General features: G+C 64.0%; 57 protein-coding genes and 1 tRNA gene (2 of these 58 only partly in view). 27 read left to right on the forward strand and 31 right to left on the reverse strand.

Annotated features, from left to right (window positions below; translation table 11 throughout):
* The 5 genes from KFF05_05905 to KFF05_05925 all read right to left on the reverse strand — a co-directional run.
* Positions 1-286, reverse strand: the 5' portion of a protein-coding gene (locus KFF05_05905; protein UTW52893.1) for a tellurite resistance TerB family protein. It extends 191 nt beyond the left edge of the window; 286 of the gene's 477 nt are visible here — the first part of the coding sequence; the start codon lies at positions 284-286; its stop codon lies off the left edge, out of view.
* 78 nt (positions 287-364) lie between these two features.
* Positions 365-1,228, reverse strand: a complete 864-nt coding sequence (locus tag KFF05_05910; protein UTW52894.1) for an alpha/beta hydrolase — start codon at positions 1,226-1,228, stop codon at positions 365-367.
* Positions 1,229-1,258: 30 nt separating this feature from the next.
* Positions 1,259-1,597, reverse strand: coding sequence for a hypothetical protein (locus KFF05_05915; protein UTW52895.1), 339 nt, complete (start codon positions 1,595-1,597; stop codon positions 1,259-1,261).
* Between the two features lie 448 nt (positions 1,598-2,045).
* On the reverse strand, positions 2,046-3,071 hold the full coding sequence (locus KFF05_05920) for a TauD/TfdA family dioxygenase (GenBank protein ID UTW52896.1): 1,026 nt from the start codon (positions 3,069-3,071) through the stop codon (positions 2,046-2,048).
* Between the two features lie 37 nt (positions 3,072-3,108).
* A complete protein-coding gene (locus KFF05_05925) occupies positions 3,109-4,452 on the reverse strand; it encodes an RsmB/NOP family class I SAM-dependent RNA methyltransferase (protein ID UTW52897.1) in 1,344 nt (447 codons plus the stop codon).
* A gap of 488 nt (positions 4,453-4,940) precedes the next feature.
* Between KFF05_05925 and KFF05_05930 the strand changes: the two genes are divergently transcribed.
* From KFF05_05930 to KFF05_05945, 4 genes are all read left to right on the forward strand, one after another.
* Positions 4,941-5,330: a MotA/TolQ/ExbB proton channel family protein gene (locus KFF05_05930; protein UTW53601.1), complete on the forward strand. Its 390-nt coding sequence runs from the start codon at positions 4,941-4,943 to the stop codon at positions 5,328-5,330.
* 37 nt (positions 5,331-5,367) lie between these two features.
* Entirely contained in the window at positions 5,368-5,970 is a 603-nt protein-coding gene (locus tag KFF05_05935) for a hypothetical protein (protein ID UTW52898.1), read from the forward strand.
* Between the two features lie 22 nt (positions 5,971-5,992).
* Positions 5,993-6,511, forward strand: coding sequence for a hypothetical protein (locus KFF05_05940; protein ID UTW52899.1), 519 nt, complete (start codon positions 5,993-5,995; stop codon positions 6,509-6,511).
* A 109-nt stretch (positions 6,512-6,620) separates the two neighbouring features.
* A complete protein-coding gene (locus KFF05_05945) occupies positions 6,621-7,103 on the forward strand; it encodes a hypothetical protein (protein UTW52900.1) in 483 nt (160 codons plus the stop codon).
* Between the two features lie 7 nt (positions 7,104-7,110).
* Here KFF05_05945 and KFF05_05950 read toward each other — a convergent pair whose 3' ends face one another.
* From KFF05_05950 to KFF05_05965, 4 genes are all read right to left on the reverse strand, one after another.
* Complete coding sequence (locus tag KFF05_05950) at positions 7,111-7,722, reverse strand: pyridoxamine 5'-phosphate oxidase family protein (protein ID UTW52901.1); 612 nt, start codon at positions 7,720-7,722, stop codon at positions 7,111-7,113.
* Positions 7,723-7,735: 13 nt separating this feature from the next.
* Positions 7,736-9,214, reverse strand: coding sequence for an IMP dehydrogenase (gene guaB, locus KFF05_05955; protein ID UTW52902.1), 1,479 nt, complete (start codon positions 9,212-9,214; stop codon positions 7,736-7,738).
* A 104-nt stretch (positions 9,215-9,318) separates the two neighbouring features.
* Positions 9,319-10,083, reverse strand: coding sequence for an RlmE family RNA methyltransferase (locus tag KFF05_05960; protein ID UTW52903.1), 765 nt, complete (start codon positions 10,081-10,083; stop codon positions 9,319-9,321).
* Positions 10,080-11,096, reverse strand: coding sequence for a Ppx/GppA family phosphatase (locus KFF05_05965; GenBank protein ID UTW52904.1), 1,017 nt, complete (start codon positions 11,094-11,096; stop codon positions 10,080-10,082). The genes KFF05_05960 and KFF05_05965 overlap by 4 nt, the downstream gene beginning before the upstream one ends.
* Before the next feature lie 215 nt (positions 11,097-11,311).
* Between KFF05_05965 and KFF05_05970 the strand changes: the two genes are divergently transcribed.
* Positions 11,312-11,386 (forward strand) — tRNA-Gln (locus tag KFF05_05970).
* Positions 11,387-11,453: 67 nt separating this feature from the next.
* On the opposite strand, the gene KFF05_05975 is transcribed toward KFF05_05970, so the two are convergent.
* Positions 11,454-11,981, reverse strand: a complete 528-nt coding sequence (locus tag KFF05_05975) for a response regulator (GenBank protein UTW52905.1) — start codon at positions 11,979-11,981, stop codon at positions 11,454-11,456.
* A 156-nt stretch (positions 11,982-12,137) separates the two neighbouring features.
* On the opposite strand from KFF05_05975, the gene mnmC reads away from it, so the two are divergent.
* Positions 12,138-14,099: an FAD-dependent 5-carboxymethylaminomethyl-2-thiouridine(34) oxidoreductase MnmC gene (mnmC, locus tag KFF05_05980; protein UTW52906.1), complete on the forward strand. Its 1,962-nt coding sequence runs from the start codon at positions 12,138-12,140 to the stop codon at positions 14,097-14,099.
* Here the strand turns inward: mnmC and argE are convergent.
* The 9 genes from argE to KFF05_06025 all read right to left on the reverse strand — a co-directional run bounded on the left by argE (position 14,096) and on the right by KFF05_06025 (position 21,536).
* Entirely contained in the window at positions 14,096-15,256 is a 1,161-nt protein-coding gene (argE, locus tag KFF05_05985) for an acetylornithine deacetylase (GenBank protein UTW52907.1), read from the reverse strand. The genes mnmC and argE overlap by 4 nt on opposite strands.
* Before the next feature lie 65 nt (positions 15,257-15,321).
* Positions 15,322-16,680 carry an MATE family efflux transporter gene (locus KFF05_05990; protein UTW52908.1) on the reverse strand — a complete coding sequence of 453 codons (1,359 nt, stop codon included), beginning with the start codon at positions 16,678-16,680 and terminating at the stop codon, positions 15,322-15,324.
* Between the two features lie 21 nt (positions 16,681-16,701).
* Entirely contained in the window at positions 16,702-17,145 is a 444-nt protein-coding gene (locus KFF05_05995) for a cyclic nucleotide-binding domain-containing protein (protein UTW52909.1), read from the reverse strand.
* 99 nt (positions 17,146-17,244) lie between these two features.
* Positions 17,245-18,051: a hypothetical protein gene (locus KFF05_06000; GenBank protein ID UTW52910.1), complete on the reverse strand. Its 807-nt coding sequence runs from the start codon at positions 18,049-18,051 to the stop codon at positions 17,245-17,247.
* Between the two features lie 16 nt (positions 18,052-18,067).
* Entirely contained in the window at positions 18,068-18,481 is a 414-nt protein-coding gene (locus KFF05_06005) for a YeeE/YedE family protein (GenBank protein UTW52911.1), read from the reverse strand.
* Between the two features lie 5 nt (positions 18,482-18,486).
* Positions 18,487-18,906, reverse strand: coding sequence for a YeeE/YedE family protein (locus KFF05_06010; protein UTW52912.1), 420 nt, complete (start codon positions 18,904-18,906; stop codon positions 18,487-18,489).
* A gap of 53 nt (positions 18,907-18,959) precedes the next feature.
* Entirely contained in the window at positions 18,960-19,835 is an 876-nt protein-coding gene (locus tag KFF05_06015) for a DMT family transporter (protein ID UTW52913.1), read from the reverse strand.
* 16 nt (positions 19,836-19,851) lie between these two features.
* Complete coding sequence (locus tag KFF05_06020; GenBank protein ID UTW52914.1) at positions 19,852-20,784, reverse strand: FAD-binding protein; 933 nt, start codon at positions 20,782-20,784, stop codon at positions 19,852-19,854.
* Positions 20,785-20,786: 2 nt separating this feature from the next.
* Positions 20,787-21,536: an electron transfer flavoprotein subunit beta/FixA family protein gene (locus KFF05_06025; GenBank protein UTW52915.1), complete on the reverse strand. Its 750-nt coding sequence runs from the start codon at positions 21,534-21,536 to the stop codon at positions 20,787-20,789.
* A gap of 342 nt (positions 21,537-21,878) precedes the next feature.
* On the opposite strand from KFF05_06025, the gene KFF05_06030 reads away from it, so the two are divergent.
* The 7 genes from KFF05_06030 to KFF05_06060 all read left to right on the forward strand — a co-directional run bounded on the left by KFF05_06030 (position 21,879) and on the right by KFF05_06060 (position 29,097).
* Entirely contained in the window at positions 21,879-22,856 is a 978-nt protein-coding gene (locus KFF05_06030) for a HAMP domain-containing histidine kinase (GenBank protein UTW52916.1), read from the forward strand.
* 87 nt (positions 22,857-22,943) lie between these two features.
* On the forward strand, positions 22,944-23,618 hold the full coding sequence (locus KFF05_06035) for a DUF3299 domain-containing protein (GenBank protein ID UTW52917.1): 675 nt from the start codon (positions 22,944-22,946) through the stop codon (positions 23,616-23,618).
* Between the two features lie 135 nt (positions 23,619-23,753).
* Positions 23,754-24,407 carry a DUF2796 domain-containing protein gene (locus tag KFF05_06040; GenBank protein ID UTW52918.1) on the forward strand — a complete coding sequence of 218 codons (654 nt, stop codon included), beginning with the start codon at positions 23,754-23,756 and terminating at the stop codon, positions 24,405-24,407.
* Positions 24,408-24,444: 37 nt separating this feature from the next.
* A complete protein-coding gene (locus KFF05_06045; GenBank protein ID UTW52919.1) occupies positions 24,445-25,164 on the forward strand; it encodes an ABC transporter ATP-binding protein in 720 nt (239 codons plus the stop codon).
* Positions 25,161-26,429, forward strand: a complete 1,269-nt coding sequence (locus tag KFF05_06050; GenBank protein ID UTW52920.1) for an ABC transporter permease — start codon at positions 25,161-25,163, stop codon at positions 26,427-26,429. Before KFF05_06045 ends, KFF05_06050 begins: the two co-directional genes overlap by 4 nt.
* Positions 26,430-26,444: 15 nt before the next feature.
* Positions 26,445-27,302 carry an aldo/keto reductase gene (locus KFF05_06055; protein UTW52921.1) on the forward strand — a complete coding sequence of 286 codons (858 nt, stop codon included), beginning with the start codon at positions 26,445-26,447 and terminating at the stop codon, positions 27,300-27,302.
* Positions 27,303-27,387: 85 nt separating this feature from the next.
* Entirely contained in the window at positions 27,388-29,097 is a 1,710-nt protein-coding gene (locus KFF05_06060) for a tetratricopeptide repeat protein (protein UTW52922.1), read from the forward strand.
* 234 nt (positions 29,098-29,331) lie between these two features.
* Here the strand turns inward: KFF05_06060 and KFF05_06065 are convergent, their stop codons facing one another.
* Entirely contained in the window at positions 29,332-29,478 is a 147-nt protein-coding gene (locus KFF05_06065) for a hypothetical protein (GenBank protein ID UTW52923.1), read from the reverse strand.
* A gap of 218 nt (positions 29,479-29,696) precedes the next feature.
* Between KFF05_06065 and gcvA the strand changes: the two genes are divergently transcribed.
* The 3 genes from gcvA to KFF05_06080 are packed head-to-tail and all read left to right on the forward strand — an operon-like array spanning position 29,697 to position 33,062.
* The gene (gene gcvA, locus KFF05_06070) at positions 29,697-30,683 is read left to right on the forward strand and encodes a transcriptional regulator GcvA (protein UTW52924.1); all 987 of its coding nucleotides are present in this window, start codon (positions 29,697-29,699) and stop codon (positions 30,681-30,683) included.
* A 54-nt stretch (positions 30,684-30,737) separates the two neighbouring features.
* The gene (locus KFF05_06075; GenBank protein UTW52925.1) at positions 30,738-31,712 is read left to right on the forward strand and encodes a D-2-hydroxyacid dehydrogenase family protein; all 975 of its coding nucleotides are present in this window, start codon (positions 30,738-30,740) and stop codon (positions 31,710-31,712) included.
* A 27-nt stretch (positions 31,713-31,739) separates the two neighbouring features.
* Positions 31,740-33,062, forward strand: a complete 1,323-nt coding sequence (locus KFF05_06080) for a DegT/DnrJ/EryC1/StrS family aminotransferase (protein ID UTW52926.1) — start codon at positions 31,740-31,742, stop codon at positions 33,060-33,062.
* A gap of 10 nt (positions 33,063-33,072) precedes the next feature.
* Here KFF05_06080 and KFF05_06085 read toward each other — a convergent pair whose 3' ends face one another.
* Complete coding sequence (locus tag KFF05_06085) at positions 33,073-34,863, reverse strand: SLC13 family permease (protein ID UTW52927.1); 1,791 nt, start codon at positions 34,861-34,863, stop codon at positions 33,073-33,075.
* A gap of 262 nt (positions 34,864-35,125) precedes the next feature.
* Complete coding sequence (locus KFF05_06090) at positions 35,126-35,311, reverse strand: hypothetical protein (protein ID UTW52928.1); 186 nt, start codon at positions 35,309-35,311, stop codon at positions 35,126-35,128.
* A 164-nt stretch (positions 35,312-35,475) separates the two neighbouring features.
* Here KFF05_06090 and KFF05_06095 point away from each other — a divergent pair, with 164 nt between their 5' ends.
* Positions 35,476-36,387 (forward strand): LysR family transcriptional regulator, encoded by a 912-nt coding sequence (locus KFF05_06095; GenBank protein ID UTW52929.1) that lies wholly within the window; start codon positions 35,476-35,478, stop codon positions 36,385-36,387.
* Here KFF05_06095 and KFF05_06100 read toward each other — a convergent pair.
* Positions 36,384-36,872, reverse strand: coding sequence for a hypothetical protein (locus KFF05_06100; GenBank protein ID UTW52930.1), 489 nt, complete (start codon positions 36,870-36,872; stop codon positions 36,384-36,386). The genes KFF05_06095 and KFF05_06100 overlap by 4 nt on opposite strands.
* A gap of 297 nt (positions 36,873-37,169) precedes the next feature.
* Here KFF05_06100 and KFF05_06105 point away from each other — a divergent pair, with 297 nt between their 5' ends.
* Genes KFF05_06105 through KFF05_06115 form a run of 3 tightly spaced genes read left to right on the forward strand, consistent with a single transcriptional unit; the run spans position 37,170 to position 42,050 of the window.
* The gene (locus tag KFF05_06105) at positions 37,170-37,709 is read left to right on the forward strand and encodes a PadR family transcriptional regulator (protein UTW52931.1); all 540 of its coding nucleotides are present in this window, start codon (positions 37,170-37,172) and stop codon (positions 37,707-37,709) included.
* Positions 37,710-37,719: 10 nt separating this feature from the next.
* Positions 37,720-38,868: an efflux RND transporter periplasmic adaptor subunit gene (locus KFF05_06110; GenBank protein UTW52932.1), complete on the forward strand. Its 1,149-nt coding sequence runs from the start codon at positions 37,720-37,722 to the stop codon at positions 38,866-38,868.
* A complete protein-coding gene (locus KFF05_06115) occupies positions 38,865-42,050 on the forward strand; it encodes an efflux RND transporter permease subunit (protein UTW52933.1) in 3,186 nt (1,061 codons plus the stop codon). The genes KFF05_06110 and KFF05_06115 overlap by 4 nt, the downstream gene beginning before the upstream one ends.
* 4 nt (positions 42,051-42,054) lie before the next feature.
* On the opposite strand, the gene pssA is transcribed toward KFF05_06115, so the two are convergent.
* Both pssA and KFF05_06125 read right to left on the reverse strand, forming a co-directional pair.
* The gene (gene pssA / locus KFF05_06120) at positions 42,055-42,894 is read right to left on the reverse strand and encodes a CDP-diacylglycerol--serine O-phosphatidyltransferase (GenBank protein ID UTW52934.1); all 840 of its coding nucleotides are present in this window, start codon (positions 42,892-42,894) and stop codon (positions 42,055-42,057) included.
* A gap of 21 nt (positions 42,895-42,915) precedes the next feature.
* Entirely contained in the window at positions 42,916-43,635 is a 720-nt protein-coding gene (locus KFF05_06125) for a phosphatidylserine decarboxylase (protein ID UTW52935.1), read from the reverse strand.
* 175 nt (positions 43,636-43,810) lie between these two features.
* On the opposite strand from KFF05_06125, the gene KFF05_06130 reads away from it, so the two are divergent.
* Positions 43,811-44,335 carry a hypothetical protein gene (locus tag KFF05_06130; GenBank protein ID UTW52936.1) on the forward strand — a complete coding sequence of 175 codons (525 nt, stop codon included), beginning with the start codon at positions 43,811-43,813 and terminating at the stop codon, positions 44,333-44,335.
* 13 nt (positions 44,336-44,348) lie between these two features.
* On the opposite strand, the gene KFF05_06135 is transcribed toward KFF05_06130, so the two are convergent.
* Complete coding sequence (locus KFF05_06135) at positions 44,349-45,323, reverse strand: LysM peptidoglycan-binding domain-containing protein (protein UTW52937.1); 975 nt, start codon at positions 45,321-45,323, stop codon at positions 44,349-44,351.
* Positions 45,324-45,555: 232 nt separating this feature from the next.
* Here KFF05_06135 and KFF05_06140 point away from each other — a divergent pair, with 232 nt between their 5' ends.
* Positions 45,556-46,257 carry a cytochrome b/b6 domain-containing protein gene (locus KFF05_06140; GenBank protein ID UTW52938.1) on the forward strand — a complete coding sequence of 234 codons (702 nt, stop codon included), beginning with the start codon at positions 45,556-45,558 and terminating at the stop codon, positions 46,255-46,257.
* A gap of 52 nt (positions 46,258-46,309) precedes the next feature.
* Here the strand turns inward: KFF05_06140 and KFF05_06145 are convergent, their stop codons facing one another.
* Positions 46,310-46,780 (reverse strand): cytochrome c, encoded by a 471-nt coding sequence (locus KFF05_06145; GenBank protein UTW52939.1) that lies wholly within the window; start codon positions 46,778-46,780, stop codon positions 46,310-46,312.
* A 167-nt stretch (positions 46,781-46,947) separates the two neighbouring features.
* Here KFF05_06145 and KFF05_06150 point away from each other — a divergent pair, with 167 nt between their 5' ends.
* Both KFF05_06150 and KFF05_06155 read left to right on the forward strand, forming a co-directional pair.
* Positions 46,948-47,532, forward strand: a complete 585-nt coding sequence (locus KFF05_06150; protein UTW52940.1) for a TIGR00730 family Rossman fold protein — start codon at positions 46,948-46,950, stop codon at positions 47,530-47,532.
* A 109-nt stretch (positions 47,533-47,641) separates the two neighbouring features.
* Complete coding sequence (locus KFF05_06155) at positions 47,642-48,862, forward strand: NADP-dependent isocitrate dehydrogenase (GenBank protein UTW52941.1); 1,221 nt, start codon at positions 47,642-47,644, stop codon at positions 48,860-48,862.
* A 143-nt stretch (positions 48,863-49,005) separates the two neighbouring features.
* Here KFF05_06155 and bioD read toward each other — a convergent pair whose 3' ends face one another.
* The 4 genes from bioD to bioB are packed head-to-tail and all read right to left on the reverse strand — an operon-like array spanning position 49,006 to position 53,120.
* The gene (gene bioD / locus KFF05_06160; protein UTW53602.1) at positions 49,006-49,647 is read right to left on the reverse strand and encodes a dethiobiotin synthase; all 642 of its coding nucleotides are present in this window, start codon (positions 49,645-49,647) and stop codon (positions 49,006-49,008) included.
* Entirely contained in the window at positions 49,629-50,813 is a 1,185-nt protein-coding gene (gene bioF / locus KFF05_06165) for an 8-amino-7-oxononanoate synthase (GenBank protein UTW52942.1), read from the reverse strand. Before bioF ends, bioD begins: the two co-directional genes overlap by 19 nt.
* Before the next feature lie 4 nt (positions 50,814-50,817).
* On the reverse strand, positions 50,818-52,119 hold the full coding sequence (locus tag KFF05_06170) for an adenosylmethionine--8-amino-7-oxononanoate transaminase (GenBank protein UTW52943.1): 1,302 nt from the start codon (positions 52,117-52,119) through the stop codon (positions 50,818-50,820).
* A complete protein-coding gene (gene bioB, locus KFF05_06175; protein UTW52944.1) occupies positions 52,116-53,120 on the reverse strand; it encodes a biotin synthase BioB in 1,005 nt (334 codons plus the stop codon). Before bioB ends, KFF05_06170 begins: the two co-directional genes overlap by 4 nt.
* A 221-nt stretch (positions 53,121-53,341) precedes the next feature.
* On the opposite strand from bioB, the gene rpmB reads away from it, so the two are divergent.
* The 3 genes from rpmB to KFF05_06190 all read left to right on the forward strand — a co-directional run.
* Complete coding sequence (rpmB, locus tag KFF05_06180) at positions 53,342-53,632, forward strand: 50S ribosomal protein L28 (GenBank protein UTW52945.1); 291 nt, start codon at positions 53,342-53,344, stop codon at positions 53,630-53,632.
* Between the two features lie 124 nt (positions 53,633-53,756).
* Positions 53,757-54,341 (forward strand): GNAT family N-acetyltransferase, encoded by a 585-nt coding sequence (locus KFF05_06185; protein UTW53603.1) that lies wholly within the window; start codon positions 53,757-53,759, stop codon positions 54,339-54,341.
* A 101-nt stretch (positions 54,342-54,442) separates the two neighbouring features.
* Positions 54,443-56,091, forward strand: partial view of a tetratricopeptide repeat protein gene (locus tag KFF05_06190; GenBank protein ID UTW52946.1) — the 5' portion only. The gene runs 43 nt beyond the window's last position; 1,649 of the gene's 1,692 nt are visible here — the first part of the coding sequence; it begins with the start codon at positions 54,443-54,445; its stop codon lies off the right edge, out of view.

Genomic DNA, 56,091 nt, shown 5'->3' on the forward strand with positions numbered 1-56,091 from the left:
GTTCGATGCGCCGGAAGGCTGCCTCGCGCCCTGTTTTCGGATCGTCCTGGATTTCCGCCGTGTAATCGTTGAACAGGTCGACGGCTTCGTGGGGGTCGAACACCTGCAACTGCTTGATGGCCTCGACAATCTGGTCCAGGCGCATGCGTTCGGGAAAAGTCACCTGCCCATCGGCGGCGCAGACCAGGGCGGCCGCCGACATCACGGCCTCCAGGAACGGGCGGTTTTGGTGCCGCGCCATCTGCTCCCGATACAAATCCGTCAGGGTGTCGAGCACGCCCGCCATGACTTAAATGCCTCCGTTGCTTCCCTCGTCTCGATTATTGGCCGAGGGGTGGGGATGAGGCAACGGCTTATGGACGGGTCAGTAGGGGGCGAGGGTCTTCAAGGTGCCTATCAAGGTATCGGCGAATTCCTCCGCCGTTTCGTACATCACCCAATGGCCGGCCCCCTTGATGATGTGGAAGGGGGCGTCGGGCTGGAAACTGCGGATGATGTCCTTGCGCTTATCCAGGCCTTCTTGACCCTTTACCGTGATGTCGTATTCACCCCAGATGCCGGCCATGGAAGCCTTGATGTCGGGCAGGGCGCGCAGCAGCCGGTCGGTCAGCGAGATCGGCCGCGAGCGGATGCGTCCGCGCTCCAGATTGCGGCGATGGATATGCACGGCCAGATCGTCGATGTTGGCCGAGTCGCGGATCATGAGGATCTGCAGGTTGCGGCGCTGTAATTCGTCGATTTCGTCGTCGGTCATGCCGTCCTCGGCCAGGGCCGTACCCTGGGGCGGTGCGTGCAGCACGCCGAAGCCGCTGGCCCCGACCATGACGAAGCTGCGGCAGCGACCGGGTGTTTTCGAGGCGACGACGCTGCCGATCAGGCCGCCGAAGGAAAACCCGGCCAGGTGGAAGGTTTCGCCCGCCGGTACAAGCTGGTCCAGACCGGCGACGAGAATATCGGCGATGTCGTCGGGCGACGTCGGCTTGGGTGGGGCGCCGCTGTCGCCGAATCCCGGCGTGTCGGCGGCCAGCACGGTGAAATGCGGCGTCAGCAGGGGAATGGATCGATACCAGTGGGTCCACGATCCCCAGCCGCCGTGCAGCAGGACAAGGGTCGGGCCGCCGCCTTCCCAGCGGTGCCAGATACAGGGGCCGTTGGGGCCCGGCGTTTCGATGCGTTGAGCTTTGGCGGCGAGGGCCGCCACGTCTTGGGCGAGGGCTGCGTGGTCCATGATGAAAGTGGTCGGCCTTTTATTAAGGGGTTAGTCTTTTTCGGAGATGTGAATGTAGCCGCGCTCGATGGCGTGGGTTAGTTCCTCATAAGCTTTCCGCGCTTCTTCGTAAATGTCGCGGTATTTGCGGAGATTGGTGATCTCGGCGTCGGAGGGCGCTTCACCCTCGGCGACATTGGAAATGTTGAATGAGGCCTGCAGGTAGCGGCCACGAAGGTGGGCGACGGCGCGGGCGAAATTGATGACCCGGGCTTCATTGATTTCGGGAATCATTGGGCCGATGATTTCGCGGTTGGCCTGGGAAATCAGCAACTCAGCCTTGCGCAGAAACTGCTGTTGGCGGCGCAGGTCGTCTTCGTAGGAACTCATGGCGTGCTCCCTGGGTGTTGGGCCTTGTTGAGAATTTTTAGCGGAAAGGTGGGGGAATGTCTGCATCGGCGAGCGATGCAGCGATGGTCCTGCAACGGGCCTACTGGTCCGGTTGGCGTCCGCGATGAAACGGCGCGACGGAATTGGCTAAAGCGCAGCCCGGACGCGGGGGCGTCCGGAAAGGGCGGACCCGGCCTCAGTCGGTCGGGTGCGGGCCTTCCAAGGGATGATCGCTTTCGCGGGGGGCTTGCGTGTGCTGGGCCTGTTTCATCTGTCTTCTCCCGATGAACGATAAACCCGGGCCAGGGCTCCAATCCCCGGCGCCGATGCCTCGTCCGACGTTTCCGCCACACAAGGCGTTTCCACCTTCTGGTAGCGTAGCAACAATACCATAACGAACCGTTAAGTTCGATAATAAAGTTCCGACATTGTGTCAACGGAAGAAATTTTATATCGCGATGCGATGTGTCGTTTCGAACAGGGGGCCGAATTCCCGGGTTTCCGCAAAGGCCGGCGGCAAGGCGAGACCGTCTTCGATGCCGAGCCACAGGCGCAGCATGTGCCGCTTTTCGCCGGACGCCGGTTCCGGGTCGGTGAAGGCGGTGCGGGCGTGCAGGGTGGTGAAGTTGTTGCCGACCACCATGTCGCCGGGCGACATCTCGAACGACAAATGGAACGTGGGGTCGTCGCAAAGCGCGTCCAAAAGGTCCATGGCCTCGATCTGGGCCGCGGTCAGGCGGGGAATTTCGTCGGACCGCTGTGCCAGCTCGATGTAATGGCGCTTGTACATGACGAACCAATGCCCACCGTGGAACTGGAAGATCGGCAGGGCCTGGTACCAAGGCCGGCCGGGCAGGGCCTGGCCGCGGGCGTCGAAATAGAACGGTTCGGTCAACACCTTGGCAAGGTCGGGCCGACACTTGAGGATTTCGTTGAACACGGTATGGGCGCTGACGATCAGGGACTTGCCGCCGCCCGTTGACTGCCGCCGGCACAAGAGGGCGAAGATGTCGCCGCCGTCGTTGTGGAAGGGCTGTGCCTCGTTGGTCTGATAGGTGCGCACGTCGGCCTGTTTCTGCAGGTTGGCGCCGGTATCGCGCACATCGTGCAGCAGGGTGCGGCGGGCATCCTGAATCTGCGGAATACCCAGATACTGGCCCATGCCCCAAATCATCCGCCGGGCCTGCTCCTCGTCCAGGCTGCCCAGTCCCGTGCGCAGCAGGAAGAACCCGGTGCCGAAGGCGGCCTCGCGGCGCAGGGCGGCCAGGTTCTCCGCAAAGGCGCCGACGGGAAAATCGTCGGCGGTCATGCTCAGGGGATCGCAGCCGGCGCTGGCATCAAGCGCGCCCATGATGGCGGTGCGGTCCGCATCGGATATTTCAACGATCCAGGAACGGGATCCGGCCAGCTGCGGGCCGGTCCAGCATGAGGCACCTTGGGCGGGTTGCAGGTTGTCATTGGTCGTGGTGGGCATGGCTTCCTCTCCGGCAGACTATATTTTGTATACAATGTTAATCTGATTTTTCCAGAATGGCGCAGAAAAATCCATCTGTTCCCGTCGAGGCCGGTGACAGGCGTAAAAAATCGCCTTCGTTGGGGGGCGGCCCACCGACGGTTTCGGTCCAGACTTCGGCCAGCGGCAGTATCCGGAAACCGGGGACCTCGGCCATGAACCAGTTGATCTGTTCCTCGTTTTCCTCGCACAGCAGAGAGCAGGTGGCGTAGACCAGCCGGCCCTTGGGTGCGACCAGGGACGCCGCTTGAACCATGATCAGGCGCTGCATTTCGATCAGATGTTCCAGGTCATCAGGGCGAAACCGCCATTTGGCATCCAGGTTGCGCCGCCAGGCCCCAGTGCCCGTGCAGGGCACGTCGGCCAGCACCCGGTCGGCCATTTCATGGTTGGCCTTGACCCAGCTGTCATCGCGCGCCGAGACGACCTGTCGGCGCACCATGTCGGCACCAGCGCGTTTCAGGCGCGGCGCCATGCGATCCATACGGTAGCGCGACACGTCGCAGGCGATCAGGCGGCCGCGCGGCGCGCCGTCCTCCCCGCCCTTACCGCCGCCGGGCCCGAGCGCCGCCGCCATGGCCAGGGTCTTGCCGCCGGCCCCTGCGCAATAGTCGATAACGGTCATGCCCGGACGCACGCCGCACAGCAGCGCGATAAGCTGTGAGCCCTCGTCCTGAACCTCGAACAGCCCGCGTTTGAAGGCATGGGTGCCCCCCAGCCGGGCGCGCGATTGAAGCCGCAGGCCAAGCGGCGACAGCGGCGTCGGCTCGACCTCGATGCCGTCGCCGGTCAATGCGGTCTGCACCTGTTCCCGCGTTGCTTTCAGGGTATTGACGCGGAGGTCGACAGGCGCGGTCTGGCTTAGCGCCTGGAGTTCCGTTTCCAGCTGCCGCCCGAAGATGGCGCGCAAGGACGGGCCCATCCAGGATGGGTATTCCAGGCGCACCCAGTCGGGCATGTCGATGTGCATGGGGGGGCGGCCGTAAAGGGATTCCGCCAATTCCTGTTCCCGATTGTTGAGGGTCGGCGGACAGTGCCGGGTACCCGAGAACAGGCGCGCCAACTCATCCGGCGATACCCGCTCATAGACCGCCATCTGGGCCAGCACGCGGGTGCGCGACGTTGAATCAAGCGCCACGCCCGTGCGCTGGATCCACCAATCCAGGCGCGCGCGGTGGCGCAGGTTTTCATAGACCCGATGCGTCACGGTGCGGCGGTCGCCGGCCCCGGCATAGCGGCGGGTGCGGAAATAGGCGTCGATGACGGCGCTGGCATCCTGTGCCTCGGCGGCAATCTGCGCCAACAGTTCAATGCAGGCTTGTACGCGGGCGCCCGGCGTCATGGATCGCGCTCCCTGGTGTCGTTGGATTGTTGAAGTGTTCTTCTTTGCGCCAGAGATTACCCGCCGGCCCGCTCAGGGGCCAAGGATTTCCGTCAGCGGCGGAAAGGGCGGCGGGGGATCGCAATTGCGTGAACCGCGTCTGAAATCGCGATCAAGACGGGAAGATCATGATATAAGGGCAGCGTTCCCGGGTGCGGACGCCCGCACCCCCGATGCAGGGGAGTGGCCTGACGGTGCTTTACCGGTATCTGCTTGTCGCGCATTTCCTATTGGTCAATGTGGTCGCTCTCGGGTTCGTCGGGGCCGCCTATCTTCAGGGGTGGCTCGACCCCATCATTAATGCTCCGCTTCTCGAATTGACCGGCGTGATCTGCGCCGTGTTCGCCTACGGCACGGCGCTGGCGGCGTGGAAGGTATGGCAGGCCAGCCGCCAGACGGTCGAGGTCGAGGACGGCCGCCCGTCGGTCGGATCACCGGCCGCAGCCTATATGGCGGCCCTTGCCGCCGGTGATGACCGGGAGGCCGACCGGGCGGCGCAGATCCTGCGCCTGACCCTGTCCAACCGCATCGTCGTGGTCCGCCATATCGCCAATTCGCTGGTCCTGCTGGGCCTGATCGGTACGGTCATCGGCTTCATCATCTCCCTGTCGGGGGTCGACCCCACGGCCGCGTCCGATGCCAACAAGGTCGGGGCCATGGTCGCGACCTTGATCAGCGGCATGTCGGTGGCGCTCAACACCACGTTGGTTGGCTCGATCCTATATGTCTGGCTGATCGTTAATCACCGCATCCTGGCCTCGGGCACGGTGCGGCTGCTGACCGCCGCCTTGCAGGCCCCGGCGCCCGCCGGCGTCACCCGGCGCCGGGCAGCCGAATAGACGCGGGAGGAGAGGCGGCACGCCGCCGGCAGGCGCCATGGAAGAACTCGACACCTTCGATGACGAGGATACCGCCGGTACCGTTTTCCGGGACGTCATCCTGCTGGCCCTTATCGGCTTCGTCGCCATGGTGGTGATGCTGCTGCCGCATTTGCAGCCCCCCCAGGAACAGCGGGAAGAGGCCAAGGCGCCCGGCAACGTGATGGTCGAAATGCATTGGCCCAACGACATGCCCTATGACGTCGACCTTTGGGTGAAGGCACCGAACGAACTGCCGGTCGGATTCTGGAATCAAAGCGGTCTGACCTTCAACCTGTTGCGCGACGATCTGGGTATCGAAGGCGACGCCACGGACCGCAATTACGAAATGACCTACAGCCGTGGCGTGCCCGCCGGGGAATACGTGGTCAACGTCCATATGTACGGCCCGCTGCCTAAAGGGACGACGGTACCGGTGCGGGTGGTGGTCAGCGTCAAGCGGCCGTTGGAAGAAGCGGAACAGATCGCCGCCACCACGCTCGAACTGCGCAGTAAAAATCAGGAGGAGACAGCCTTTCGCTTTCGCTTGGACGGCGAAGGGCATCTGGTCGAAGGCAGCGTCAGCAAGCTACGCAAGCCCCTGATCACCGAATTGCACTGAGACCCAGGCAAGGAAACCGGCCATGGACATCATCTATTACATCTTCGCGGCGATGACCCTGACGGCCTTCGTTTTGGGGGCGTTTGCCGTATGGGCCCCGCGCCGGACCTGGGTTCGTTTCGTCGCCGTCGCCGCCGTCTCGCTGTTCCTGCCGTTGGCGTATGTGCAGCTGATGGAACTTTTGTCGCGGCCCAAGCCCATGGAATACGCCTGGTACGAACGGACACGGGACAAGGCCATGGTGCTCGGCGTCGATTTCGACGAGGGGCAGGCCATCTACTTGTGGCTTCGCCTGCCCGATGAAGCCGCCCCCCGGTACTATTCGATTCCGTGGAACCCACGCTTCGCCGAACAGTTGCAGGACGGGCTGGAAGACGCCGTGCGGCGCAATTCGGTCCTGATCATCACCAACCCGTTTTCCAGGCAGGGGCCGGAAGACCTGGGGGACCTCAATGTGGAAATTCAGCCGCCGCCGCAGCCTCCCCTGAAGGCCCCTCAGGTGCCGCCGCGGATCATTGATCCTCGGGAATTCAAAATTTGAGGGGGCGGATAAAGGCAGTCGATTCAATACCCTATACCTAAGGCATAGAGGCTATGGCGCGGCTTTCGCGCGATAATGCAAGGCCCTGTCAGTTGCAAAGGAGCACATCATGGCTGACAAAGAACCCGACGACCTGGACGAGCCCGTTCCCGACCCTATCGACGACGAGGTCCGTGCGGAACTCTCCCTGATCTATACCAAGGCCAATGATGCCTTGCTGTTCGTCAAAGCTCAGCAGTGGTGGACCGTGGGCTCGACCCTGGCGGTCTTCATGGGATTGTTCGTGATCGCCAAGCTGGTCGGCGCCAAGTCGGGATATGTCAGCGCGCTGACCGGCCTGATCATTCTCATGACCTGCGCCTGCGTCTTCATGCTGGTGATCTATCAGTTCTGGCAGCACAACGAGCTTGCGCGCATTCAGGCCGTGGCCAGCCATTTCAGCGCCACGTTCCAGAAGATCCAATCCATCAAGTCACCGACGGAAGGCAACTTCCACCGCTATACGCTGCTGGCGTTCATGATCGTCCTGGTGATCCTAGGGGCGGTCATCACCTATCTGGGGCTGGATCAGCTGCCGCGTTGGCCGCGCTAGGACAGGTTCAGTACAGCACTTTCTTGTAGCGTGCGGCGGCTTCTTCGGTGGTTTCGTCGGCGATGGTCTGATCGCCGGTCTGGGCGCGCATCATCTGCGCTGCGGTCGGCAGGGCATCGCGCGGAACGCGGGCTTCGGGGTCCCACAGGCGGGAACGCATGAACGCCTTGGCGCAATGCATGAAGGCTTCCTGCACCGTGACCACCAAGCAGCTTTTGGGAAGCTTGCCGGAAACCTCGAATTTGGCGAGCAGGTCCGCGTCGTCGCGGATTTCGCCGACGCCGTTGATCCGGAAGGTCTCGTTCATGCCGGGGATCAGGAAGATCAGGCCGACGGCCGGGTTCGCCAGGATGTTCTGGTAGCCGTCGAGACGGTTGTTGCCCGGGCGGTCGGGAATGGCGACGGTGACGTCGTCGAGCACCTGAATGAAGCCGGGCAGGTCGCCCTTCGGCGACACGTCGGCGCCGCCGGGTCCCTGGGTCGCGATTACCACGAAGGGGCAAAGCGAGATGAATCGCCGGGAATTCTCTTCCAGCCGATGGAAGACCTTGGTGACCGCGCGGCCCTTGGGTTCGGCATAAAGGTCGCGGAGTTGCTGTTCGGTTTCGATGCGCGCCATGACGGGGCTGTCCTCAGGGTTCCGAGCGGTAGTTGGGGGCCTCGCGGGCGATGGTGATGTCATGGACGTGGCTTTCGCGTAGTCCCGCCCCGGTGATGCGGCGCATTTCCGGTTTGGTGCGCAGTTCCTGGATGGTGGCGCAACCGGTATAGCCCATGGCGGCCCGGAGACCGCCGACCAACTGATGGACGATGGTGCCGAGCGGCCCGCGATAGGGCACGCGGCCTTCGACCCCTTCGGGCACCAGTTTCAGACTGTCGGACACTTCGGCCTGGAAATAGCGGTCGGCCGATCCCCGCGCCATGGCGCCCAGCGATCCCATGCCCCGATACGACTTGAACGACCGGCCCTGGTAAAGGAACACCTCGCCCGGGCTTTCGTCCGTGCCGGCGAACAGCGATCCGATCATCACTGCCTCGGCGCCGGCCGCGATGGCCTTGGCGACGTCGCCGGAATACTTGATGCCGCCGTCGGCGATGCAGGGCACGCCCGCTTTGCCGCAGGCTTCCGCCGATTCCATGATCGCCGTCAGCTGCGGCATGCCGACACCCGCGACCATGCGCGTGGTGCAGATGGTGCCCGGCCCGATGCCGATCTTCACGGCATCGGCCCCGGCGTCGATCAACGCCTTGGCGCCTTCCGGGGTGGCCACGTTGCCGCCGATGATCTGGGTCCGGTTGGACATTTTCTTGATAATGTTGACGGCGTCGAGAACGCCCTGGGAATGGCCGTGCGCCGTATCGACGACGACCACGTCAACCCCGGCGTCGATCAGCGCCTCGGCCCGTGCCCGGCCGTCGTCGCCGACGCCGGTGGCTGCCGCGACGCGCAGGCGGCCCTGGTCGTCCTTGCAGGCGTTGGGGTGGGCCTGTTCCTTTTCGATGTCCTTGACCGTGACCAGGCCGACGCAGCGGTAGGCTTCGTCGACCACGATCAGGCGTTCGATGCGGAACTTGTGCAGAAGCCGCTTGGCCTCGTCGCGCGACACGTTCTCCTTGACCGTGATCAGCGGCAGGTCGGGCTGGTTGCGGGTCATCAACTCGGATACCGGTTGCTTCAGGTTCTCGGCGAAGCGGATATCGCGGTTGGTGATGATGCCGACCAGTTTGCCCGTGTCGCGTTCGACCACGGGCATGCCAGAAAACCCGGTGTGTTCCTTGATGCGCAACGCGTCGGCCAGGGTCTGGTCGGGAAACATGGTCACCGGATTGATGACCATGCCGCTTTCGAATTTTTTGACCTTGCGGACCTCGGCAGCCTGATCCTCGGGCGTCATGTTCTTGTGCAGGACACCGATGCCGCCGGCCTGGGCCATGGCGATGGCCAGGGCGCTTTCCGTTACCGTATCCATGGCGGCGGACACAAGCGGAATGCCCAGCGTGATCTCGCGGGTCAGGCGGGTCGTGGTATCGGCGGTGTTGGGAAGAACATTGGACGCAGCCGGGACCAGGAGAACATCGTCAAACGTCAGCGCTTCTCTCAGGTCGGCCATGCCATCCTCGTCTGTGGGTTCGAGTTGGCGGCCCATCATACACATGCGCATGGCCTTGCCAAGCACCTTTGCGAACCCGCAAAACCCCCAGGTTTCAGCGGGTCTCAGGTCTTGGGGTCGGGGCGGAATCCGGTGGCCACGACATAGCTTTCGGCGGAATCGGCGCGGCTGGCCGGCGGCTTGGCATGCTTGACCATGGCAAAGCGCCGTTTCATTTGGGCCAGAAGCTCGTTTTCCGTCCCGCCCTTCAGCACCTTGGCGACGAAGCCGCCGCCGGGGGCCAGAACCTCGCAGGCGAAATCAAAAGCCGCCTCGCACAGCCCCATGATGCGCAGATGGTCGGTCTGCCGATGGCCGGTGGCGGGCGCGGCCATGTCGCTCAGCACCAGGTCGGCGGGCCCGGTCAGGGCGTCCTTGATGCGGTCGGGGGCGTCCGGGTCCATGAAGTCCTGCAGGATTACCGTGGCGCCCTGGACAGGGTCCATGCCTTGAATGTCGATGGCCACGACCTGCCCGCCTTTCGGGCCCTTGCCGGCGCCGACGGCATCGACGGCGACTTGGGTCCAGCCGCCGGGGGCGGCGCCCAGATCGACCACTCGGGCGCCCTTCTTCAGCAGGCCGAACATGGAATCGAGTTCCAGCAGCTTGAATGCCGCGCGGGAGCGGTACCCCCGCGCCTTGGCTTCGGCCACGTAAGGGTCGTTCAGCTGACGTTCCAGCCACATCTTGGACGACGTCTTGCGGCCCTTGGCGGTTTTTACGCGGTTGTGCAGGCCGCGCCCGGAAAATTGCGTCGTGCGCGTTTTCGTCGTGCCGGGGCGGCCTGAACCGGACCGCCCGGACCCTGACTTGCCTGAACCCGTGCTCATTGCTTGGCCGCTTCCTGCATCATGCGGACCAACAGGCCCTCGCGCACGCCGCGGTCGGCGATGCGCAGCCGCCCGGCGGGCCAGCGCTTGGTGATCGCCTTGAGGATCGCACAGCCCATGACCATCAGATCGGCCCGTTCCGGGCCGATGCAGGGCAGGGCCTTGCGCGCCTCGCAGGGCATGGCCGACACCCGGTCGGCCAGCCGTTCAATATCGGTGAAGTCCAGGGTCAGGCCGTCGACCTGGGAACGGTCGTAGCGGCTCAATCCTAAGTGAATGGCGCCCAGTGTCGTTACCGTGCCCGAGGTGCCCAGCATCAAGGCCCCTTCGCGGGCGAAGGTTTCGGAAATCCCGTATTCGGCGTCGAACGGGGCAAGCAGGGCATCAATCTCCATCACCAGGCATTGAAAGCGGTCGGCCGTGCAGTCCGGTGACGCGTTCTTTTCCATCAGGTTCACCACGCCGATCGGCAGCGACAGGATGCCGATCGGGTGCGGCACGCAGGTCGTCAGGTCGATCCAGCTCAATTCCGTCGAGCCGCCGCCGATGTCGAACATCAGGGCCCTGGAATGGCCGCCGGTCAGCAATGGCAGGCAGCCCGCAAGGGTCAGGGTCGCTTCTTCCTCTGCCGGGATGGCTTCCAGCATGATGCCGGTTTCCGCCTCGACCTTTTCAAAGAAATCCTTGCAGTTGACGGCCTGGCGGCAGGCTTCCGTCGCGATATGGCGGGAGCGCACGACGTTATGGCGCCGGATTTTGCCGGCACAGACGCGGAGCGCCGAAATGGTCCGTTGGATGGCGTCCTCGCACAGGTTGCCCGATTTCCCCAGGCCTTCGCCCAGGCGGACGATGCGGGAAAACCCGTCGATCACCACGGGGCCGTTCTCGGACGGCTCGGCGATCAGCATACGGCAATTGTGCGTGCCCAAGTCGATGGCCGCAAAGCAGGGCGCAGTGCCCTTGCTGCGGCGGCGGTGCCGGTGCGGCGAATTTGCTTGGGGCCACTTGGCCATTGAGACTTCCAACGGTTCACTACGGGTTATTCCCGCTTGACCGTCCATTCTAGTGATCGACGGGCTCGGGTCCACCAAATCTATATCGTAATTAGGGTTTTGGCATATGCGACGAAAACCGCGTCTCGTCAGTTGCGTTCCCGAAAGCCAATCGGTATATAACCGCCTTGGCGCGGTCCTGCCCCTCATATGGGGCGGCCCGCCGGACTTTCCAATGGGGTGTGGTGTAATTGGTAACACGACGGACTCTGACTCCGTTATTCTAGGTTCAAGTCCTAGCACCCCAGCCAAAATGAAAAGGCGCTCCCCGATCAGGGAGCGCCTTTTTGATTCCATATGCCGTTGGTCGGCGGCGGCTCAGGTGCCGGCGCGCCGTTCCTCGGTGATCGGCTCACTCACTTGGCGCCGGTCGGGGCCGATGTAGGCGCCGGCGGCGATCTGCGGTTTGTGCTGGGCAGCAATGGCCGAGACGATGCGGCGCAACAGGGCATCCGCCGTTACCGGTTTGATCAAAATCTCGTTCACGCCGGCGCTCATGGCGCGGGAAATCTTCATGCGGTCGACCGAGGCCATGGTCATGATGATCGGCAGATTGGGTGACGGGCTGCCTTCGGCGCGGCGCAGAAAGGCCGTGAACTCAACGCCGGGGATGGCCTTGAGGTCCCAATCGATGATGGCCAGATGCGGTTCCTGGGTGCGCACGAGGCCAAGCGCCTCGGCCCCATCGCGGGCCAAATGCATATCGCGCACGCCAAGCTGGGCGAGGGTGCGGCGCGTCTGATGCAGGAAAAAATCCTGACTGTCGCCGACGACTACCGATAGCCGTGCGAACCGTTCGTTTTGCGGGGTTCCTGGTCGGAACCGCGTATTCGACATAATTCCCATGGACCTGTTCTCCTGTCCGCGTTTCAGCCCCCTTCTGGGACCACTTCGCGCAGGATAAATCGCCAGGAATTACCAACTGGTTAAAAAACCTTAAGGTTTACGGGAGGGGCTGGAATTGAGCGCCGACAAGGCGCCCATCCTGATATAGAAAAAGCCATGACCCAGGAAATACCCTCACCCGGCGCCCCGCCCCTGGGGCGGGCGCGGCTTGATTGGCGGGACGGCGTGCCGTGTTCCGCCGACTTCGGGGACATCTATTTTTCGCCCAAGGGCGGCCTGGACGAAGCGCGCCACGTGTTTCTCGACGGCATCGGCGCGCCCGAGGTCTGGCAGGGGCGGCCCCGGTTCACGGTCGGCGAACTGGGATTCGGCACGGGCTTGAACGTGCTGGCCCTGTGGGATTCGTGGCGGCGCACGGCCCCGGCGGATGCACGCCTGCATGTCGTCTCGGTCGAAGGCTTTCCTTTGGAGCCGGACGGTCTGGCCGACGCCCATGCGGGGTTTCCCGAACTGGGCCCCCTCGCGGCGGAACTGCGGGCGGCCTATCCGCGCCGGGTGCCGGGCTTTCACCGCCTGCGCCTCGACGGCGGCCGGGTCGTCCTGACCCTGCTGTTCGGCCCGGTCGGGGATATGCTGGAAAAGCTGACCGCCCGTATCGACGCCTGGTTCCTGGACGGCTTCGCGCCCCGCCGCAACCCGGAAATGTGGACCGACGGCGTGTTCCGCGAGGTCGCGCGTCTGAGCGCGCCGGGGGCCCGTGTCGCGACCTTTTCCGCAGCGGGCGCCGTGCGCCGGGGCTTGGCGGCGGCGGGGTTCGCCATGGCCAAGCGCCCTGGCTTCGCCGGCAAACTGGAATGCCTGGCGGGCCGGTTCGATGCCGCCCCCATGAATGACGGGGGAGCTCCCTGGTATGCAGCTCCGGCCCCCCTTGGCCCCGGCGCCACGATCGCCGTGATCGGCGGCGGCATCGCCGGGCGGGCGGCGGCACGGGCCCTGTCCGGGGAAGGCTTCCACCCGGTTCTGTTCGACGCGGGGGATGCGGCGGCGCAGCCGGAACGGGTGCTGATGTCGCCCCGTTTGGCAGGCCCGGACGATGTTTATGGCCGCTTCATGGCCCAGGCGTTCCTGCAGGCGGAAGGGCAGGGCGGTCTGCCGCCCGCGTCGGGCGCCCTGCATCTGCCGGCGGCGGCCGAGGTGCCGCGTCTTCAAGATTTCGCGGCCCGCCTGGGCTGGGACGGTGGGCTTGCTCAGGTGGTGGACGCGACGGCGGCGTCGGACCTTGCCGGCATTAAGTCCTCGCGCGGCGGCATGTGGTATCCGGCGGCACGGTTCGCGGGGCCGGCGACTGTCCTGGTATCGGAGATGCGAACGGCGCGGGTCACCGGGTTGTCTCTCGCCGATCCGGGCTGGCGGGTTGGCTTTGATGACGGCGGCACGGAAACCTTCGACGCCGTGGTCCTGGCCGCGGGCCCGTGGTCTGGGGCGTTGGTTCCCGGCGGCATTCCGGGTCTGCGCGCCAACCGGGGGCAACTTTGCCATCTGCCCGTCACGGCGGCCTCCGCCCGTTTGCGCCTGCCGGTCAGCTTCGGCGGCCATATAACACCATTAACCGGGGCCGGTGGCGGAGCCATGCATGTACTGGGGTCGTCCTACCGGCGATGGGACCTAGTGGGCCAGGGCGGCAATTGGCGCGGGCTCGACGCAAGCGACATGACCTCGGCGCTGGATGGATTGGCCGAGGTGTTCCCGGACTTGGCGGAGACCTGGCGGAAAGCACCGCTCAAGGGCTGGGCGGGGCTGCGCGCAACAACGGCGGATCATCTGCCCTTCGTGGGGCCGTTGGCGGACGTCGCCGGTTATGAGGCCGCCTACGCCGATTTGCATCACGGGCGGCGTGGAAATTGGCCGGCGGCACCCTATCAACACAATGCCTTCGTGCTCTCGGGCCTGGGTTCGCGCGGCTATCAGACAGCGTTCCTGGCGGCGGAAATCCTGGCGTCGGTCATGGCGGGGGCGCCCAGCCCCGTGGACCGTGAGGTCGCGGCGGCTCTGCATCCTGGGCGTATGCTCATTCGCCACCTCCGGCGACCGCCGGAGAAACGGGGCCGCGAGATCTAGCTTTCGCAGACCTTGTCGGCCAGACGGGCCATGAAGCCTTCACCCTTGGCGACCTGATCCAGGGAAATGAATTCGTTGGGCTTATGGGCCTCGTTGATGGAGCCCGGGCCGATAATGACGCAGGGCACCCCGGCGGACTGCTGGAACAGGCCCGCTTCCGTGCCGAAGGCGACGGCGGCGTGATCATTACGCCCGGCAAGTTGCTTGGCCAGGGTCACGACCTCGTCCGTTGGATCGGTGTCGAGGGCCGGAATGCCCGACAGTTCCTCGACCTCGATACCCGTTTCCGGGGAATGGGCCTTCATCTCGGCTTCCAGTTCGCCGACCATGGCCATGATCTCGGCCTGCAGGGCATCCGGGTCGTGTTTGGGCAGATGCCGGAATTCGAAATCCATACGGCAATGGCCAGGCACGATGTTCAATTGCTCGCCGCCTTTCATGACACCCGTGTGCACGGTGGTATAGGCAACGTCGTACAATTCGTCGAACGGGCCGTCGCCGGCGATGCGGTCAGCCATGCCACGCAGGAACACGGCCAGGCGGGCAGCGTAGTCGACGGCGTTCACGCCCATCGGCGTGAGGGACGAATGCGCTTCCTTGCCTTTGAAGATGGCGCGGAAGCTGCGCTTGCCCTTGTGGCCGACGCAGACCTGCATGCTGGTCGGCTCGCCGATGATGCCCATGACCGGGCGGATCGGCTGTTCGTTCATCATCTTGATCAGCGAGCGCACGCCGATGCAGCCGACTTCCTCGTCATGGGAAAACGCCAGGTGGATGGGCGTGGCCAGGCCGCGTTTGAGGAATTCGGGGACGTAAGCCAGGGCGATGGCGATGAAGCTTTTCATGTCCGAAGTGCCGCGCCCGTACAGCTTGCCGTCTTTTTCCGTGACCGTGAACGGATCCGTCGCCCAGTCCTGGCCATCCACGGGCACCACGTCCGTATGGCCGGACAGCATGATCCCGCCCCGGTCGGTCGGGCCCAGGGTGGCGTAAAGGTTCGCCTTGGTCCCCGTGGCGTCATGGATCAGTTGGCTGTCGACGCCATGGCTTTTCAGGTAGTCCTGAACGAAGGCCATGAGTTCGAGGTTCGAATAGTGGCTGGTGGTGTCGAAGCCCACGAGCTTTTCGATGAGCGGACGGCTGCGGAGGTCGGTCATGGGGTTATGGGTCTGTATCTATTGTCGGGGATATGAGCACAAAATCGGCGCTTCCGTGGCGAAGGTCAAGGACCGCTATGCGGGTCGCTATCAGCTGTGTCGGGACGGGGCCCCACGCCGACGCGGCGCGCCAGCTTCGGCAACATCAGGCCCATGGTCAAGCCGCGCAGGCTCATGAACACGGTGAAGGCGGCCCACAGGCCGTGATTGCCCCAGGTCGCGGTGACGAAGGGCACCGCGACGGCGAACGCGGCGAAGGAAATCGCCATGCTGTTGCGCATTTCGCGGGTCCATGTGGCGCCGATGAAAATGCCGTCGAACTGAAAGCTCCAGACCGCGATGACCGGCAGTGCAACCATCCAGGGCAGGTAGGTATAGGCCGTTTCGCGGACCCCCGATACGGTCGACAGCGTGTCGATGATGGCATTGCCGAACAACCAATAGGCGACCATGAACAAAAGGGCGAACATCACGCCCCAGCCGGTCGTGATCTTCACTGCCTGTCGGAACAGGGTGCGGTCATGCGCCCCCACGGCCTGGCCGACCATGGCTTCGGCCGCGTTGGCGAACCCGTCGAGCGCATAGGCCGTGAACATGGAGAACTGCAGCAGCAGGGCATTGGCGGCCAGAACTTCGTCGCCCATGCGCGTGCCGGCCGAAGTGAACACGACGAAGGCCGCCTGCAGGCACATGGAACGGATGAAGATGTCGCGGTTGACGCCCAGCATGCGGCGGATGCGCGAGGTGTCGCGGATGCGCTCCCAGCGCCAGCGCCCGCCCAGTTTGGCCAATTGTCGGACGGCCAGCCACAGGCCCAGCGCGCCTGCCGAATATTCGGAAATGATGGTCGCCCAGGCGACGCCGTCCACGCCCCAGCCAAGCCCCAGCACGAACCACACGTCGAGCACGATGTTCAACCCGTTCAGGAACACCTGGGCGATCAGCGCGGCCCGCATGTTCTGCACGCCGAAGAACCAGCCGAGCAGGGCGAAGTTCAACAGCGCCGCCGGGGCCCCCCAGATGCGGATCTGAAAATAGCTTTCCGTCAGCGGCCAGACGGCGTCGCTTGCCCCCATCAACCAGTGCGAGACGCCCAGGATCGGCAGCTGCAGGGCAACCAGGCCAAGCCCCAGAGCCGTGGACAACAGGCAGGCCCGCGCCAGCCAGGAGCGCATTTGGTCCGCGTCCCCGGCCCCGTAAGATTGCGCCGTCAGGCCCGTTGTCCCCATGCGCAGGAAGTTCAGGGACGAATAGATCACGTTCATGATGACGGCGCCGATGGCGACCGCCCCCATGTATTCGGCCCCCGGCAAACGGCCGACCACGGCGGTATCGACCAGGCCCAGGAACGGCACGGTGATGTTGGTCGCGATGATCGGCAGGGCGAGCGCCCAGACGCGCCGGTTGAAGCTGGCTTGGCTCATTGGGGGGGCGGCGGGGGCCGGTCAGCCCGTTGCGGCCGGGCCGGAATCGGCCCTGAGGTTGGTTGCACGCAGGCGTCGGGACAGATGAAGCAGCAGGTCCTTGTAAAGCCGCCCAGCAAAGGTCGGGTTTTCAGACATCAGCGCGTCGATGGCATTGCGGGGAATGGTCAAGACTTCGGTGTCGCCATCGGCGATCAGGGTAGCGCTGGCCCCCAGGCCATCGACGAAGGACATTTCGCCGACCACGTCGCCGGGGCCGAGCGGGCCGACGAATTCGCTTAAATGCCCACCTTCGAACACATGTGTGACGCGCAGCATGCCCTGCGCGACGACCATCAGGTTTTCGACCCGGTCGCCTTGGTTGATCACCGTATCGCCGCTGCCGTAGGCATGGCCGACCGCGACCTGCATCAAGGTCTCGCGCTCGTCATCGGTGAGGTTCCGGAAGGAATGTTCCAGGGCCATGAAAATCTGCCTTGCCCCTTGGGCGGCGTGAATTGATCAAGGAACCTAGCAGATGTTTCGCCGTCAAGGTAAGGCCCGGACGTGCGGACATGAAATTCTTCAAGGCCGCGCGGGGAAAGCTTCGCCGATCCAATCCCGAAGCCGGTTCCCCGCCCGTGCGCCCAAGGCCGCAGCGGCGGCGTTGGCGTGAGATATTACGCCTGTTTCCCAAGCCGAGGCGGCGTCGCCGATTCGGGCCGACGTATGGGCGACGGTCACCGCCGGAATGCCGCGGGTGTCGAGGGCGGGCAGGCGGGTAAGACCCGCATCTTCGATGCCGCTGCCGGCATCGTTGAACACGGCCAGAGCAGCGGCGGTCTTCAAGGCCCGGGCCGGGTCGCCGCCGACCAGCCCGCCGTGGGAAGCGGTGATCACGATCCGGCCCCGGTCCTCGGCCCCGACCAGGGACGCGGAATCGACGAGCACCACATCGGGCCCGCCGTCCTGCGTGATGACGCGGCGGGCTTCGTCCACCGGCGGCAAGGTGGCGGCCGAGACGGGCGCCCCGGCAAGGCGCTGCGCGGCCTCTGCGCAGGTCATGCCGACGGCGATGCCCAGGTTGTTTGCCGCCGTATTGACGGTGGCAACGACGCCCCGCGCCATCATGTCGCCGGCATCACCGATGCGCGCCGACAGGTGGGAAACGGCGGCGGCGGCCATGCCGGCCTGATCGAGGGCATGGATGCCGGCAACCCCGGCGCCGTCCAGCCCGCCGCCGGCGTCGTTGAGAACGACGGCTCGGAGGCCCGCCTTGGCCGCTAGATATCCGGGATAAAGCCCGCCGTGGGAGCCCGAGACGACGACGCGGCCCTGGTGGGCGGCGTCAACGTCGGTGATGGAGGGGAGCAGGTGGCGTTCATCGGTCATGGCGGGGAGTTTACCTTCACCGCTGTGCAATGCGCCCGAAAAGCCACATGCCGGCGGCCATGGCGGCAAGAAAGGCAAACGCCTTTGCCTCGCCCGTGCCGAGGGCGGCCAGGGCGGGACCCGGACAGAAGCCGACAAGGCCCCAGCCGATCCCGAACAAGACGGCGCCTGCGATCAGGCGGCGGTCCGGGCGGCCCGGCGGGGGCAGGTGGCTTTTGCTGTCGAGGACCGGCGCCCCGATGCGACGAACTAGCCAGTGGCCGGGAACGGAAACGGCGAGAGCGCCCGCCAGGACGAACGCGAGGGTCGGATCCCAAGCTCCCGTGATATCGAGAAAGCCCAGCACGCGGGCCGGGTTGACCATTTGCGAGATAATCAGGCCGGTGCCGAACAGGGCCCCGGCGATCAAGCTGACAAGCAGGCGTGCCATGGCCTTCACCCGCCGATCAGGTGGCGGGTGGCGAACACGGTCGCCACGGCCACGGAGATATAGACGGCCGTTGCGGCGATGGATCGGATCGACCCCCGTGCCATGCCGCAGACGCCGTGGCCGCTGGTGCAGCCGCTGCCAAGCCGCGTACCGATGCCGACCAGCAATCCCCCTATGATCAGGATGGGCCAGTCAGCGGCGATCTTGACGTCGGGGGAAACCAGCTTCAGGCCAAGAAATCCGGCACCGACCAACCCGGCGATGAAGGCCGCGCGCCAGGCCAGGTTCGCGCGTTCACCGTCCAGCAGGCCGCCCAGGATGCCGCTGATGCCCGCGACCCGGCCGTTGAACAGGGCCAGAACAACCGCGCCCAGGCCAATCAGGACGCCGCCGGCAAGGGCGGAGGTGGGATCAAAGGGAATCATGGGACAGATTTAGCACGGCTGTTCACGGCAAAACACATTCAAAGGCATGAATGTTATTTTGTTGGGCGAACGCGGGTCTCGCGGTGCCAGATGTACAGACCCGTGGCGATGACGATGCCCGCCCCCCGGACGGTGGTCAGGTCGGGCAGGACGTTCCAGATCAACAGGTCGAACAGTACGGCCCAGCAGATCGCCGTGTATTCGAAGGGTGTGACCACGGCTGCCGGCGCGAATTTCATGGCGAAGGTCATAAGAATCTGGCCCAGCCCACCAACCAACCCGGCGCAGATGTAGAAGATCAGGTGTTCGGTCGTCGGCGTGATCCAGACGAAGGGCAGGACCAGCAGTGACACGGCGACGCCGGTGATCATGTAATAGAACACGATCAGATAGGGCGTTTCCGTGGCCGATAGCTGCTTGATCAGGATCAGGCTGGCGGCCCAGCACAGGGTGCCGAACAGGGCAAAGAGGGCGCCGACCTGAAAGTTCCCTGTGGGGTCGAGGGCGATCATCACGCCGATGAAGCCGATGGCGATCGCGACCCAGCGGCGCAGGCCGACCTTTTCGCCGAGAAACGGAATGGCCAGAAGGGTCGTGAAAATGGGAACGGACATGGCGATGGACATGCCGTCGCTCATGGGAATTGTCGAATAGGCGTAGAAGAAGCTGGCATTACCGACCACGCCGAACAGGGCGCGCACGAAATGGCCGAGCGGCCGATTGGTGCGGAACGACGTCGGCCCGGCGGCATAGAATATCAGCGGCACCACCATGACCGTGGCGATGGCGTTGCGGAAGAACACGGCCTGAAACGGCGAATATTCCGGGCCCGCCAGTTTGACGAACATCTGCATGGCCGCCAGCGCCCCGACCGACCCGGCCATGCACAGGATGCCCAGCGCCAGCGAGCGCCGGGTCGTGTCGGTCAAAGGGGGGTGGGCGGCGTCAGTCAGACAGGGCGGCCTTGAGTTCCGGGACGGCAGTGAACAGGTCCGCGACCAGGCCGTAATCGGCGACCTGGAAGATCGGTGCTTCCTCGTCCTTGTTGATGGCGACGATGACCTTGGAATCCTTCATCCCGGCCAGGTGCTGAATGGCACCCGAAATGCCGACGGCGATATACAGCTCGGGTGCGACGACCTTGCCGGTCTGGCCGACCTGATAATCGTTGGGCACGAAGCCCGCGTCGACGGCGGCGCGGCTGGCGCCCACGGCAGCGCCCAGGATGTCCGCGACATCTTCCAGCAGGTGGAAATTGTCGCCCGACTGCATGCCGCGCCCGCCCGAGATGATGACCTTGGCGCTGGTCAGTTCCGGGCGTTCGGACTTGGTCAGTTCCTGACCCGCGAAGGTCGCAAGGTCGCTGGCACCATCGCCGGCGACGTCCTCGATGGCGGCGGAACCGCCTTCGGCGTTGGCTGCATCGAAGCCCGTGGCGCGCACGGTCAGAACCTTCTTGGCGTCCGATGTCTTAACGGTCGCAAGAGCGTTGCCGGCGTAGATCGGACGGATGAAGGTGTCGGGGCCTTCGACGGCGGAGATATCGGAAATTTGCTGCACGTCGAGCAAGGCCGCGACCCGCGGCATGACGTTCTTGCCGCTGGTGGTGGCGGCGGCCAGGATATGCTCGAAGCCATCCGCCAGCTTGGCGATCAGGGGCGCCACGTTCTCGGCAATTTCGTTGGCATAGGCCGCGTCGTCGGCGATCAGCACCTTGGCCACGCCGTCGATCTTGGCGGCGGCCTCGGCGACCGCGCGGCAGCCCGATCCGGCGACCAGGACGGTGACGTCGCCCAATTGCTTGGCGGCGGCGACGGCGTTGAGGGTTGCTGCCTTCAGGGCCGCGTTGTCGTGTTCCGCATAAACCAGGACAGCCATGATCAGATCACCTTCGCTTCGTTCTTAAGTTTCTCGACCAGTTCGGCCGCGCTTTCGACCTTCACACCGGCCTGACGGGCGGGCGGTTCGGTCACTTTCAGGATTTCGACCCGGGGCGACACATCGACGCCCAGTTCGTCCGCCGTCAGCTTGGCGATCTCTTTCTTCTTGGCCTTCATGATGTTGGGCAGGGAGGCATAGCGCGGCTCGTTCAGGCGCAGGTCCGTGGTCAGCACGGCCGGCAGCTTGAGGTCCAGGGTTTCCAGCCCGCCGTCGATTTCACGGGTGACCTTGGCCTGTCCGGCAGCGAGCTCAATCTTCGACGCGAAGGTGCCCTGCGACCAGCCCATGAGGGCGGCCAGCATCTGGCCGACCTGGTTGTTGTCGTCGTCGATGGCCTGCTTGCCCAGAATCACGACGTCCGGGTTTTCGCGGGCGATCAGTTCCTTGAAGATCTTGGCAATGGCCAGCGGCTCAACCCGGCCATCGGCGACCACGTGAATGCCGCGGTCGGCACCCATGGCGAGTGCCGTGCGGATGGTTTCCTGAGCCTGATCCGGGCCGATCGACACGGCGATCAGCTCGTCAGCGGTGCCGGCTTCGCGCAGACGCACGCCTTCTTCGACGGCGATTTCGTCGAACGGGTTCATGGACATTTTCACGTTCTGGGTTTCGACACCCGTGTGGTCCGATTTGACGCGAACCTTCACATAGGCGTCGATCACGCGCTTGACGCCGACCAGGATTTTCATGGTTTACACCTTCTTATTCAGCCATTTGCAGTCTTATTCAGCCATTCGCGAAGGCCCGCCGGGCCCCGGCCTTGATTGCTGCACTGCGAGAAATGATCCGCTGGATTTAAAGGAGGAACCCCATCCCGTCAAGGAACGCCATTTCATTCCGCGATGCGAACGGCGGAAGGCGGAAACGTGGGAAAATTCGCGATGGGTAAAATTTTAAACTTATTTGATTAAAAACTACTTTAAATAAAAAATATTGCTGTTCTCTTCAATTAATACGAACATTACGAAAGACGCAATAAAAAACGATTCGGGGACCGGACTGCGGTGATTGAACGAAAGATGACAGCCACCATGCCCCAGAATTATTCAGATCTTCCCTATGGTGCCGGCCGGCCGATGGTCCCGGGGTTCGGTGCGCCCGGTAAGCCGACGCTGAAAGGCTTGCTTCTTCTGCCGGTCCTGCCCGCGCTTTGGGTGCTGCGCCGGTTCAAGCGCCACCGCGACAAGGACAAGACCAGGCTGCAAAAGGAGATTCTGCAGCTTCGCCGCGAACTTGCGGGCCTGCGCGCCGTCAATCTGGAATTGCTGAGGGGTAAGGAACAGGCGGAAATCAACGATCAGCGCAAGACGGAGTTCCTGGCCCGCGTGACCCACGAACTGCGCACGCCCTTGAATGCCGTGGTCGGCTTTGCCGATCTGGTGCGTCAAGAACCTTATGGCGAGTTGGGTAGTCCCAAGTACGCCGAATACCTGACCGATATCCGCGCCACCAGCGCGCATATGTTGGACATCGTCAACGACCTGCTGGATGTTGCGAAGATCGAGGCCGGACGCATCGAGATGCGGGAATCCTGGTCCCCCGTGCCGGTGATTCTGGACGATTGCCGGCGCCTGATGCAGAACCAGGCCGAAGCGAATGGCATCGACATCAGGATCGAAACGCCGCCGGACCTGCCGGGGCTTTACTGCGATCCCGGCAGGGTTCGCCAGATCATCGTCAACCTGCTGTCCAACGCGGTCAAGTTCACGCCGAAGCGCGGGCATATCACGCTTGCGGCACGCACGGACCGGGTCGGCGGCATCGTCATTCGCGTGTCGGATACGGGCATCGGCATTCCGCAGGACGCTCTCGACGATGTCTTCGAACCCTATATCCAGATTCGCGGCAACCACCTGATCAAGGGTCAGCAGGGATCGGGTCTGGGCCTGTCTCTGGTCCGAATTCTGGCCGACCTGCATCAGGCGTCGCTTGGCATTGAAAGTGTCGAAACCCGGGGCACGACGATAACCGTCCGCTTCCCGCCGACACGGGTGCGGGAAATTCCCTGAACGACATCAAGTTCTGCGCGTCGCCAATTGCGGAGGTCGTGGGACGCGTCTAAGGTGCGGCCGATATTCCGCAGCTTGAGAGTTCCCATGCCGCGCCTGTTCCGTCTGATATCGTCGCTATGCCTGTTGCTGATTGCGGCCGGCCCGCTGTCGGCGGCGGAAACGCCCAAGGTTCTGACCTGGGAAGGCCTGATTCCTCAAGGCCCGCCGGTCGACAATCCCTATCAGTACCTGCCGATTGATCAGCAGGTCGAGTTGGAGATGCTGGCGACCATCCGCGCCCAAGTCGCCGCGGGCTTGATGAATGAAGTGCACCCCATGTTCGAGGATGCGCGGGAGATCGAATTCAAGCTGCGCCAGGAAGGCATCGATGTGGACCGGATGGTCGGCCTTGTGCAGAAGATGCAAGCTGAGGTCGCGGCGCGGAACAGTGAACTGGCGCATGACCTGGACGGTCAGTTGGTGCGCCTGCCCGGCTATGTCCTGCCGCTGGAGTTCGAGGGGACTTCGGTCAAGGAATTCCTGTTGGTGCCTTATGTCGGGGCCTGTATCCACGTCCCGCCGCCGCCCATAAATCAGACGGTTGTGGTCCATCTGAACCAATCCTACGCCGCCAAGGAACTTTACGAGCCCGTCTGGGTCACCGGGCGGATGACCGTCAAGCGGAGCAAGCGTGCGCTCACGTTGGTTGACGGCGATGCCGATGTCGAAGCCGGCTACACGATCCAGGGCATACGGGTTGAGCCCTATACGGAAAAATAGGCCGTGCCGGGCGCCCGCCATTTCCACAACTGAATAATCGGATGATGGGGGCAAAGAGCGATTGTCAGGCAAAAAATGTTATCATATAACATTACAAAATCTATTCTTATTATCCTCACGCCCAAAGGAGCTTTCATGAAGCCGATGTCGATGCTTCCGGTCCCGCGCGCCGGTTTTTTTGTTTCTGCCACGTTGCTGGCAAGTCTGTTCGCTGCTGCCGGTCCGGCATTGTCGGCCGAACGCGAACACGGCGCCCATGAACACGGCGTCGGGCAGTTGAGCCTGGCGGTGGAAGGGAACACGGTCGAAATCGAGATCACGGCGCCGGGGGCGGACATCGTCGGCTTCGAGCATGCGGCGGAAACGGAGGCTGACCGCGCGGCCCTGGCCGCAGCCGCGGCCCGCCTGAAAGACGGGGCCGGCCTGTTTCGCTTCCCGCCCAAGGCCGATTGCCGACTAGAGGAAGCGGAGGTCCATTCCGCCCTTTTGGACGACGCGCATGACCACGAGAAGGGCCGTGACCACGATAAAGGCCATAACCATGAAAAGAAGCACGACCACGACAAGGGACATGATCACGACAAGGGACATGCCCATGAGGCTGAGGGGCACGCGGAATTCCGCGCTCACTATCATTTCCATTGCGCCGATCCAGCGGCGTTGAGCCATATCGACCTGGGCTACTTTACCGCCTTCCCGGCCGCCCGCGAACTTGAGGCGCGGACCATCACGGCGAAGGGGCAGGGTGCCCAGGAGTTGACAGCGGACCGCGCGCGCCTGACCTTCTAAACGGTCTGAATTCACGCCCGGAGGGAACGGCACAAGCATGAACGGCAACGCGATCCGCCTGTCCGGCGTCCAGTTCCGCTGGCGCCCGGGGGCGCCGTTGGTCTTGGACATCACGGAATTCGCGGTCCAGCCCGGTGAGCGGCTGTTCGTCCATGGCCCCAGCGGTAGCGGTAAGACGACGCTTCTGAACTTGCTGGCCGGTATCTGCCTGCCCCAGGAAGGGGAGGTGGAAATCGCCGGTGAGGACCTGGCCCGTGTCCCGGGGCCCCGCCGCGACGCCATCCGCGCCGATTGCATCGGATTCATTTTCCAGATGTTCAATTTGCTGCCGTTTCTGTCGCTGACGGAAAACGTGCTTCTACCCTGCCGCTTTTCGCCCGTCCGCCGGGCCCGCGCCGACGCCGCACCGGGCGGCGCCGAGGGCGAGGCGCTGCGCTTGCTTACCCATATGGGCCTGGGCGAGGCCGCCACTACCGGGCGCGCCGTCGCCGAACTGAGCACCGGCCAGCAGCAGCGCGTCGCCGCCGCCCGCGCCTTGATCGGCGCGCCGCCGGTCATTATCGCGGACGAGCCGACCTCGGCCCTCGACGCCGATTCCCAGGCAGCGTTCCTTGACCTGCTGTTCGCGGAGGCCGGACGCAGCGGCGCCACGGTGCTGTTCGTCAGCCACGACCGACGGCTCGAGTCCGGGTTCGACCGGGTGGTGGCCCTGGCCGAGATCAACCGGGCGGCGGGTGCCGAAGGCAGGGCCGCATGAGGGGGGCGCCGATTCTCGGCCTCGCGGTCAAGAGCTTGTTGAACCGCCGGGCGACCGTGGGGCTGACCCTGCTGGCGCTGGCCGTCAGCGTGACGCTGGTGCTTGGTGTGGAAAAGCTGCGGACCGAGGCCAAGGCCAGTTTCGCCGCCACCATTTCCGGCACCGACTTGATCGTCGGCGCGCGCAGCGGTTCGGTTCAATTGTTGCTGTATTCCGTGTTTCGTATCGGCAACGCGACCAACAACATTTCCTGGCAAAGCTATCAGGAAATTGCCGCGCGGCCCGACGTGGCCTGGACCGTGCCCCTGTCGCTCGGCGATTCCCATCGCGGGTTTCGGGTGTTGGGTACCACGGGCGACTACTTCCATCATTACCGCTACGGCCGCAAGAAGCCCCTAACATTCAGCGCCGGCGAGCCGTTCACCGACCTGTTCGATGCCGTTCTGGGTGCCGAGGTGGCGCGTGCCCTGGGCTACAAACTGGGTGATCCACTGGTCGTCGCCCACGGCCTGGGGGCAGAGGGTTTCTCCAACCACAAGGATAAACCTTTCCGTGTCGCCGGCATCCTGGCCCGCACGGGCACGCCCGTGGACCGCACGGTGCACGTCAGCCTGCAGGCCATCGAGGCGATCCATGTCGATTGGAAAAGCGGCGCCCCCGTGCCCGGCATGCGCGTGACCGCCGATCAGGTCCGGCGCATGGACCTGACGCCCCGCGCCATTACCGCCGTTCTGGTCGGCGCGAAATCGCGGTTCGCGGCCTTCACCCTGCAACGCGCCATAAATGAATACCGGCCAGAGCCCCTGCTGGCGGTGCTCCCCGGGGTTGCGTTGCAGGAGCTCTGGGATCTTATGGGCACGGCCGAGGCGGCGCTGGCCGCCATATCCGTGGCGGTGGTCGCGGCGGGGCTTCTCGGGATGATGATCATGATGCTGGCGGGGCTGAACGAACGGCGGCGGGAAATGGCGATCCTGCGTTCCGTCGGGGCCCGCCCGCTGCACCTGTTCGCCTTGCTGGTGTCCGAGGCAGCGGTCCTGACGATGGCCGGGGCGGCAGCGGGCCTCGGCCTGTTCTACGCCGCCTTGGCCGCGTTCCGGCCCGTTCTCGACAGCCGCTTCGGATTGTTTCTGGAAATCTCCGCGCCGACGGCCCACGATCTGGCGATCCTGGGCGCCGTCGTGCTGGCCGGGGTGTTGGCGGGGGCCGTGCCCGCGCTCGGCGCCTATCGGCAGTCGCTGGCCGACGGGATGACGGTCAAACTCTAACCAGAGGCGATTACCATGGACGACGCGCAAGCCATCGACATCGACGGGGTGGCCGTCCCACGCCTGCTGTACGGCACGGCCTGGAAAGAAGAGGCCACCGAGTCGCTGGTAACCCTGGCGCTCGACCAGGGCTTTCGCGGCTTCGATACGGCCAATCAGCGCAAGCATTACTACGAGGCCGGAACCGGCGCCGCCCTGGCCAAGGCGATCAAGGCGGGGCGGGTGCGGCGTGCTGATCTGTTCATCCAGACCAAGTTCACCTTTCGACGCGGCCAGGATCACCGTCTGCCCTATGACGCGGATGCCCCGGCGGCGACGCAGGTCGCGCAGTCCTTCGAAAAATCGCTGGAGCATCTGCAAACCGACTATGTCGACAGCCTGGTACTGCACGGCCCCTGGACCGGCGATCGCCTGCATCCCATCGACTGGCAGGTGTGGCGGGCCATGGAGGCGATCCACAAACAAGGCCGGGTGCGCCTGTTGGGGGTCAGCAATTTCAAACTGGAGCAAATCCGCCTGCTCTGCGCCCGGGCCGAGGTAAAGCCCCGTTTCGTGCAGAACCGCTGCTATGCCGCGCGTGCCTGGGACCGGGACATCCGGGGCGTCTGCGCCCAGGAAGGCATCCGCTATCAGGGGTTTTCCCTGCTCACGGCCAACAGGGCGCTGGTCGACCATGCGATGATCAAGGAGATCGCCGCCCGCCACGGCAAGACCCCGGCGCAATGCGTGTTCCGCTTCGCCCTCGACGTCGGCATGATCGCCCTGACCGGCACCAAGGATGCGACTCATATGGCACAGGATTTGGACGTTTTCGATTTCACTCTGACGCCCGCTGAGATCGCCGCTATCGAGAAGGCCGCCATGCCCCGTTGACTTGCCTGGCCGCCGTCGTTCAGGTTCTGTGTGATCTGCGGCGGTGTTTCGCCGTCGCCCTTGCCTCAGGAAGCGGAATTGCCCCATGGCGCCCATCGGCCCGGTGTCCCTAGAACAGGCCTTTGCCCGCCACCAAGCCGGTGACATCGCCGGTGCGGCAGCGATGTATCGTGGGTTCCTGGCTGCCAACCCGGGGCACGGCGATGCGTTGCATTTGCTCGGCGTCGCTCTGATGCAGGGCGGCGATCTGGCAGCGGCAAAGTCTATGCTGGAGCAGGCTGTGTCCATCGACGCCAGCAAGGCAGCGTGGTGGAACAACCTTGCCCTTGCCCGCTATTACGGTGACGATTTCCCAGCTGCCCGCGCGGCCAGCGACCACGCCCTGGCGCTCGATCCCGGCAACCCGGATTTTCTCAACAACCGGGGCCTCGCGTTGCAGAAGCTGGACCAACTTGACGCCGCGATCAGCGATTTTGAAGCGGCATTGGAACGCCAGGCCCGCGACCCGGAATTGTTTCACAACTACGGCGTCGCCTTGCAGGCGGCGGCGCGTCCCCAAGACGCCATGCGCGCCTTCGAGGCGGCGCTGCGCATATCCGGCGGCTGGCCCGATTCCCATGCCAGCCTGGGTGCTATCTATTTCGAACTCGGCCGCCGGGAGGACGCCTTCGAAGCCTGCCGCAAGGCGGTCGCCCTCGACCCCTTCCATCAGGGGGCGCACGAATGTTTCAAGAACCTGAAATGGGAGTGCGATCAACAGGATCAGATGCACGACACCTACCGATGGGTGTGCCGCGAATTGCCTGAGCATCCCATGGCACATCTGCAATACGGACGATGTCTGGTGATGGATCATTGGTTCCAACAGGCGGAGCCGGTGTTGCGCCGGACCATCGCCTTGGCACCCGATAGCGCCCAGGCCCATGGTCAGCTTGGCGCGGCCCTGTCATCTCTGGGGCGTCACGATGAAGCTTTGGATGCCTTGGCGCGGGCCGTTGAACTGGATCCCGAGGATCCGGAGATTTTGGAAATTCAGGGCGAAGCCCTGCTGCGCATCGGGCGTCCCGAGGCGGCGGTGGCGCCGCTGCAAGGGGCGCATGTCCGCAATCCCCGCCGTTCGGGTGTTCTGGGTCTTTTGACCATCGCCATGACCGAGGCGGAAGACCCGGATGTTGCCCGTATTGTCGATTACGACAGCGCCGTGACCGCGATGTTCATTGACGTGCCCGAGGGCTACACCGATCTGGACACGTTCAACGCCGCCTTGCATGTGGAACTGGCGGCCCGTCATGAAACTGTCCCGCCGCCGATCAACCAGACCATGCGTGGCGGCACGCAGATCCCCGATAATCTGTTCACCGGGCCGACAGGCACCGTCGCCCTGGTCAAGGACGAGATCGTGAAATCTCTCAGGCGCTATATCGCGGGGCTGGAACATGACCCGGATCATCCCTTCCTGCGGTTCGTCAATCCAGATTTCCGATTTACCGGCGCCTGGTCGACCATTCTGCGCGGCGCCGGCTACGACGCTAGCCACATCCACAACGAGGGTTGGTTGTCCGGGGTCTATTACGTGAAGGTTCCGGACCTGCCGGATGAGGTTTGGCAGACAGGCGAGGGGTGTCTACAGATCGGCGCGCCCCCGGACGTCTTCGTGAGTGTCCGCAATCGCACGCGCATCATGGTGCGGCCTGAACCGGGAAAACTCGTGCTGTTTCCGTCCTACATATGGCACGGCGTGCGTCCCTTCACGCGTGAGGACACGCGCCATTCGATCGCATTTGATGTGATTTAGGGGATGCGGCGGCGGGCGTATTTGATCCGGCCGCGCAAAAAATTAGGGGCCTGCCTTAGGGATCGCGAAGGGGGGCTGGAGCGATCCAAAAAGCAGACCCCAAAGGTGGGAAGTCGAGTCCCGGTAAGAACCGGGGGTAGGGAGATAATCAGGTAGTCGTGGGCAAGTATCAGGTTGTAAGCGTGTATCTCAGGCAGTCAGGCGTCGGCGCCATCCTTGGCGATAAAGCGGGTCTTACTTGAACAGACGGCCGATGACGTTGCGGACGTTGCGGACATCGCGGTTCCAGGCCTGATGGCGCAGGGCGCTCATTTCTTCCTGGGTCGGCAGGGCGCCGTTCGGCAAGGGCGCGGAATGTCCGATGTAGCGATTGTAAGCCATGTTAATTCTCCTTAAGCGTCGAATGGGGCTCCGGGGTTGGTAACGATAGGCTTGGAAGATTTTTCCCTATTCGAACTTATCTGTTTGACCGGTCAAACCCCTGTGGTTCGGCGGGTTCCCGTGTTCTGTTGAGGAAAACTTACGGATTTCAGGGGCATGGCGCAAACGACCATTTCTCACTCTTGATTTTAGAAAATCTATAAGGTAAGCCTGGGTGTATGAGAACGCTGCCGCCCCTGAACGCGCTCCGCGCCTTTGAATCCGCTGCCCGGCACCTGTCCATGTCGCGTGCTGCGGATGAACTTCATGTAACGCCAGCGGCCATCAGCCACCAGGTCAAGGGGCTGGAGGAATACCTTGGCGTGCAGTTGTTCCATCGCCAGCAGAGGGGGCTTGCCCTGACCGAAACAGGGGCTGCCTACCTGCCCGGCCTGCGCGAAGGGTTCGCCAAACTGCAGGCGGCGACCCAGGCTTTGTACGATTCCGAATCCACGGGGCCCCTCACCGTATCCGTCACGCCGACCTTCGCCGCCAAATGGTTGGTCCATCGGCTGGAAAAGTTCACCAATCTGCACCCGGAAATTCAGGTCATGCTGGTCGCGACCTCGCTGAAGGTGCGGTTCGAGATGGGTGAGGCGGATGTCGCCGTGCGCTATGGCCCCGGCAATTATGCGGGCTGCCGCGTCGACAAGATGTTCGAGGAAGAAGTCTACGCTGTCTGCGCACCGGCGCTGATGAATGGCGATAATCCGATCCGCGAACCCCGTGATTTGCTGAATCACACGCTGTTGCATCCCGTGCAGCAGGATATCGACGACAGTTTCCCGACCTGGGAAATGTGGCTGCGCGGCCATGGCGTGCGGACCCAGGGGCCGATCCCCGGCCCCAATATCTCGCCCCACTGGATGCTGGTCGAAGCCGCCGTCAACGGGCAGGGCGTGGCCCTGGTCAAGGCCTCGGTCGCCGAGCGCGACCTGGAAACCGGGCGCCTGGTGCGGCCTTTTGCCGAGACCATTCCCGTCGCCCATGCTTATTGGCTGATCTCGCCCGAGGAAACCGCCGACAAGCCGAAGGTCAAGGCGTTCCGCGAATGGATCATGGCCGAAGCCCGGGAGCACGCCGAGCATCACGCCGAGCTGGAAGCCAAACAGCAGGCGGAATGGGCGGCGGCACGCAAGCTTCAGAAAGCGGCCGGCGGCGTCTGAACCGCGCGCGCATCGACATCCGAAGGGGGCCCTTCGACCGGAGACCGGACATCCATGAAAATCACCATTCTCGACGACTATTTCGACGTTATCCGCGGTCTGCCCTGTTTTCAGAAGATCGCCGGTCATGACATCACCATCTGGAACGACCATGTCCAGGATACGGGCGCATTGGCCGAACGCCTGAAGGACACGGAAGCCTTGGTCCTGATCCGCGAGCGCACCAAAATCCGCACACCGCTTTTGGAACGTCTTCCCAATCTGAAACTGATCAGTCAGCGCAGTGTCTGGCCGCATATCGATGTCGACACCTGCACGGCACAGGGCGTTGTCGTGTGCTCCGCCCAGCATGAAGGCACGCCGTCCTATGCCACGTCGGAGCTGACCTGGGCCCTGATCCTGGCCGCCATGCGCCAAATTCCGCAGCAGATGGCCTCGCTCCGGGCCGGCACATGGCAGATGGGCATGGGGTACTCCCTGCGCGGCAAGACGCTGGGTCTCTACGGCTATGGCCGTATTTCCCGCGCCGTCGCTGAGGTCGGCCGCGCCTTCGGCATGCGCATTTTGGTGTGGGCGCGTGAAGCGTCCCGCGAGGCCGCCCGCGCCGAGGGCTGTGATGTGGCCGCCAGCAAGGAAGATTTCTTTCGCGATTGCGACATCCTCAGCCTGCACATGCGCCTCAAGGACGCGACCAAGGGCATCGTCAGTCAGGCGGACCTGGAGCTGATGAAGCCCACGGCGCTTCTGGTCAACACGTCGCGCGCGGGCCTGATCCAGCCGGGGGCGCTGGCGGCGGCGCTCAAGGGTGGCCGCCCCGGCATGGCGGCGGTCGATGTGTTCGATCATGAGCCGGTAACCAAGGGCGCCGAGCCCCTGGTCGACATGCCCAATGTGATCTGCACGCCGCATATCGGCTACGTCACCGTCGACGAATGGGAAATTCACTTCACGGACATCTTCGACCAGATCGTGGCCTTCGACAAAGGTGCCTCCATCAACGTGGTCAACCCCGAGGTTCTGACGGGCTAGGGCCCACGACAGCAATAAGGAATGGCCATGGCCAATCTGATATCCCGTGACTGGGTGCCGACTGACTGCGAAGCGCTGGTGCGCCGGATCGCCGACGCCACGGCGACGGACGGGACCGACGCGGTTGCCGCCCGCATCGACACCCTGATCGCCCGCAACCGCGACATTCACGACGCCGAATGCTTCAATCTGAACCCGGCGACCAATGTCATGAATCCCAAGGCGGAAGCGGCGCTGGCCTCCGGCCTGGGCGCGCGGCCGTCGCTCGGCTACCCGGGCGCCAAATACGAAATGGGGTTGGAAGCGATCGAGGAGATCGAAGTCATCGCCGCCGAACTGGCGGCCGAGGTGTTCCGGGCGAATTTCGCGGAAATCCGCGTCGCCTCGGGTGCCCTGGCCAATCTCTACGCCTTCATGGCGACCTGCCGGCCGGGCGACGCGATCATCGCGCCGTCGTCCGAGATCGGCGGGCACGTCACCCATCACGGGGCGGGCTGCGCCGGGCTGTTCGGATTGACGACGCACCCGGCCCCGGTCGATGCCTCGGGCTACACGGTCGATCTCGACGCCTTGCGTAAACTTGCCCGGGACGTGCGGCCGAAATTGATCACCATCGGCGGCAGCCTCAACCTGTTCCCGCACCCTGTCGCCGAGATCCGCGCCATCGCCGACGACGTCGGGGCCAAGGTATTGTTCGACGCGGCCCATCTCTGCGGCATGGTCGCGGGCGGCACCTGGCCCGACCCCCTGGCCCAGGGCGCCCATCTGATGACCATGAGCACTTACAAAAGCTTAGGGGGACCCGCGGGCGGGCTGATCGTGACCAACGACGCGGACTTGGCGGAGCGGCTGGACGCCATCGCGTTCCCGGGAATGACCGCCAACTTCGACGCGGCCAAATCAGCGGCGTTGGCCATTACCTTGCTGGATTGGCGGGAATTTGGCCGGGCTTATGCCGATGAAATGGTGGCCACCTCCAAGGCATTGGCCTCGGCCCTCGATGACGAGGGCGTGGCCCTGTTCGCCAAAGATCGGAGCTTCACCAATTCCCATCAACTCGCGGTCCTGGCGGCCCCTTATGGCGGCGGGCAGGCGGCGGCCAAGAAGCTGCGCCGGGCGGGCTTTCTCGCCTGCGGCATCGGCCTGCCCGTGGACTCGGTTGCGGGGGATTTGAACGGGCTTCGCATCGGCACGCCGGAACTGGTGCGCCGGGGCATGACCGTGGCGGACATGCCGCGCCTGGCCCGCCAGATCGCGCGGGCGCTTAACGCCAACGATCCGGACGCCCTGGCGCCGGAGGTCCGCGCGTGGCGGGAAACCTTTAACGGGATCAAGTTCATCCGATCCTGACAGGCTGGGATCAGAACGGCCAGAACAGCAGGATCGCCGGCGCGGCGACCACCAGCACACCCCCCTGCAAGGGCAGGCCCAAACGCCAGTAATCACCGAAGGCATAGCCGCCGGGACCCATGACCAGGGCGTTGTTCTGATGCCCGATGGGCGTGACGAAGGCGCAGCTGGCGGCCACGGCGACGCTCATCAGCATGGGGTCGGGGTCGACGCCCAGGCGTTGCGACAGGGTGAGCGCCACGGGCCCCATGATCACGGCCGTGGCGGCGTTGTTGAGCACCGCCGAAAGGGCCATGGTCACGGCCATCAACAGGGTCAGCACGGCAAGCGGGTTGAGCGGCAGGGGGCTGTCCAAAATGCCCTGGGCGATCAGCCCCGTGGTGCCGGTGGCATCGAAGGCGTCGCCGACGGGGATCAGGGCCCCGATCAAGACGACCACGGGCCAGTCGATGCCGTCGTAGATTTCCCGCACGGGCAGGATGTTGAGCACCACCATGGCCACGGCGGCAAGGCCGAGAGCAATCGTGATCGGCATGATGTTGAAGGTCGCGAGCGCCACGGCGGCGGCGAAGATGGCGATGGCCATGCGGGCGTGGCGGTGACTGGCCTCGCCGAACTGGATGCGTTCCTGCAGGGTCAAGCAGCCCATACGGGCCATCAGATCGGGCATGTGATCACGCGGACCGTAAAATAACACCAGATCACCGGGACGGAACTTGAACTGGCCCATGCGGCCGCGAAACGCCCGGCCCTGGCGTGACACGGCCAGGATGTCCGTGTCGTAGCGCGAACGCAGGCGCAGCGACAAAAGCTCGCGCCCGATCATGCGTGACCCCGGGCGCACAACGGCTTCGGCGAGGTCCATGTCCTCGTCGATCATGTTTTCCGACTTGGTGCCCTTCATGGTGCCGACCTTGAGGTCCATGGCCGTGGTCAGGCGGTCCAGTCCCTCGGACGAGGATTCCAGCAGAAGTTTGTCGCCGACCTTCAGCCCGTCGCCCTGCGGCAACTTGGCCATGCGCCGGCCGCGGCGGATGATGTTGACGATCAGCACGTCGCAATCGGTCGCCAGCATGCGCAATTCGCCCCGAGTCATGCCGACGGCGTCCGTGCCTTTGACCACGGTCGCCTCTGTCACGAACTTGTCGATGCCCATGTGATCGCGGGTGGCGTCCTGCACCAGGCGGCGTGTGGGGATCAGGAACCGCGCCGAAACCGCCAGAAAAGCGACCCCGATGCCGGCAACCAGAATGCCGACGGGCGTGAAGTCGAACATGCCGAAGGGTTCGCCCGTCACCTTGGCGCGAAAGGCGGCGATGATGATGTTGGGCGGCGTGCCCAGAAGGGTGATCAACCCACCCAGGATGGTCGCGAAGGACAGCGGCATGAGTACCCCCCCCGCGTGGTACTTGGTTTTCAGGGTCGTCTGGATCGCCGCCGGCATGAGCAGGCCCAGCGCCGCCACGTTGTTCATGACCGACGACATCAACGCCCCCAGGCCCGACAGCACGGCAATATGCCGCGCCATGCCGGTGGCCGACCGTTCAATGAGCCGGGCCAGGATTTCCGACGCCCCGGTGCGCGCGAGGGTATGGCTGAGCACCAGGATCGCGGCCACCGTGATGGTCGCCGGATGGCCGAAGCCGGAAAAGGCCTCGCGCGCGGGAACCAGTCCCAGGACGACGGAAGCCAGCAGCACGCTGAAGGCGACCACGTCGTAGCGCCAGCGGTCCCAGACGAACAACGCCAGGGCCGCCACGATCAGTCCGACAATGGTCATCTGGTCAAGGGTCATGCGCACTCACTCGGCTTTCATCGCAGGTGCCGTTTAGTGAGTGTGCGGTTCCGAAAGCCAAATTGAAAGGGGGCAATGGCGGTGCGGCCCACATGGCTGGCACAAAAAAGGAGGGCGGCCCTTTTAGGGGCCGCCCGTCAGTTTGCCTATCTACTTCACAAGTAGGGAGATGGCGCCGTTCCGCCCCGTTTCGCCGGCAGGGGGGCTCGCCGGCGGGGGACCGAAGTCCCTGGGGCGCCGCTGGCAACCAAGCGGCACATCGGTTGTGTCAGCAGGGTGCGGGAACACCAGCCCGAGAGGTCCGGGCCGGGCGGTTGCCGATCGGCGAATGGCGGAACATCCGGCCGATCACATCGCGGACGGCTTCGGCCCGAAGTTGCCGGCCCCGGCGCACGCCGGCTTCCATCTCCGCGTGACGAATGGCATTTCTCAGGTCAAGCGGTGTCATGGGCATGGTCGTTCTCCTCAAATCCGGATCAACGCGAAACGCGTCACCGACTGTTGAGCAAAACTTAACATTTGCGGATTTGATTGATAATTATGATAAACGGATTATGATTTGTGAAATTTATTCACTAAAAATTCGGTTTGGGAGACGATATGGACCGGGACAGTGAAATGGCGGTGTTTGTTCGCGCGGTAAACGGCGGCGGGTTCTCCGCTGCGGCCCGCGACTTGGGCATCACACCGTCGGCGGTGAGCAAACTGGTCGGGCGGCTTGAAGATCGTCTGGGTGCGCGGCTTCTGAACCGCACCACACGGTCGATCAGCCTGACCGAGGAAGGCCGCACCTATTACGAACGTGCGGTGACCATCCTGGAAGAAATCGATGCGGCGGAGCTTGCCGTGCGCGAACTGCATGCGGAGCCGCGTGGGGTTCTTAAGGTCAATTCGTCAACGGCCTTTGGCCGCTATGCGGTGATCCCGCATCTGCACGAATTCATCGAGGCCTATCCCGAATTGCAGGTTCAATTCATCACCTCGGACAGCATGGTCGATCTGGTCGGGGAAGGTGTGGACGTCGGCCTGCGCATCGGCACGTTGACTGATTCCTCGCTGATCGCGCGGCGGCTGACGGCGGTTAAACGGGTCGTTGCCGGGGCCCCCGCTTATTTCGAACGGCACGGTATTCCGCAGACGCCTGACGACCTGGTCCATCACAACTGCCTTCGCGTCAGTTTCGAGACCACGATCAACCGTTGGGAATTTAAAGGCGCCGACGGCCCCCGCATTATGGACGTCAACGGCTCGTTGGTGGTGAATGATGCGTCATTGCTGTACGACGCGGCGATCGCCGGGGTCGGCCTGATCCGCGCGGCCCAGTTCCTGACCTGGGAAGCCTTGCGCGACGGCCGTCTGGTGCCGGTATTGCAGGAGTACGAGACCGAGGAAGGGCGCAGCGTGTTCGCCGTCTATCCCCCCGGCCGCCATCAGGCGCCCAAGGTGCGGGCATTCATCGATTGGCTGGTTGAACGGTTCGTCAAGAACCCGCCCTGGGAACAGCAAAACACAGGGGCCGGACAAGGCTAGCCGGTCATCGCCTGCAGGTTGTCGTCGAACAGCCAATTATAGGCGCGGTCGAGATCATGGAAACCAGACACGCGATGGTCGGTGATTTTCCGGATGGTGTTTGATGCGGAGCCAAAGCTATCAAAGCCTGCCGGAAGGTTGCGGTTCGGCGGCAGCACCAGGGCCTTGCGTTCAAGACCGGCGGAAACCGCGCGCGGAAACACATCGTTGGCAAGCCAGTCTTCGGAACAATAGAAGCTTTGCGTCAAATGGCGCATATCGGCAATCCAATAGCTGTAGGCGCCGGTTTTCAGCATTTCGCATACGTGGCTGCCGACAAGACGAAAATTTTCCTCCGTTTCGAAGTTGCCGAACCAGAAGTCAGTAATCAGGCGTTCCTGCGGATTATGGCCGATGATCGCGAAGGGTTGCCCGCTCTTCAACCTGAAGGTACGGGCTTCCTCCACTTGTATATCTGATTTGGGATTGAGGCCGGAGGCGGACATATTCATGGGATGGCTCCTGACGTTTCCCGTATCAGGTGCAATGCCCGTGCCAGCCGTAAACGCCCGGTTTCGGCGGAATATGAGGACCGTCTAACCCAATCTGACCAAGACGAACGTCATAATGACAAAAGTCATAGTGGCGGGGCGGGTCGCATCGCCTCATCGCCATCGGTATCGAATGCATATAACGACCGATGAAATATATCGGCTTGATATAGTATAAGATTGCATATAATTTCCGCGCCGATTTCACACTGCAAAGGACCGGGCCTGCCGTGCGGGCCCGATTTCGGAACCATGGACGCTAAAATCCTTTGTCTGGGCGTGCTCGTGATGGGCGATGCCTCGGGCTACGAAATTCGCAAGATGTTCGAAGAGGGTCCCTTCGCCCATTTTCAGGACGTCGGTTACGGATCGATCTATCCGGCGTTGTCGAAATTGTCCGAGGAAGGCCTGATCGCGGTGACCGACACCCCCGGCGAAGGTCATCCGGATAAGAAGGTCTATGCGGTGACGCCGGCCGGGCGCGAGGTGTTCCGGCAATCGTTGGCGCGGGCACCCATGCCGGACAAGGTCCGGTCCGACGCGGCGTTCTTGATGTTCTTTGCCGAATTCCTGGATCGCGATCATCTGAACACGGTCTATGACGATTACCTCGCCTTCTATCGTGCGCGGGTCGAGATCATGCAGGGCCTGGATCCCGAGGGCGTACCCGAAGGCCGGTTGTTCGTGCGCGGCCTGGGGCTGGCGTTTTATCAGGCGGTGGTCACCTACATGACGGAAAACCGTGACCTGCTTTTGAACGCAGGGTCCGGCAAGGCCGACGCGGCGGAATAGGGATAGCTTCATGAAACTGCCCATCAAACCATCGTATATCGCGGCCGTGGTCCTTGCCTTGGGGGCCATCGCGTGGATTTTCTCCGGCAATCTGGAGCAGGCGAAACGCCATTACGGCCTTACCTCCGCTGACTCCGCGGCCACCAAGACGACGGTCGAGCCTGCCCCTGCCGGCGGCGCCGAAAAAGCGCTGGCCACGGTCCGCGTGCGGCGCATGGAAGCGTTGGAGCGGGTGCGTGAAATCACCGTGACCGGGCGCACGGATGTCATTCTTGATGCCGAGGTGACGGCCGAGACAACGGGCCGGATCGTCGAGATCGCGGCCACCAAGGGGGCCTGGTTGGAAAAGGGCGATGTGATCCTGAAACTCGCCATGGACGACCGCGAGGCGAAATTGCGCGAAGCCGAAGCCCGTCTGGTTTACGAGCGCATCGGCTTTGAGGCCGCCAAGAAGCTGACCAAAAAGGGCTTCCAGTCCGAGGTTAAGTTGGCCCAAGAGGAATCGGAACTGGCGCAAGCCAAGGCCGAATTGGCCGCCATCAAGCTGGATGTCGAGCGCACGACCGTGCGCGCGCCCATTTCGGGTTACCTGGAAACCCTGCCCATCAACGTCGGCGACTATCTGAAATCCGGGGACAAGATCGTGGTCATGATCAACCCTGATCCTATCCGCGTCGTCGCGCAGGTGTCGGAGCGGGATGTCCCGAACCTGAAATCGGGCGACACTGCCATCGCCCGCACGGTGCAGGGCCAGGACTTCGCGGGGGCGATCCGCTATGTCGCGCAGCGCGCCGACGAAGCGACGCGCACTTTCCGCGTCGATGCCTGGTTGGAAAACCCGGACCACGTCCTGCGCGACGGCCAGACAATGGAGGTTCAGTTCCGGGCGGGGCGGGAAAAGGCGCACAAGGTATCGGCCGCCGTGCTGACCCTGAACGACGCCGGCGAGATCGGCGTCAAATACCTGGATGAGGCCAACCGGGTCCGGTTCACCAAGGTCCGCATCATCGCCCATACGCCCGACGGCATCTGGCTAGGCGGTTTGCCCGACAGCATGACGCTGATTACCGTGGGACAGGAATTCGTCACTGAAGGCCAGCTTGTCCAGCCGGTGGACGAAGGCAGCCTGGCAATCGGCGAGGATGCCCCCGCATCATGAATGCGCTGATCGACGCGGCTTTGGGTCATGCCCGAACGATGATCCTGACCCTGGTGCTGATTCTGGTGGCGGGCACGATCGCCTATGTGGAAATCCCCAAGGAGGCCGAGCCGGACATCAACATTCCCATCATCTATGTCTCGATCACCCATGAGGGCATTTCGCCCGAGGATGCCGAACGCCTTCTGATCCGTCCCATGGAAAAGGAAATGCGCGGCATCGACGGGGTCAAGAAGATGACCGCCAAGGGCTATGAAGGCGGTGCTAACGTGACCCTGGAATTCGAGGCCGGGTTCAATGCCGATCAGGCGCTGACCGACGTGCGCGAAAAGGTCGACCTGGCGAAGCCGGAACTGCCCGATGACACGGATGAACCGTCGGTCAACGAGGTTAATTTCTCCTTGTTCCCGGTGATCGCGGTGACGCTTTCCGGGGACGTTCCGGAACGTCTGCTGCTCAAGCTGGCCCGTGACCTGCGCGATAAGATCGAGGCCGTGTCCGCCGTCTTGTCGGCGCAGATCGCCGGTGACCGTGAGGAACTTCTGGAAATCCTCATCGATCCCATCAAGCTGGAAAGCTACAACCTGTCGCCAATTGATACGGTGCAGCTTATCGAGGCCTCCAACAAGCTGGTCGCGGCCGGCGCCCAGGATACGGGCCAAGGACGGTTCTCCATAAAGGTGCCGGGCCTGTTCGAAACGCTTGCCGACATCGTCAGCATGCCCGTCGCTTTCAAAGGCGACGCCGTGGTTACCTTCGGCGACGTCGGCGAGGTTCGGCGCGGATTCAAGGACCCGGACGGTTTTGCGCGCATCCACGGCGAAAAGGCCATCGTGCTTGAGGTCGTCAAGCGCACCGGCGAGAACATCATCGACACCATCGAAACCGTGCGCCGCGTCGTCGCCCAGGAACAGGCCGGTTGGCCCGAAGAAGTGCGCCGCGTCGTTGCGGTCGACTTCATCCAGGACAAATCGATTCAGGTCCGCACCATGCTTCTGGATCTGCAGAACAACGTGACCGCGGCGGTTCTGTTGGTCATGGTGGTGGTCGTCGCGGCGCTCGGCCTGCGGTCGGCCGGGCTGGTCGGACTTGCCATTCCGGGTTCATTCCTGACCGCTATCCTGGCCCTGTCGGCCATGGGGTTGACGGTCAATATCGTCGTGCTGTTCTCGCTTATCCTGGCCGTCGGGATGCTGGTCGACGGGGCCATCGTCGTCACTGAATATGCCGACCGCAAGATGACCGAAGGGGCACCATCCAGGCTTGCTTACGGTCTGGCGGCAAAGCGCATGGCCTGGCCGATCACGGCGTCGACGGCAACGACCCTTGCCGCCTTCCTGCCGCTTCTGTTCTGGCCCGGCGTGGTCGGCGAGTTCATGAAGTATCTGCCGATTACCCTGTTGATGACCCTGGCGGCGTCGCTTCTGATGGCGCTGATCTTCGTGCCGACCCTGGGCGCTGTGTTCGGCCGTGCCGGTGGTGCCGCCGATGCCGAAACAGCGAAACGCTTGGCCGCCACATCCGAGAACGAGGGCGACGAAGGCACGGGCAGCAGTCTGGAGGGCGTCGGCGGGCTGACGGGGGCATATCTCACGGCCCTGCGGGGGGCGCTGAACCATCCGGCCAAGGTGTTGGCGGGATCGGTGATGCTGCTGGTCGTGGTGCAGGTCGGGTACGCCAAGTTCGGTCACGGGGTCGAATTCTTCCCCGATGTGGAGCCGGAACTGGCGCAGCTTCAGGTGCGTGCCCGGGGCAACCTGTCGGCTTGGGAGCAGGACAAACTGATGCGCGAGGTCGAGGACCGTATCCTCGACATGCGTGAATTCAAAAGCATCTACACCCGCACGGGAAAGAACCGGGAAACCCAGGAGGCCGAGGACATCATCGGCACCATCACCCTGGAATTCGCCGATTGGACGACCCGGCGCACGGCGGATGAAATTCTTACCGACGTCGAAAAACGCACCCATGGACTTGCCGGCATCCATGTCGACCGGCGCAAGCAGGAAAAGGGTCCGCCCGTCGGCAAGCCCGTGAACGTGGAATTGACGTCGCGCCTGCCGGAACTGCTGCCCGCCGCCGTGCAGAAGGTGCTGGAAGGCTTCGATACCGTCGGCGGCCTGATCAACATCGAGGACGGCCGCCAGCTTCCCGGCATTGATTGGGAAGTGCAGGTCGACCGTGCCCAGGCGGTCAAATTCGGCGCCAACGTGCAATTGATCGGCCGCATGGTGCAGACGGTTACCACGGGCATCAAGGTTGGCGAATATCGCCCGGACGACAGTGACGACGAGATCGATATCCGCGTCCGCTATCCGGCTGAATTCCGCACGCTCGAGCAACTTCACGCGATCAAGGTCAACACCAACAAAGGCCCGGTGCCGATCCGCAATTTCGTGACCATCACGCCGAAGCCCAAGATCGGCACCCTGTCGCGGTCCGACGGCAAACGGGTTTTGGCGGTCAAGGCAGACGTGGCGCCCGGCGTGCAGGCGGCGGAAAAATTGGCGGCGCTGAAGGCATGGATCGCTCAGGCGGGCCTGGGTCCGAACATCGGCGTCGATTTCAAGGGCGAGGACGAGGAACAGGCCAAGGCCGAGGCGTTCCTGTCCAAGGCCTTTTCGGCGGCGCTGTTCATCATGGCGATCATCCTGGTGACCCAGTTCAACAGCTTCTATTCCGCCTTCCTGATCCTGTCGGCGGTCATCATGTCGACCATCGGCGTGTTCATCGGCCTGATGGTCACGGTGCAGCCCTTCGGAATCGTCATGACCGGGATCGGCGTGATCGCCCTGGCCGGGATCGTGGTCAACAACAACATCGTGCTGATCGACACCTTTGACCGCCTGGCCAAAACCGCCACGGACATGAAGAGCGCGATCCTGCGCACGGGCGCCCAGCGCCTGCGCCCGGTGCTGCTGACTTCCGTGACCACGGTGTTGGGCCTGATGCCCATGGTGTTGGGCATGAACATCGACTTCGTCAATCACGAGGTCACGGTGGGCGCGCCCTCGACCCAATGGTGGCGCTCGCTGGCCACGGCCATCGTGTTCGGCCTGGCCTTCGCCACGGTGCTGACCCTGATCGTGACCCCGGCGGCGCTGATGGTGCGGGCGAATTTCCAGGCCTGGCGGGCGAAGCGCCGTGGGCGGCGCGGCGGCGCGATTCAGCCCGCGGAATAGGCGGTCAGTCGGATGTCGGCCCGGGCGCCGGTTCCGGGTTGGTCGACCGGCTTTTGTGCCACAAGTAGGACCGGATGGAGAGCGGGAAGCTGGCAAGGTAAAGCACCAGGATCGCCGTCAGCGCCAGCCAGGGGTCGGACACCACGAAGGCGGCCAGGATCGCCACGGCGATCATCAGCGGCATCATCCAGGCCCGTGCCATCTTCATGTTCTTGAACGAGAATGTGGGCAGGGTGGAGACGAACAGCCCGCCACAGGCGATCAGCACGACCGAAACCAGATAGGGGTTCTGCAGGTAGCCGACATAGTCTTCCGGCACCTGGAACGACAGGATCATCGGCAGCAGAACCAGCCCTGCGCCGGCCGGGGCCGGCACGCCGGTAAAGAAGCGGCCCGCCCAGACGGGTTTCTTGTCGTCCTCCAACATGGTGTTGAAGCGCGCCAGGCGCATCGCGCAGCACATGGCGAACAGCACGACGATGAACCAGCCGAACCGTCCGGCGTCTTCCAGTGCCCAGTGATAGAGAATCATCGCCGGCGCCACGCCGAAGCAGATGAAATCGGACAGTGAATCAAGTTCCGCCCCGAACTTGCTGGAGCCTTTCAACAGGCGCGCGACGCGACCGTCCAGAGTATCCAGGATCGCCGCGATCAGGATGGCGAAGGCGGCGGCTTCCCAGCGTTCGTGCAGGGCAAAGCGCATCCCCGTCATGCCCGAGGCCAAGGCCCCCAGGGTCAGCATGTTGGGGATCATCTTGTTGATCGGCATGACCCGCAGGCCACGGCGCAGGCGGCGCGGGCGCTCGGCGGGATCGGGTGCCTGATCGGGGGTGGCGTCGCTCATGGTATTCCGCTTTCCGATCCGTTAGCGGCGCTGGGCCTTGCGCGCGCTCTCGGCGCCGATTTCGGCGATCACCGTTTCGCCGGCGATGGATGTCTGGCCGACGGAAACCAGGGGCTCGCAGCCCTCGGGCAGGTAGACATCGACGCGGGAGCCGAAGCGAATCAGGCCGAAGCGTTCGCCGGCACTGACCGTGTCGCCCTCGCTGAGATCGCACAGGATGCGCCGCGCCACCAGACCGGCGATCTGCACCACGGCAATTTCGTTCTTCTTCGGCGACCGGCTTTTCACGCCGGCGATCTTCAGGCGCACGCTCTGGCGTTCGTTCTCCACGCTGGCCTTGTCCAGGGAGGCATCAAGGAACGCGCCGGGCCGGTAGGCGAGCTTGACCACCTTGCCCGACACGGGCGTGCGGTTCACATGCACGTTGAACACATTCATGAAGATGGCGATGCGGGTGCGTTCCTCGTCGCCCATTTCCAGTTCTGGCGGCGGGGCCGCGCGATCGATCATCTGCACGGCGCCGTCGGCGGGTGCAATGACCAGAGTGTCGCCCAGGGGCGTCATGCGGTCCGGGTCGCGGAAGAAATAGACGCACCAGGCGGTCAGGATGACGCCGAGCCAGCCCAGTTCCTCGGCGATGAAGAACAGGACGATGGTGACCGCCGCGAACAGGGCGATGAACGGCCAGCCCGCCTTGTGGATGGGGGTCATGACGGTATCCAGGATGATATTCTGTTTCATGTGCCGCCGTTGATGTCAGTTGCGATCGTTCCACCGGCAAGGCCGACGGTTCGGGCGCCCTACATAGCATATTTTACCCGGAATGCCCGGTCGAAATACCCGCGATCTGCATTGCGGGTGCTTGTCAGGGGCTAAGCAAAAAGACGATAATCCGGCAAGCAGACAGGAGACACCCGTGGCTACAGCCTCTTCCGCCGAAAAGACCAAGGCCCTCGTCGACTCTGCCACAACGCCCGCCACGGCCATGCCGTTGGGCGCCATGGGGCTGGACAGTGACGGCCAGCTTGTCCGCAAGAACAATGACGGACTGATCAGGTTCAGCTTTAATTACATGGGCTATCAGTTCGCCGTGCGGGCCGAGGTCGCGCCCGGCCACACCCGCATGCGCATCCATGCGGTGCTGGGCCATCTGCCCTATACGGCGGAGGCGCCGGATCTGCGCACCAACATGCGGGCCGTGGTCCACGAAGCGGGGCGCGCGCTTGGCGGGCGCATCAGCATCACACAGGAGCAGCGCATCCTGTTCCTCGATGAATTCAATTTCGATGAAACCCTGACGCCGCAGTCGTTGCTGACCAAGACAGTCGCGTTCCTGCTGTCGGCCAAGCCCTATCTGGAACTGCTGGCGCTGATTGCGGGGGCAAGCAAGGCGGTCTATGCCCTGCTGCCGGCGCCCGAGGCCCAGTCTCCGGCCGAATAGACGTCGTCCGGCGTCAGTTCGCCGGCTTGGGAACCTGGAAAACCTGGCCCGGATAGATCAGATCGGGATCGCCGATCTGCTGTTTGTTGGCGCGGTAGATGATGGTGTACTGCACACCTTCGCCGTAGACCCGCCGCGCGATCCGCCACAGGGAATTGCCCGGCTGCACGATGACGACCTGCCCGGCCGCCAGATTGGGCATGATCTCGTCCTGACGGAAGGGAATGGATACTTGGCCCAGAACCTTGCCCGCGGGGCTGACGCGTTCGGCCTTCAGCTTGTGGACGCCGGGTGCCACCTTGTCTTTCAAGGTCAGGGACCAGCGGTTTTGGGCGTCGGCCTGGGCTGATCCCAGGGGCGTGCCGTCCATGTATAGGGTCACGCTGTCGCCGGCCGGTGCGCGGCCGCTGATGATGACCCGGCCGGGGGGGGTGTAGTCGACGGCGCTGATGTCGAATTCGATCTTCTGCGGGCCGTCGCCCTGGATCAGGCGGCTCGGCCCTTCGCCTTCGCGGGGCATCCGGATGGCGAGCGGTTCCGTGGTCCGTTCCTCGGCCACCAGGGGGCCGGTGTCGGTGCGTTCCGGCACGGCCAGGACGACGACATCCGGCGAGGCCAGGATACTGCCGTCGGGGGCGACGGTTTCCAGGGACAGATAACGGTTGCCCGGCGGTAGCGGGTCGCTCGGCAGATAAACCCATTCGCCCTTGTCGTCGGCGGTGATGCGGCCGATTTCGGTCTGCCCGTCCTTGATGATGACCGTGGCGCCGGGGGCGGCGCGGCCGGCGATGACCGTGTCGCCCGTGGGGCTGACGCGGACCACGTCGAAGGTCGGCAGATTCGGGTTGCCGGTCCGGGCGGCGCGTTCCGGCGTCGGGGCCGGTGTGCCCTTGCCGGGGGCGGTCAGGGCCTGCGCCGGCGGGCGGGCGGCATCGTCGTCCTTGCCGTCGTCGGGCGATGTCAGGTTGACGACGATGGCGAACGCCACCACGACCATTCCGATCCCGACGATGAAAAGTGGATTACGCCACATTGCGTTCACAGATGCCGCAAAACGGCGGCACTCCCCGATTTTCCCCCAAATTCGATCCTTCACAATTAGTCGCCCGAACGCGCCAACGCAATCGGCATCTGGCGAAACCGGGCCAACAGCGGCCCAAAGTCTTGCCAGCAGCGGCGTCAGGGATCATTTTTCCTGTAACAGCAAAGGAGATTTCCCCTTGGCATCAGACGACGCAAATACCCGGGCCGCCGGCCGGGCGGACAACATTGGAGGGCGGGTATGGGATCTGCCCGTGCGCCTGTTTCACTGGTCCTTGCTGGCGGCCGTCGTCACGTCGGTCGCCACCGGACTGACCGGCGGCCTGTGGCAGATGGACCTGCATGTGGTGTCGGGTTGTGTGGTCCTGGGCTTGGTGCTGTTCCGCGTGCTTTGGGGGCTGGTCGGCGGGCGTCACGCGCGCTTTGCCAGTTTCATCAAGGGGCCGGTCACGGTGGCGCGCTATGCCGTGGATTTCCTCAAGGGACGTACCGTTCATACGGCGGGCCATAATCCGCTCGGCGGCTGGTCCGTGGTGTTGATCCTGTCGGCCCTGGCCGTGCAGGCGGGAACGGGCCTGTTCGCCAACGACGATATCTTTCTGGAAGGACCGCTTGCCAAATACGCGGGCAAGGCGCTCAGCGACCGCCTGACCGGCATCCATCATCTGATGAGTACCGTGATCTACGTGCTGGTGGCGGCCCATGTGGCGGCCATCGCTCTGCATTGGTGGAAGGGCGATAACCTGGTCAAACCGATGATCACAGGCGTCAAGCCAGGCATCGATCCGGCGGTTGCGGACGGGCCGACACCCTGGGTATGGCTGGCCGTGGCGGTCATCGTGGCGGCCGCGCCCGTGGCTTGGATTTTGTCGATTTGGTAAGGCGCGCCGGGACGGGTCCCGTCCCGGCGGCTATTGCCTTCGTCCTTAGTCTTTAGTCTTTTTTCTTGTAGCTGTCGTGGCAGGCCTTGCAGGCGTTCTTGCCGAGGGCACCCACGGCGGCGCCAAGGGCCTTGGGATCGCCCGATTCGGCGGCGGTTACCAGGTTTTGCGCATGATCGACAAAGGCCATGCTGACCTTCTTGAAGTCCGCCGGGTCGTCCCAGATTTTCGCAAGCGCGTCCGTTTCGCCGCCCATGGCGTCGGACCCCTTGGGGAACACGTTCTGAGAGATTTTGGCAAGCGACAGCATGCCCTTGGCCAGCGCGGCCATGTCGGCTTTGTTGGCGGTCTCGCCCTTGACGATGCCGACCAGGGCGTTCATGTGCCCGCCGACGGCCTTCATGACCGCCTTGCGGTATTTGATTTCGCCGCCGTCACTGGCCTGCGCCGTACCCGCCGCGGCCATCGTCGCGACGGCCGCCGCCGCCAGGATGCCTCGGGTCATTGCCTTGAATTTCTGCATTTTTTGCCGATCCTTCTGAAACAAAAGAGTATCACCAATCGGACCTAGTCTGGCATATACTGCCCCGGGCCAGCCTGGACCTTGAATAGACTGTAATCACTCAGGTGCCGCCTGTGAACGGCCAGCTTCCCAGGTCACGAAAAGTTCAACGGAATCAAAACGCTTCGATGTCCGATATTTCCGCCATCTGTGTCTTTTGCGGCTCGCGCACGGGCAGCGACCCGGCTTATGAAAACGCCGCGCGGGCCCTCGGCCGTTTGATGGCCGAGAAGGGCATCCGTCTGGTTTATGGCGGCGGGCATGTCGGCCTGATGGGCGTGATTGCCGACGCGGTGCTGGACGCCGGGGGGCAGGTCACGGGCGTGATCCCGGATTTCCTGCGCCGCCGCGAAGTGGGGCGCGACGATCTGACCGAACTGGTCATCACCGACAGCATGCACAGCCGCAAGCAGCGCATGTTCGAATTGGCCGATGCCTTTGTCGCCCTGCCGGGCGGGCTCGGCACCCTGGATGAAACCATCGAGGTCGCGACCTGGAAACAGCTTGGCCTGCATACCAAGCCGATCGTGATCCTGGACGCCGCCGGTTATTGGGGAGCGCTGTCGGCGCTGCTCACTTCGGTGGTCAAGGGCGGCTTCGCTTATGGCGACATCCAGACCCTGTGGTCGGTGGTCGATAGCGCCGAACAAGTGTTCGATGCGATTGATGCCGCCGCCCGGCCCGGGCCCAAGGCGGTCTCGGCCCGCCTCTGACCCCCTTTTCCCGCCGCACATTTCGCCACGCCTGCGTCTTGCAGGGAAAGAGGGCAGGATATAATGTGCGCCGCAACTTCAATCGCAGGACAACCGGAGCACCGAACTGATGGCGAAAATTCAGGTCAAAACCCCGATCGTGGAACTAGACGGCGACGAGATGACGCGGATCATCTGGGCCTTCATCAAGGACAAGCTGATCCTCCCCTACCTCGACGTTGATCTTAAATATTACGATCTGTCCGTGCAAAAGCGCGACGAGACCGACGACCAGATCACCATCGATTCCGCGAACGCCATCAAGCAGTACGGCGTTGGCGTCAAATGCGCCACCATCACGCCGGACGAAGGCCGGGTCGAGGAATTCGGCCTGAAGCAGATGTGGCGCTCACCCAACGGCACCATCCGCAACATCCTGGGCGGCACCATTTTCCGTCAGCCCATCGTGTGCAAGAACGTGCCGCGCTTGGTTCCCGGTTGGACCAAGCCCATCGTCATCGGCCGTCATGCTTACGGCGACCAGTACCGCGCCACCGACTTCCTGTTCCCCGGTGCGGGTAAGTTGACCATCAAGTTCGAGCCCACGGACGGCGGCGAAGTGATCGAACGCGAAGTGTTCCAGGCGCCGGAAGCCGGTGTCGCCATGGCCATGTACAACCTGGATGAAAGCATCCGCGGTTTCGCCCGCGCCTCCATGAACTACGCCCTTGGCCTGGGCTGGCCCTGCTATCTGTCGACCAAGAACACGATCCTGAAGAAATACGACGGCCGCTTCATGGACCTGTTCCAGGAAGTCTTCGACAATGAATTCAAGGACAAGTTCAAGGCCGCAGGCATCACCTATGAACACCGCCTGATCGACGACATGGTCGCCTGCGCCATGAAGTGGGAAGGCGGCTTTGTCTGGGCCTGTAAGAACTACGACGGTGACGTGCAGTCCGACACCGTGGCCCAGGGCTTCGGCTCGCTGGGTCTGATGACCTCCGTGCTGATGACGCCGGACGGCAAGACGGTCGAGGCCGAGGCCGCCCACGGCACGGTCACCCGCCACTACCGCCTGCACCAGCAGGGCAAGGAAACCTCGACCAACCCGATCGCCTCGATCTTCGCCTGGACCCAGGGCCTGAAGTACCGCGGCGAATTCGACGGCACGCCCGAGGTGGTGAAGTTCGCCGACGCTCTGGAAAAGGTCTGCATCGACACGGTGGAAAGCGGCTCCATGACCAAGGACCTCGCGATCCTCGTCGGCCCCGATCAGGGCTGGTGCACGACCCAGCAGTTCCTGGACGTGCTGGACGGCAACCTGAAGACCGAAATGGCGAAGTGGTAATTTAGCCCTTCGCCGACGCGGAAACGCGCGGCTTGGGGTTGGCCGGGTCGGCCAAGCCGCGCCCCCAGGCCCCACGAAGACTGATTACGGAAAACCCGGGCTTTGGCCCGGGTTTTTTCGTGGTCAAGGCATGCAGTTTTGCGTCACCGCTCCCGCGCTGCGATGCGGATGGGGGTCGGGCCGAGGTGCCGGATCAGCGCTTCCGCCGTTTCCGCGCAGGGCACGGGGCTTTCCTCGGACTCGCTGATGACGATACTGCGAATGCTGATGTGTTTCTCGCGCAACGCCAGGGCCGCGGTCAGGGTGTGTGAGATCGTCCCCAGGTAGCTGCCGGTCACCAGGACCACGGGCAGGCTCAGGGCGGCCATCCAATCCAGGACCGTCTTATCCTCCGTCAGGGGTACCATGACCCCGCCCACGCCTTCGATCAGAAGCGTGCCGTTGTCGCCCATGCCCTCGGCGGCATGGCGGCAGAACCCGACGACCCGTTTGAAATCGATGGCCGTGCCTTCGCGGGCCGCCGCCATGTCCGGCGAAAGCGGCGCCTTGAAGCGATAGGGGGAGCAGGCCACGATGTTTTCGGGGCTGAGATCCAGGCCCTGGGCCGCCAGCAGGATGCCGGTGTCCGAGGCCGCGACGGCCTCCGGATCATCGTCCCAGCCCGAGATCACCGGTTTCACGGCGCGCACGGGCTTGCCCTGGGCCTTCATGGTCCGGACCATACCCGCAGCCACGTGCGTCTTGCCGATGCCCGTGCCGGTCGAGGTTACGAAGAGGCCCTGAATGGTTCGTCTCCCACAAGAACCTTGTCCGCGATCAGGTCGGCAAGGCGGTCGATGTCCGCATCCGCGTGCAGGGCGGTGAAGGTCAGGCGCAGGCGCGCCGTGCCTTCCGGCACCGTTGGCGGGCGGATGCCGATGACCAGGTAGCCCGCGTCCTCCAGCGTCTTCTGCGCCGCCATGGTGCGGGCACTGTCGCCCAGAAGAATGGGCACGATGGGGCTTTCGGCGGCGGGCAGGCCCAGGCGCCGGGTGAAGCGCCGTGCCTTCTTCACCGGCCGGGCGGCGTATTCGGGGTCGCCCTCGATGATGTCGAGCGCCGCGATGGCGGCGGCCACGGTCGCGGGCGGCAGGCCCGTGGAATAGATCAGGGTACGGCAGCGCGTCTTCATCAGGTCGATGACCGCCTTGGATGCGCAGAGGTAGCCGCCGTAGCCGCCGACGGCTTTGGACAGCGTGCCCATCTGCAGGTCGACCGCCGCCTTGGTGCCGCCGGCGAAGGTCGATCCCCGCCCGCCGGCGCCGACCACGCCGATGCCATGGGCGTCGTCGGTCATCAGCCAGGCGTCGAATTCCCGGGCCAGATCGGCCATTTCGTGAACCGGCGCCAGATCGCCGTCCATGGAGAACACGCCGTCGGTGACGATCAGACAGCGTTTGTGGCTGCCCCGGTGCTGTTCCAGCAATTCCCGCAAGTGGTCCATATCATTGTGGTGGAACAGGTGTTGCGTGGCCCGCGACAGGCGCCCGCCGACGATGATGCAGGCATGGCTCCATTCATCGGCCAAGACCAGATCGCCCTCGGTCATCAGGGTCGGGATCACGCCCGTATTGGTCAGGAAGCCCGAACCCATGACGCAGCAATCCTCGGTGCCCTTGAGGCGGGCGAGGCGGGCCTCAAGCTCCGGCAGCAGGGGATGGTCGCCGGTCACCAGGCGCGACGCGCCCGAGCCGACACCCATGCGGTCGATGGCGTCTTTGGCGGCCTGTTTCAGGGCGGGATGCTGGCTGAGGTTCAGATAATCGTTGCAAGAGAACGAGACCAGCCGCCGGCCGCCGCGCAGCACTTCGATGGCGCCCGTGCGTTCCGTCACCGTCAGGCGGCGGCGCAGCCCCTTGGATTCCAGATCCGTGAGCTTTCCCTGAGCGAATTCGTCGAGTGAGCGGGACATGAGCCTATATCTTTTTGAACCGGGCGGACCAGCCGGTGACGACCTTGATTATAGCATCACAAAGCCGTCCCAGGTCATCCGCCGGGATGTTGTAGGCCGGGGTCAGGTAGACGATGTCGGTGAACGGGCGGATGAATACCCCTTCCTCGATAAACCGGCCGCGCAGCCAGGTCAGTTCCTCGAACCCGCCGATGTCCAGTTCGACCACGCCGATGGCCCCTTGGCCGCGTACGTCCTTCACGCCGGGAATATCACGGCAGGGGGCCAGGGCAGGGACCAGCATCTGTTCCAGGGCCTGGACCTGGGCGAGGCGGCCTTCGCTTGCGAACAGGTCCAAGGAGGCATTGGCGGCGGCGCAGGCCAGGGCGTTTCCGGTGAAGGTCGGCCCGTGCATCAGGCAATCCTCCAGCCGGTCCGACTGGAAGGCGGCGAAGACGTCTTCGGAGGCCAGCGTGGCGGACAGCGGCAGGGTGCCGCCGGTCAGGGTCTTGGACAGGGTCAGGATATCCGGCTTCACGTCCGCCAACTGCCCGGCCAGCATGGTGCCGAGACGCCCGAGGCCGGAGAAGATTTCATCGAACACCAGCAGGACGCCATGGGCGTCACATAGGCGGCGCAGGCGGAAAAGCACGTCGGGCGCATGGAATTTCATGCCGCCGGCACCTTGGACAATCGGCTCGACCACGACGGCGGCAATGGTGCCGGCCTCGGCGGTCAGAAGGGCGTCCAGCGCCGCCGCCGACGCGTCGTCGCGGGGCAGATCGGCGATCAGCTGGCCCGGCACCACGCCCTTGAAGGCGGCGTGGAAGCCGTCGACGGGATCGCACAGCGCCATGGTCGCGAAGGTATCGCCGTGGTAGCCGCCGCGGAAGCTGAGGAACTTCTTGCGACCCGTCTCGCCCTTGTTGTGCCAGTACTGGGCGGCGATTTTCAGCGCGACCTCGACTGCGACGGATCCCGATTCGGAAAAGAACGCGCGATAGCCAGGCAGGTCCAGAAGGCTCGGCAGGCGGGCTGCCAGGGTGAACGCGGGCTCGTTGGCCAGGCCCGCCAGCATGACGTGCGGAATCTTGGCAGCCTGGGCCTGGATGGCGTCCACGATATGCGGGTGGTTGTAGCCGTGACAGGCGGCCCACCAGCTGGCGACGCCGTCGATCAATTCCCGCCCGTCGGCAAGCGTGATGCGTGATCCCTGGGTCGCCACGGCGGCCTGGGGCAGGGGGGCGGTCTGCATCTGGGTATAGGGCATCCAGATGCTGTCGTAGCCCGCCTGAAGCCAGTCGGGGGCAGTGTCGTCAGCGGTCATAGGGTGTCGGTCGAAACCGGACCGATGTCTTTGCCGTGGATGCCGAGGCGCCGGAACAGGGCCGCATCCCGGTCCTGTTCCGGATTGGCCGTGGTCAGCAGTTTGGGGCCGACGAAGATCGACCCGGCCCCGGCCAGGAAGCACAGCGCCTGCAATTCGTCCGACATTTCCTCGCGCCCGGCGGAAAGCCTGACGGTCGAGGACGGCATCATGATCTTGGCGACGGCGATGGTGCGCACGAAATCCAGCGGATCCAGCGCGTCACGCCCTTCAAGCGGCGTGCCTTCGACCTGAACCAGCATGTTGATGGGCACGCTTTCCGGGTGGGGGCGCAGGTTGGCCAGGGTCACCAGCATGTCGGCCCGGTCCTGGGCCGCCTCGCCCATGCCGAGAATGCCGCCGCAGCACACCTTGATGCCCGCGTCGCGCACGGCCTGAAGGGTGTTCAGGCGGTCGGCATAGGTGCGGGTGGAGATGATTTCCGAATAGAAGTTTTCCGAGGTGTCCAGGTTGTGATTGTAGAAATCGAGCCCTGAGTCGGACAGCCGCTTGGCCTGTTCCGGCGACAGCATGCCGAGCGTGGCGCATGCTTCCATGCCCATGCCGCGCACGCCCTCGATCATCTTGCAGACGGCGTCCAGGTCCTTGTCCTTCGGCGACCGCCAGGCAGCGCCCATGCAATAACGGGTGGCGCCCGCATCCTTGGCCCGCTTGGCCTCGGCCAGGACCGTGTCCACGTCCATCAGCTTGGCCGCGTCGACGCCCGTGTCGTATTGCGCCGCCTGGGGGCAATAAGCGCAGTCTTCCGGACAGCCGCCGGTCTTGACCGACAAAAGCGACGCCATCTGCACGGTGTTGGGGTCGAAATAACGGCGGTGCAGGGTCTGCGCCCGGTGAATCAGGTCGGCAAAGGGCAGGGCGAACAGGGCCAAAGCCTGCTCCGTCGTCCAATCAAAGCGGACGGCCGGATCGTCGTTGAGGGGGGCATTCATTTCGTTCATGATGAGGTTCAGGGCCTTCCTGGGCGTTCGGACCGGTTGGGCGCGGGGGTCGGGCCGGGATATGCCGACCAAAACCCCTGGTCAAGGAATTTAGCACAAAGCGTCTTGCTTTGGTTGACGGGGCGCGGTGATTGCCTTAAAAAGCCGCCTCCGACGCGGACTCCGGCCCGCGTCCAATGGTTTATTTACCAGCGAAAGCTGATCATAGGAACGTAGAAGTCATGTCCAGAGTTTGCGATCTGACGGGCAAAGGTGTCATCACCGGGAACAACGTGTCCCACGCCCATAACAAGACCCGCCGCCGGTTTTTGCCGAACCTGCAGGAAACCAGCCTGTGGAGCGATTCGCTCGGCCGCATGGTGCGTCTGAAAGTGTCGGTCAGCGCGATCCGCACTGTCGAACACAAGGGCGGCCTGGACGCCTTCCTGCTGGATGCTTCTGATGCTGACCTGGCACCCGCCATGGTCAAAATTAAGAAGCTCGTAAAGAAAGCGCAGGTCAAAGCGGCGTAGCCCAGCCATACAAATTTGCCAGACGGCAAAGGCCCGCGCCCCACAACGGCGCGGGCCTTTTTCTTTGTTCAATTTGCCGTATCCAGCCCCGGTCAAGGTAGAGGAGACCCAGACGATGACCGATATGTCCGTGACCCAGATTTTGTTCCGTGATGCCGAACAGGCCGATGCGCGCGAGATCGCCGCACTCTATCGCCTGGCCGCCGGCGGGGTCGCAGACGTAATCTGGGACGCCTTGAAAGAACCGGGCCAGGATATTATCGACGCCGGGGCCCGCCGCTATGCCCGGGAAGACGTGGATTTTTCCTATCAGAACTGCGCCATCGCCGAATGCCGAGGGCTGCCGGTCGGTCTGCTGCATGCCTATCCCATGCATGCCGATCCGGATTTCGATCCGGCCTCGGTCGATCCGGTGCTGCGTCCCTATGCGGAACTGGAAGAAGACGACAGCTATTACATTGCCGGCATCGCCCTGAAGGCCGATTACCGGCGGCGGGGCATGGGCACCAAGATGCTGCGCCTTGCCGAACTGCGCGCATTGACGCGGGGGCTCGCCAAGTTGTCGCTGATCGCGTTCGAGGAGAACACGGATTCTGTCCGTCTGTACGAGCGTCTGGGCTATCGTGTGAAGGATAGCCGCGACATCGTGCCGCATCCGTTGATCCGGCATGACGGGCGGGCGCTGCTGATGGTGAAAAACCTGGGCTGAGCCTGCTCAGGGCGCATGCCCGGCCTCGAAACCAGGGCCGCATTCTGCAACAATGCGGCCCTGTTCACCGTCGCCCCCATGGCGCGGGCAAAGAGGCCGGGATGCCCCAAGAAAAACCGATCCGACCGATCATTGCGTTCCTGTCCGCCGGGGCCCTGGCGGCGGGCTTGTTGCTTGCGCCGACGGCGGTGCAGGCGCAAAGCGACCAGGACCGCTGGCAGGCCGCAATGGATCCGGCGGACCACGCCCATATGCTGGGCAATCTCGCCGAGGCCGAGGATCATTATCTGGAGGCCCTGAAACTGGCGGAACGGTTCGACCGCGCGGGCGGCTACCTGGAACGCGCCATGGCAGGGCTGGGCGGGCTTTACGTTTCTCAGGAGCGCTTCGCCGAGGCGGCGGCCCTTTACCGTCAGGCCCTGACCATCGCCGAGGCATTGTATGACACGGGTCACGCCCGGCATGGCGTGATCGCGATTTACCGGACGGCCCTGGCCGGGGCGGAGGCGGGCAACGCCCGCCAGGAGGCGGCGACGCGCCGTGCTCAGGAAGCCGCCGCCGCCCGGGTGAAGAGCCCGCCGCCGCCGCGCCTGACCACACCGAATTCGGTGCCAGTTCCGGTCTCACCCTCCGTGCCGGTTCCCGCTCCCATCCAGTCCGCGGCAGTCCCCGTGCCCGTTCCGCCGCCACCCGTGCCGTCGGCGCCGGTGCTGTCCCATTACCGGCTTGCCGGTGCGGTGGTGCCCCCACCGCCCCCGGCCGAGGTCCTGGCGCCCATTCCGGCCGCGTCGCCTCCGGCCGCCGCTGCCAAGCTGCCGCCGGCCGTCGCGGCGGTCGAAGTCAGCGTGCCCGAGGCGGCCTTGCCGATGGCCGTATCGCCGCCTGAGCCGGCTGTTTCGGCCGCGCGGCCAGCGCCAAATGCGCGGAGCTTCGTGCCCTTGCGGGGGACGCCCGTTTCACCGGTACAGGCACCAGCACCATCCGCGCTGCCGCCGGCGGTCGAGGTGGCCGAAGCTGCCGTGCCGGAGGCTGCGGTGATGACCGCAACGCCGCCGGTCGACGTGCCGCGGACATTGGCAGGTGTCCGTCCGCCGGAAGCCGCGGGCCTGCCCCTGCGGGGGGCGCCACCACCCATTGCCCGGCCGAACACCGTCGCCCCGGAAGAAATTGCGGCAATTGCCGAGCCCCCGGTAATTGACGCGAAAACGGTGCCGGTCGTGGCCGAGACTTCGCCTGCCGAGACCCGGTCTTGGAATTCCCGGCCGATCGAGATCGCGGGGCAGCCGGTTGATACGGCAGCCATCCGTGCCCTTGCCGCTGATCCGGCGGCCCCGCCCGAGTTGCTGGTCCGCGCCGTTGCCGAGGAAACGCCAGAGCAAATCGCCCAGCGCAAGGCCCTTGAGAAACGCCATCCCGTCCTTGGGGTGCGGTTGGGGGAGGCCAAGCGCAACATGGGGCCGATTTATCCGGACACGCCGCGTCTGGCTGACACGGAACAGGCCTATCTGGCGGAACTGGAAGCTCTGGAACGCTCGCTTGGGCCGGATCACCCCGATGTCGCCGCCATGCTGTACAAGCTTGCGCGGCTGTATCAGCGGCAAAGCCGGTACGAGCCGGCAGGCAGGATGTACGAACGCTGTCTGGCCTTGCGTGAAAAAAACCTGCCCGAAGGTCATCCGGACATCATCGAAACGATGACAGGCTATGCCCGCCTGTTGCGGGCCAGCGGATTTTCCGAGCTGGCGGCGGC

It is taken from the genome of bacterium SCSIO 12827 (assembly GCA_024397995.1).
Taxonomy (GTDB): Bacteria; Pseudomonadota; Alphaproteobacteria; order Rhodospirillales; family Casp-alpha2; genus UBA1479.

Bases quoted from the DNA above. Each gene is read 5' to 3' on its own strand.
- KFF05_06020 (UTW52914.1), bottom strand. From the start codon at position 20,784: ATGGCTGTCCTGGTTTATGCGGAACACGACAACGCGGCCCTGAAGGCA.
- KFF05_06050 (UTW52920.1), top strand. From the start codon at position 25,161: ATGAGGGGGGCGCCGATTCTCGGCCTCGCGGTCAAGAGCTTGTTGAAC.
- KFF05_05990 (UTW52908.1), bottom strand. From the start codon at position 16,680: ATGAGCCAAGCCAGCTTCAACCGGCGCGTCTGGGCGCTCGCCCTGCCG.
- KFF05_06115 (UTW52933.1), top strand. From the start codon at position 38,865: ATGAATGCGCTGATCGACGCGGCTTTGGGTCATGCCCGAACGATGATC.
- KFF05_06170 (UTW52943.1), bottom strand. From the start codon at position 52,119: ATGACCGCTGACGACACTGCCCCCGACTGGCTTCAGGCGGGCTACGAC.
- KFF05_05915 (UTW52895.1), bottom strand. From the start codon at position 1,597: ATGAGTTCCTACGAAGACGACCTGCGCCGCCAACAGCAGTTTCTGCGC.
- KFF05_05910 (UTW52894.1), bottom strand. From the start codon at position 1,228: ATGGACCACGCAGCCCTCGCCCAAGACGTGGCGGCCCTCGCCGCCAAA.
- KFF05_06030 (UTW52916.1), top strand. From the start codon at position 21,879: ATGCCCCAGAATTATTCAGATCTTCCCTATGGTGCCGGCCGGCCGATG.
- KFF05_06045 (UTW52919.1), top strand. From the start codon at position 24,445: ATGAACGGCAACGCGATCCGCCTGTCCGGCGTCCAGTTCCGCTGGCGC.
- KFF05_05925 (UTW52897.1), bottom strand. From the start codon at position 4,452: ATGACGCCGGGCGCCCGCGTACAAGCCTGCATTGAACTGTTGGCGCAG.
- KFF05_06100 (UTW52930.1), bottom strand. From the start codon at position 36,872: ATGTCCGCCTCCGGCCTCAATCCCAAATCAGATATACAAGTGGAGGAA.
- bioF (UTW52942.1), bottom strand. From the start codon at position 50,813: ATGTCCCGCTCACTCGACGAATTCGCTCAGGGAAAGCTCACGGATCTG.
- KFF05_06080 (UTW52926.1), top strand. From the start codon at position 31,740: ATGGCCAATCTGATATCCCGTGACTGGGTGCCGACTGACTGCGAAGCG.
- KFF05_06000 (UTW52910.1), bottom strand. From the start codon at position 18,051: ATGACCGATGAACGCCACCTGCTCCCCTCCATCACCGACGTTGACGCC.
- KFF05_06010 (UTW52912.1), bottom strand. From the start codon at position 18,906: ATGATTCCCTTTGATCCCACCTCCGCCCTTGCCGGCGGCGTCCTGATT.
- mnmC (UTW52906.1), top strand. From the start codon at position 12,138: ATGACCCAGGAAATACCCTCACCCGGCGCCCCGCCCCTGGGGCGGGCG.
- KFF05_06150 (UTW52940.1), top strand. From the start codon at position 46,948: ATGTCCGATATTTCCGCCATCTGTGTCTTTTGCGGCTCGCGCACGGGC.
- KFF05_06145 (UTW52939.1), bottom strand. From the start codon at position 46,780: ATGCAGAAATTCAAGGCAATGACCCGAGGCATCCTGGCGGCGGCGGCC.
- pssA (UTW52934.1), bottom strand. From the start codon at position 42,894: ATGAGCGACGCCACCCCCGATCAGGCACCCGATCCCGCCGAGCGCCCG.
- rpmB (UTW52945.1), top strand. From the start codon at position 53,342: ATGTCCAGAGTTTGCGATCTGACGGGCAAAGGTGTCATCACCGGGAAC.
- KFF05_06035 (UTW52917.1), top strand. From the start codon at position 22,944: ATGCCGCGCCTGTTCCGTCTGATATCGTCGCTATGCCTGTTGCTGATT.
- KFF05_06105 (UTW52931.1), top strand. From the start codon at position 37,170: ATGGACGCTAAAATCCTTTGTCTGGGCGTGCTCGTGATGGGCGATGCC.
- KFF05_06090 (UTW52928.1), bottom strand. From the start codon at position 35,311: ATGCCCATGACACCGCTTGACCTGAGAAATGCCATTCGTCACGCGGAG.
- KFF05_05965 (UTW52904.1), bottom strand. From the start codon at position 11,096: ATGGCCAAGTGGCCCCAAGCAAATTCGCCGCACCGGCACCGCCGCCGC.
- argE (UTW52907.1), bottom strand. From the start codon at position 15,256: ATGACCGACCTCCGCAGCCGTCCGCTCATCGAAAAGCTCGTGGGCTTC.
- KFF05_06110 (UTW52932.1), top strand. From the start codon at position 37,720: ATGAAACTGCCCATCAAACCATCGTATATCGCGGCCGTGGTCCTTGCC.
- KFF05_05950 (UTW52901.1), bottom strand. From the start codon at position 7,722: ATGGCGCGCATCGAAACCGAACAGCAACTCCGCGACCTTTATGCCGAA.
- KFF05_05975 (UTW52905.1), bottom strand. From the start codon at position 11,981: ATGGGAATTATGTCGAATACGCGGTTCCGACCAGGAACCCCGCAAAAC.
- KFF05_05935 (UTW52898.1), top strand. From the start codon at position 5,368: ATGGAAGAACTCGACACCTTCGATGACGAGGATACCGCCGGTACCGTT.
- KFF05_06155 (UTW52941.1), top strand. From the start codon at position 47,642: ATGGCGAAAATTCAGGTCAAAACCCCGATCGTGGAACTAGACGGCGAC.
- KFF05_06125 (UTW52935.1), bottom strand. From the start codon at position 43,635: ATGAAACAGAATATCATCCTGGATACCGTCATGACCCCCATCCACAAG.
- KFF05_05920 (UTW52896.1), bottom strand. From the start codon at position 3,071: ATGCCCACCACGACCAATGACAACCTGCAACCCGCCCAAGGTGCCTCA.
- KFF05_06185 (UTW53603.1), top strand. From the start codon at position 53,757: ATGTCCGTGACCCAGATTTTGTTCCGTGATGCCGAACAGGCCGATGCG.
- KFF05_05995 (UTW52909.1), bottom strand. From the start codon at position 17,145: ATGGCCCTGGAACATTCCTTCCGGAACCTCACCGATGACGAGCGCGAG.
- KFF05_06055 (UTW52921.1), top strand. From the start codon at position 26,445: ATGGACGACGCGCAAGCCATCGACATCGACGGGGTGGCCGTCCCACGC.
- KFF05_06005 (UTW52911.1), bottom strand. From the start codon at position 18,481: ATGGCACGCCTGCTTGTCAGCTTGATCGCCGGGGCCCTGTTCGGCACC.
- KFF05_05945 (UTW52900.1), top strand. From the start codon at position 6,621: ATGGCTGACAAAGAACCCGACGACCTGGACGAGCCCGTTCCCGACCCT.
- KFF05_06095 (UTW52929.1), top strand. From the start codon at position 35,476: ATGGCGGTGTTTGTTCGCGCGGTAAACGGCGGCGGGTTCTCCGCTGCG.
- KFF05_05940 (UTW52899.1), top strand. From the start codon at position 5,993: ATGGACATCATCTATTACATCTTCGCGGCGATGACCCTGACGGCCTTC.
- KFF05_06040 (UTW52918.1), top strand. From the start codon at position 23,754: ATGAAGCCGATGTCGATGCTTCCGGTCCCGCGCGCCGGTTTTTTTGTT.
- KFF05_06060 (UTW52922.1), top strand. From the start codon at position 27,388: ATGGCGCCCATCGGCCCGGTGTCCCTAGAACAGGCCTTTGCCCGCCAC.
- gcvA (UTW52924.1), top strand. From the start codon at position 29,697: ATGAGAACGCTGCCGCCCCTGAACGCGCTCCGCGCCTTTGAATCCGCT.
- KFF05_06075 (UTW52925.1), top strand. From the start codon at position 30,738: ATGAAAATCACCATTCTCGACGACTATTTCGACGTTATCCGCGGTCTG.
- KFF05_05930 (UTW53601.1), top strand. From the start codon at position 4,941: ATGGCGGCCCTTGCCGCCGGTGATGACCGGGAGGCCGACCGGGCGGCG.
- guaB (UTW52902.1), bottom strand. From the start codon at position 9,214: ATGGCCGACCTGAGAGAAGCGCTGACGTTTGACGATGTTCTCCTGGTC.
- bioB (UTW52944.1), bottom strand. From the start codon at position 53,120: ATGAACGAAATGAATGCCCCCCTCAACGACGATCCGGCCGTCCGCTTT.
- KFF05_05960 (UTW52903.1), bottom strand. From the start codon at position 10,083: ATGAGCACGGGTTCAGGCAAGTCAGGGTCCGGGCGGTCCGGTTCAGGC.
- KFF05_06025 (UTW52915.1), bottom strand. From the start codon at position 21,536: ATGAAAATCCTGGTCGGCGTCAAGCGCGTGATCGACGCCTATGTGAAG.
- KFF05_06065 (UTW52923.1), bottom strand. From the start codon at position 29,478: ATGGCTTACAATCGCTACATCGGACATTCCGCGCCCTTGCCGAACGGC.